The 57,216-nt window shown below is 62.0% G+C and carries 51 protein-coding genes and 1 pseudogene (1 of these 52 only partly in view); 26 read left to right on the top strand and 26 right to left on the bottom strand.

Features of this window, described 5'->3' with window-relative positions; genetic code table 11:
- The 3 genes and pseudogenes from BJQ17_RS04675 to BJQ17_RS30850 form a co-directional block, all read left to right on the top strand.
- Positions 1–1,477 (top strand): annotated as a pseudogene (locus BJQ17_RS04675) (IS66 family transposase) (it extends 56 nt beyond the left edge of the window).
- 97 nt (positions 1,478–1,574) lie between these two features.
- Positions 1,575–2,090 carry a hypothetical protein gene (locus BJQ17_RS04670; RefSeq protein ID WP_063423933.1) on the top strand — a complete coding sequence of 172 codons (516 nt, stop codon included), beginning with the start codon at positions 1,575–1,577 and terminating at the stop codon, positions 2,088–2,090.
- Positions 2,091–2,238: 148 nt separating this feature from the next.
- Positions 2,239–2,565 carry a hypothetical protein gene (locus BJQ17_RS30850; protein WP_139139746.1) on the top strand — a complete coding sequence of 109 codons (327 nt, stop codon included), beginning with the start codon at positions 2,239–2,241 and terminating at the stop codon, positions 2,563–2,565.
- Positions 2,566–2,877: 312 nt separating this feature from the next.
- Here BJQ17_RS30850 and BJQ17_RS04665 read toward each other — a convergent pair whose 3' ends face one another.
- The 7 genes from BJQ17_RS04665 to BJQ17_RS04635 form a co-directional block, all read right to left on the bottom strand.
- Entirely contained in the window at positions 2,878–3,201 is a 324-nt protein-coding gene (locus BJQ17_RS04665) for a hypothetical protein (RefSeq protein ID WP_139139745.1), read from the bottom strand.
- Positions 3,202–3,302: 101 nt separating this feature from the next.
- Complete coding sequence (locus BJQ17_RS04660) at positions 3,303–4,025, bottom strand: OprD family outer membrane porin (protein ID WP_083285004.1); 723 nt, start codon at positions 4,023–4,025, stop codon at positions 3,303–3,305.
- A 117-nt stretch (positions 4,026–4,142) separates the two neighbouring features.
- Positions 4,143–5,324, bottom strand: a complete 1,182-nt coding sequence (locus BJQ17_RS04655; RefSeq protein WP_060494675.1) for a M20 aminoacylase family protein — start codon at positions 5,322–5,324, stop codon at positions 4,143–4,145.
- 31 nt (positions 5,325–5,355) lie between these two features.
- Positions 5,356–6,657 carry an MFS transporter gene (locus tag BJQ17_RS04650; RefSeq protein WP_060494676.1) on the bottom strand — a complete coding sequence of 434 codons (1,302 nt, stop codon included), beginning with the start codon at positions 6,655–6,657 and terminating at the stop codon, positions 5,356–5,358.
- Positions 6,658–6,951: 294 nt separating this feature from the next.
- Positions 6,952–7,872 (bottom strand): LysR family transcriptional regulator, encoded by a 921-nt coding sequence (locus BJQ17_RS04645; protein WP_060494677.1) that lies wholly within the window; start codon positions 7,870–7,872, stop codon positions 6,952–6,954.
- A 267-nt stretch (positions 7,873–8,139) separates the two neighbouring features.
- Complete coding sequence (locus BJQ17_RS04640) at positions 8,140–9,405, bottom strand: integrase arm-type DNA-binding domain-containing protein (RefSeq protein ID WP_060494678.1); 1,266 nt, start codon at positions 9,403–9,405, stop codon at positions 8,140–8,142.
- A gap of 151 nt (positions 9,406–9,556) precedes the next feature.
- Positions 9,557–10,471, bottom strand: a complete 915-nt coding sequence (locus BJQ17_RS04635) for a LysR family transcriptional regulator (protein ID WP_003253946.1) — start codon at positions 10,469–10,471, stop codon at positions 9,557–9,559.
- Positions 10,472–10,677: 206 nt separating this feature from the next.
- On the opposite strand from BJQ17_RS04635, the gene BJQ17_RS04630 reads away from it, so the two are divergent.
- The 3 genes from BJQ17_RS04630 to BJQ17_RS04620 all read left to right on the top strand — a co-directional run bounded on the left by BJQ17_RS04630 (position 10,678) and on the right by BJQ17_RS04620 (position 14,958).
- Positions 10,678–11,700, top strand: coding sequence for a zinc-dependent alcohol dehydrogenase family protein (locus BJQ17_RS04630; protein WP_070095584.1), 1,023 nt, complete (start codon positions 10,678–10,680; stop codon positions 11,698–11,700).
- A gap of 517 nt (positions 11,701–12,217) precedes the next feature.
- Positions 12,218–13,603: a hypothetical protein gene (locus BJQ17_RS04625; RefSeq protein ID WP_070095583.1), complete on the top strand. Its 1,386-nt coding sequence runs from the start codon at positions 12,218–12,220 to the stop codon at positions 13,601–13,603.
- Entirely contained in the window at positions 13,603–14,958 is a 1,356-nt protein-coding gene (locus BJQ17_RS04620) for a GntR family transcriptional regulator (protein ID WP_070095582.1), read from the top strand. Before BJQ17_RS04625 ends, BJQ17_RS04620 begins: the two co-directional genes overlap by 1 nt.
- Before the next feature lie 127 nt (positions 14,959–15,085).
- Here BJQ17_RS04620 and BJQ17_RS04615 read toward each other — a convergent pair whose 3' ends face one another.
- Both BJQ17_RS04615 and BJQ17_RS04610 read right to left on the bottom strand, forming a co-directional pair.
- On the bottom strand, positions 15,086–16,387 hold the full coding sequence (locus tag BJQ17_RS04615) for an MFS transporter (RefSeq protein ID WP_070095581.1): 1,302 nt from the start codon (positions 16,385–16,387) through the stop codon (positions 15,086–15,088).
- Positions 16,388–16,453: 66 nt separating this feature from the next.
- The gene (locus tag BJQ17_RS04610) at positions 16,454–17,767 is read right to left on the bottom strand and encodes an L-fuconate dehydratase (RefSeq protein WP_070095580.1); all 1,314 of its coding nucleotides are present in this window, start codon (positions 17,765–17,767) and stop codon (positions 16,454–16,456) included.
- A 101-nt stretch (positions 17,768–17,868) separates the two neighbouring features.
- On the opposite strand from BJQ17_RS04610, the gene BJQ17_RS04605 reads away from it, so the two are divergent.
- The 8 genes from BJQ17_RS04605 (at position 17,869) to BJQ17_RS04570 (ending at position 29,275) form a co-directional block, all read left to right on the top strand.
- Entirely contained in the window at positions 17,869–18,816 is a 948-nt protein-coding gene (locus BJQ17_RS04605; protein WP_019437173.1) for a LysR family transcriptional regulator, read from the top strand.
- A gap of 27 nt (positions 18,817–18,843) precedes the next feature.
- Entirely contained in the window at positions 18,844–19,815 is a 972-nt protein-coding gene (locus tag BJQ17_RS04600) for a LysR family transcriptional regulator (protein ID WP_070095579.1), read from the top strand.
- A 146-nt stretch (positions 19,816–19,961) separates the two neighbouring features.
- Complete coding sequence (locus BJQ17_RS04595) at positions 19,962–21,503, top strand: UxaA family hydrolase (protein ID WP_047605147.1); 1,542 nt, start codon at positions 19,962–19,964, stop codon at positions 21,501–21,503.
- Positions 21,504–21,538: 35 nt separating this feature from the next.
- Positions 21,539–22,597 carry an Ldh family oxidoreductase gene (locus tag BJQ17_RS04590; RefSeq protein WP_070095578.1) on the top strand — a complete coding sequence of 353 codons (1,059 nt, stop codon included), beginning with the start codon at positions 21,539–21,541 and terminating at the stop codon, positions 22,595–22,597.
- Between the two features lie 20 nt (positions 22,598–22,617).
- Positions 22,618–23,835: a fumarylacetoacetate hydrolase family protein gene (locus BJQ17_RS04585; RefSeq protein ID WP_070095577.1), complete on the top strand. Its 1,218-nt coding sequence runs from the start codon at positions 22,618–22,620 to the stop codon at positions 23,833–23,835.
- Positions 23,836–23,934: 99 nt separating this feature from the next.
- Positions 23,935–25,242, top strand: a complete 1,308-nt coding sequence (locus BJQ17_RS04580; protein ID WP_232968798.1) for an MFS transporter — start codon at positions 23,935–23,937, stop codon at positions 25,240–25,242.
- A gap of 125 nt (positions 25,243–25,367) precedes the next feature.
- A complete protein-coding gene (locus BJQ17_RS04575) occupies positions 25,368–27,017 on the top strand; it encodes a VRR-NUC domain-containing protein (protein ID WP_070095575.1) in 1,650 nt (549 codons plus the stop codon).
- Complete coding sequence (locus BJQ17_RS04570; RefSeq protein WP_070095574.1) at positions 27,014–29,275, top strand: ATP-dependent DNA helicase; 2,262 nt, start codon at positions 27,014–27,016, stop codon at positions 29,273–29,275. Before BJQ17_RS04575 ends, BJQ17_RS04570 begins: the two co-directional genes overlap by 4 nt.
- A 99-nt stretch (positions 29,276–29,374) precedes the next feature.
- Here the strand turns inward: BJQ17_RS04570 and BJQ17_RS04565 are convergent, their stop codons facing one another.
- A complete protein-coding gene (locus tag BJQ17_RS04565; protein ID WP_060538485.1) occupies positions 29,375–30,556 on the bottom strand; it encodes an NnrS family protein in 1,182 nt (393 codons plus the stop codon).
- Between the two features lie 215 nt (positions 30,557–30,771).
- Here BJQ17_RS04565 and xerC point away from each other — a divergent pair, with 215 nt between their 5' ends.
- The 9 genes from xerC to ureG all read left to right on the top strand — a co-directional run bounded on the left by xerC (position 30,772) and on the right by ureG (position 37,532).
- Positions 30,772–31,686 carry a tyrosine recombinase XerC gene (gene xerC / locus BJQ17_RS04560; RefSeq protein WP_003253931.1) on the top strand — a complete coding sequence of 305 codons (915 nt, stop codon included), beginning with the start codon at positions 30,772–30,774 and terminating at the stop codon, positions 31,684–31,686.
- A 277-nt stretch (positions 31,687–31,963) separates the two neighbouring features.
- Positions 31,964–32,797: an urease accessory protein UreD gene (locus tag BJQ17_RS04555; RefSeq protein WP_003253930.1), complete on the top strand. Its 834-nt coding sequence runs from the start codon at positions 31,964–31,966 to the stop codon at positions 32,795–32,797.
- A 9-nt stretch (positions 32,798–32,806) separates the two neighbouring features.
- On the top strand, positions 32,807–33,109 hold the full coding sequence (locus tag BJQ17_RS04550) for an urease subunit gamma (protein ID WP_003253929.1): 303 nt from the start codon (positions 32,807–32,809) through the stop codon (positions 33,107–33,109).
- Positions 33,110–33,128: 19 nt separating this feature from the next.
- Positions 33,129–33,446, top strand: coding sequence for an urease subunit beta (locus BJQ17_RS04545; protein WP_003253928.1), 318 nt, complete (start codon positions 33,129–33,131; stop codon positions 33,444–33,446).
- Positions 33,443–35,146 (top strand): urease subunit alpha, encoded by a 1,704-nt coding sequence (gene ureC / locus BJQ17_RS04540; protein ID WP_003253927.1) that lies wholly within the window; start codon positions 33,443–33,445, stop codon positions 35,144–35,146. The genes BJQ17_RS04545 and ureC overlap by 4 nt, the downstream gene beginning before the upstream one ends.
- A 9-nt stretch (positions 35,147–35,155) precedes the next feature.
- Positions 35,156–35,659, top strand: a complete 504-nt coding sequence (gene ureE / locus BJQ17_RS04535) for an urease accessory protein UreE (protein ID WP_047605150.1) — start codon at positions 35,156–35,158, stop codon at positions 35,657–35,659.
- Between the two features lie 18 nt (positions 35,660–35,677).
- The gene (locus BJQ17_RS04530) at positions 35,678–36,223 is read left to right on the top strand and encodes a HupE/UreJ family protein (RefSeq protein ID WP_070095573.1); all 546 of its coding nucleotides are present in this window, start codon (positions 35,678–35,680) and stop codon (positions 36,221–36,223) included.
- Entirely contained in the window at positions 36,223–36,897 is a 675-nt protein-coding gene (locus tag BJQ17_RS04525) for an urease accessory protein UreF (RefSeq protein ID WP_003253924.1), read from the top strand. Before BJQ17_RS04530 ends, BJQ17_RS04525 begins: the two co-directional genes overlap by 1 nt.
- 11 nt (positions 36,898–36,908) lie before the next feature.
- Positions 36,909–37,532, top strand: a complete 624-nt coding sequence (gene ureG / locus BJQ17_RS04520; protein ID WP_003253923.1) for an urease accessory protein UreG — start codon at positions 36,909–36,911, stop codon at positions 37,530–37,532.
- A 615-nt stretch (positions 37,533–38,147) separates the two neighbouring features.
- Here the strand turns inward: ureG and BJQ17_RS04515 are convergent.
- The 11 genes from BJQ17_RS04515 to mcpP all read right to left on the bottom strand — a co-directional run bounded on the left by BJQ17_RS04515 (position 38,148) and on the right by mcpP (position 50,181).
- On the bottom strand, positions 38,148–38,876 hold the full coding sequence (locus BJQ17_RS04515) for a thioredoxin family protein (RefSeq protein WP_019751395.1): 729 nt from the start codon (positions 38,874–38,876) through the stop codon (positions 38,148–38,150).
- Positions 38,877–38,970: 94 nt separating this feature from the next.
- The gene (locus BJQ17_RS04510) at positions 38,971–41,172 is read right to left on the bottom strand and encodes an LTA synthase family protein (protein ID WP_003253920.1); all 2,202 of its coding nucleotides are present in this window, start codon (positions 41,170–41,172) and stop codon (positions 38,971–38,973) included.
- A 135-nt stretch (positions 41,173–41,307) separates the two neighbouring features.
- On the bottom strand, positions 41,308–42,588 hold the full coding sequence (locus tag BJQ17_RS04505) for a hypothetical protein (RefSeq protein WP_003253919.1): 1,281 nt from the start codon (positions 42,586–42,588) through the stop codon (positions 41,308–41,310).
- Between the two features lie 46 nt (positions 42,589–42,634).
- Positions 42,635–43,387 (bottom strand): hypothetical protein, encoded by a 753-nt coding sequence (locus tag BJQ17_RS04500; protein WP_003253918.1) that lies wholly within the window; start codon positions 43,385–43,387, stop codon positions 42,635–42,637.
- Between the two features lie 45 nt (positions 43,388–43,432).
- Complete coding sequence (locus tag BJQ17_RS04495; protein WP_003253917.1) at positions 43,433–44,113, bottom strand: C39 family peptidase; 681 nt, start codon at positions 44,111–44,113, stop codon at positions 43,433–43,435.
- 61 nt (positions 44,114–44,174) lie between these two features.
- Positions 44,175–45,626 carry a hypothetical protein gene (locus tag BJQ17_RS04490; protein ID WP_003253916.1) on the bottom strand — a complete coding sequence of 484 codons (1,452 nt, stop codon included), beginning with the start codon at positions 45,624–45,626 and terminating at the stop codon, positions 44,175–44,177.
- Between the two features lie 49 nt (positions 45,627–45,675).
- The gene (locus tag BJQ17_RS04485) at positions 45,676–46,254 is read right to left on the bottom strand and encodes a hypothetical protein (protein WP_003253915.1); all 579 of its coding nucleotides are present in this window, start codon (positions 46,252–46,254) and stop codon (positions 45,676–45,678) included.
- A gap of 1 nt (position 46,255) precedes the next feature.
- On the bottom strand, positions 46,256–46,693 hold the full coding sequence (locus BJQ17_RS04480) for a hypothetical protein (RefSeq protein WP_003253914.1): 438 nt from the start codon (positions 46,691–46,693) through the stop codon (positions 46,256–46,258).
- Positions 46,694–46,990: 297 nt separating this feature from the next.
- Positions 46,991–47,560 carry an AAA family ATPase gene (locus BJQ17_RS04475; protein ID WP_070095572.1) on the bottom strand — a complete coding sequence of 190 codons (570 nt, stop codon included), beginning with the start codon at positions 47,558–47,560 and terminating at the stop codon, positions 46,991–46,993.
- The gene (pnuC, locus tag BJQ17_RS04470) at positions 47,557–48,123 is read right to left on the bottom strand and encodes a nicotinamide riboside transporter PnuC (protein WP_070095571.1); all 567 of its coding nucleotides are present in this window, start codon (positions 48,121–48,123) and stop codon (positions 47,557–47,559) included. Before pnuC ends, BJQ17_RS04475 begins: the two co-directional genes overlap by 4 nt.
- 423 nt (positions 48,124–48,546) lie before the next feature.
- Entirely contained in the window at positions 48,547–50,181 is a 1,635-nt protein-coding gene (mcpP, locus tag BJQ17_RS04465; protein WP_004577467.1) for a methyl-accepting chemotaxis protein McpP, read from the bottom strand.
- Between the two features lie 300 nt (positions 50,182–50,481).
- On the opposite strand from mcpP, the gene BJQ17_RS04460 reads away from it, so the two are divergent.
- Together BJQ17_RS04460 and BJQ17_RS04455 are read left to right on the top strand one after the other, a co-directional pair.
- Positions 50,482–51,312 carry an undecaprenyl-diphosphate phosphatase gene (locus BJQ17_RS04460; protein WP_026031837.1) on the top strand — a complete coding sequence of 277 codons (831 nt, stop codon included), beginning with the start codon at positions 50,482–50,484 and terminating at the stop codon, positions 51,310–51,312.
- Positions 51,305–51,718, top strand: a complete 414-nt coding sequence (locus tag BJQ17_RS04455; protein ID WP_019751400.1) for a DUF1294 domain-containing protein — start codon at positions 51,305–51,307, stop codon at positions 51,716–51,718. The genes BJQ17_RS04460 and BJQ17_RS04455 overlap by 8 nt, the downstream gene beginning before the upstream one ends.
- Before the next feature lie 58 nt (positions 51,719–51,776).
- Here BJQ17_RS04455 and BJQ17_RS04450 read toward each other — a convergent pair whose 3' ends face one another.
- Positions 51,777–52,136, bottom strand: coding sequence for an MmcQ/YjbR family DNA-binding protein (locus BJQ17_RS04450; protein WP_070095570.1), 360 nt, complete (start codon positions 52,134–52,136; stop codon positions 51,777–51,779).
- Positions 52,129–53,031 (bottom strand): LysR substrate-binding domain-containing protein, encoded by a 903-nt coding sequence (locus tag BJQ17_RS04445; protein ID WP_003253907.1) that lies wholly within the window; start codon positions 53,029–53,031, stop codon positions 52,129–52,131. The genes BJQ17_RS04450 and BJQ17_RS04445 overlap by 8 nt, the downstream gene beginning before the upstream one ends.
- A 133-nt stretch (positions 53,032–53,164) precedes the next feature.
- Between BJQ17_RS04445 and BJQ17_RS04440 the strand changes: the two genes are divergently transcribed.
- The gene (locus tag BJQ17_RS04440; RefSeq protein ID WP_003253906.1) at positions 53,165–53,776 is read left to right on the top strand and encodes an FMN-dependent NADH-azoreductase; all 612 of its coding nucleotides are present in this window, start codon (positions 53,165–53,167) and stop codon (positions 53,774–53,776) included.
- Between the two features lie 68 nt (positions 53,777–53,844).
- Here BJQ17_RS04440 and BJQ17_RS04435 read toward each other — a convergent pair whose 3' ends face one another.
- From BJQ17_RS04435 to BJQ17_RS04425, 3 genes are all read right to left on the bottom strand, one after another.
- The gene (locus BJQ17_RS04435) at positions 53,845–55,047 is read right to left on the bottom strand and encodes an NAD(P)/FAD-dependent oxidoreductase (RefSeq protein ID WP_019751401.1); all 1,203 of its coding nucleotides are present in this window, start codon (positions 55,045–55,047) and stop codon (positions 53,845–53,847) included.
- A gap of 80 nt (positions 55,048–55,127) precedes the next feature.
- Positions 55,128–55,727, bottom strand: a complete 600-nt coding sequence (locus BJQ17_RS04430) for a helix-turn-helix domain-containing protein (RefSeq protein WP_017147667.1) — start codon at positions 55,725–55,727, stop codon at positions 55,128–55,130.
- 39 nt (positions 55,728–55,766) lie between these two features.
- On the bottom strand, positions 55,767–57,216 hold a 1,450-nt coding region (locus tag BJQ17_RS04425; RefSeq protein ID WP_070095569.1), incomplete at its 5' end, for an FAD-dependent oxidoreductase.

Here is a 57,216-nt window from a genome sequence, read left to right as displayed (position 1 = left end):
TGCGCAGTTGTTGGCCGAGCGCACGGTCGATAAAGGCCAGATCGTCGATCTTAAATAACAGGTCAAGCTGCTGCGCGACCGACTGTTCAATCGCAAGTCCGAGCAAACCGTCGAGTCCAACACACCCCAACTGGCGTTGTTTAACGAACCTGAAAGCCAGTGGGTACCTGCCGCTGATGATGCCGACGAAGACGTTGTTGCCCCGACCGAGCCGCGTGGCAAACGCAAACCCCTGTCGGCTGACCTACCACGTATTGAAGTCATTCATGACTTGCCCGATCACGAACTGACTTGCGCCTGTGGTTGCCGCAAACACGTGATTGGCGAGCAAACCAGCGAACAGCTCGACATCGTGCCGATGCAGATCCGTGTGCTCAAACACGTACGCAAAGTCTATGGCTGCCGTGGTTGCGAAACTGCGCCGGTCACCGCTGGCAAGCCGGCGCAATTGATCGAAAAGAGCATGGCCAGTCCCAGCGTGCTGGCCATGTTGCTGACCACCAAGTACGTCGATGGCCTACCGTTGCACCGCTTCGAGACGGTGCTGAGCCGACATGGTATCGAGATTCCCCGGCAAACCCTGGCCCGCTGGGTCATCCAGTGCAGCGAACACGTTCAGCCATTGCTGAACCTGATGCGTGACCGCTTGCTGGAAAGCCCGGTGATCCATTGCGACGAAACCAGAGTGCAGGTGCTCAAAGAGCCGGATCGTGATCCGACCAGTCAATCCTGGATGTGGGTGCAGGCCAGTGGCCCGCCTGATCGACAAGTCGTGCTGTTCGATTACACCACCAGCCGCGCGCAGGAGGTGCCGCTGCGCCTGCTGGAGGGCTATCGCGGCTACGTGATGACCGATGATTACGCTGGCTACAACGCGTTGGCGCTACAGCCGGGTGTTGAACGACTGGCGTGCATGGCGCATGCCCGGCGTAAATTCGTCGAAGCGCAGAAGGTGCAGCCCAAGGGCAAGACCGGTCGCGCCGATGTTGAGCTGACGATGATCAACAAACTGTATGGCATCGAACGCGACCTCAAGGATGCCAGCGATGAACATCGATTTATCGGTCGTCAGGAACGACGCCTGCCGATCCTTGAGCAGTTGAAAAGTTGGCTCGACAAGACGCACTCGCAAGTGACACCGCAAAGCGTACTGGGCAAGGCGTTGCATTATCTGGCAAACAATTGGAACCGCCTGGAACGCTACGTCGAGGCGGGCCACCTGCCGATCGACAACAACCTGGCAGAGCGGGCCATAAAGCCGTTTGTGATCGGGCGCAAGGCTTGGCTGTTCAGTGACACGCCCAAGGGAGCCACGGCCAGCGCGCAGATCTACAGCTTGGTCGAAACCGCCAAGATCAACGGCCAAGAGTCCTATACGTGGCTGCGCCACGTACTTGAGCGACTGCCGCATGCGTCGTCAGTAGCAGACTACGAAGCGCTGCTGCCATGGAACTGTTCGCCAGAGATGCCACGGTAACCTTGGCTTCCACCTTGCGGTAGGTGGGGTTCATGGATCGGTTACAGACCTTCGCACCTTGGCGAGCCTCCGTGGTGGCGTTCAGGAAGGACAGCGCATGCTGTTCCTGTTCTGGTCACTCAATTTCATGGGTATGAGCTTCCAGGTCAACAGTATGAACTTTTGGGTTGAGGCCAAAGCCGTAGCAGAGAGGTTCTTCCCCAATGGTGATTGGGAAGAAGCGGCGCTTGGAACCGTGTTTGAGAAGGTCTGTCAGCATTGCAGAGGTGAGAAGGTCGAGTTTAAAGGGGAAAGCTATAAGCCACTCTACACTCCCCGTAATTCAACGCTGATACGTGCTTTCAATATCACGCCGGAGGAACAACAACACATGATTACTATCATTGATCCAGTGGAAAGAGCACGCCGAGGAAAAGAAAGGAAAATATGGGAGCGCAGGCAGCGTGGAACGAGTGAACAGAAGAATAGTGATGCCCGAACTAAGCCATGGGAAAAGTTAGGAGTAGGCAGAACGACTTATTGCAAGCGTAAGAAGTTACAAAGGCAGCAAACTTGGGGGGTTGCAAGTGGGGTGAACTACTTCGTCCTGTTATCTAAGGGGGTACTGCGGTGAGGGGGGTGTAAGTATTATTTGAATCTGCCTTTTAGACATGGTTTTGCTCTTGCAATTTCCAGCACCGAAAGACCATTAAATCATTGTCTTGCTCTTGATTTTTTAACTTTAATCTTTACGATATAAAAACAAAAATATTAGGCATTACATGACATTTAAAATCTACAATCTCACCCTTAACAAGGGACTAAAAAGCGAAATACAGACCAGGCTGACTATAAAGCAGGGCTTTGATATTTATCGTATTGAAAATGATAGTTTTTGGGAGTGTTACGCTGGTGAATGGGAGCGTAAAAGTCTCTCTTATAGTGGTATAACCAATCAGCACTATCTTGGTGATCTCAAATTAGATCGTGTAAGTGCATGCCTCTTTTACTATCAGGTTGATGATCTTCCTACCCTTGCCGTAGTATTTGATAAATTTGTTCATGGTCGTCAGTTTAGTAAAAACCTAAATACTCTTCAGCGTATGTAGTTCGGTGGTGAAAACGAAGAATCTACTCTCAGTTTCAAAAAGCATGAGTTTTCGCTGAATAAATTGGTAGAATGGCATTGGGATAATCATAGCAGGTCGAATATAATAATAGGTAAGGTTTTGGTTACGCCTAAACTACTGGCTGATTTTCAGCAGTCCCTGCTACGAACTGAACAGCAAATAGAAATCCCACCAGAAATGGCCCGAGGGATGTTCTACACTGGAGAGGATGATGCTTTTGCCTTTGGTTAAACAATCCCGTAAGGGGAGCATCTTGGCGAATCCTTCTCCCTCCTAATCCAATAATTTTGCTTAGACCGAGAAAACTTCTCTTCTAAGGTCAATCACCTTTTGGATTTTCTCCCGATAGGTTTTCCAGATGGGTATATCAAAGGATATGCTTTGTTCAACAATCAGGCGTGCATGAGCTTTGCAATGCCCATCAAGAAGTCGCCATGCATCCATTTTAATGCTCAAATCGTCTTGATTAAATATTGCAGGATTGAAAGAAAGGAAAAACTCTAAAACTTTAACCCCTTCGATTCGGTCGGATAGAATTATCTTTTCTAATTCACGAATTGATTTATTGATCTGAATGACTGCGCCTTCATAATCCTTTGCTTTATCCATTGCCACGCACTCCTCTTTTCCCAAGCATATACACAACCTACAAGGCTGTCAATTTATTTGCCATCGCACGAAAGTCTTGGTGAGACAAAAGTTGGAATTTAACTCTATCAGGGATAATAGCCCGTGGGGGCGCGCCAACCGCTCTTGGCCAGGTAATCGGCACCCGCGTAAGCGACCCAGTCGCCGCTGACTCGGCGCGAGCCGAAACTTGGGCTCAAGTCCTGGCTGCCGGCACCGGTTCGTGGCGTGGCTTTGTCGAAGTAACCGGACTTGACCGTCAGCCCCTCTATTTCGTGGCTTTCAAGTGATACCCCATCGTAGGACGACGGCAGTGTTCGAGTGTCGGCATACGCCATGACGGGTGTCTTGACCTGATGCCTGCTAACTTTCAGGACGGTGTCCGAGACGTTGAACTTCAGCAGTGCAATGCCCAGTTTGCTCCAGTCATCGACCACGTTACCGTCCTTGTCCACCAACAGCCGATTGCTGCCGCCTGCGGTTGCCAGTTTGCCGCGCTCGAGCGCCATGGCCGAGTACAGCGACAGATCCAGGCCAAAGCCGACCATGCCTTGAGTAAACCCGGAAACATAATCGAGCTTGAACCCTTCCAGCCATGCCGTGCGGTCACGCACCGGGCGGCGTCCTTCGGATGTCTGGGCGTAATAGTAAGTGTCTTTGCTGGCGATCTCGTGGGAGTACCATTGGCGGGTATTGAGGGTCAGCGAACTGTCCTCTATAAAGCCAGCCTCTTTGGCCTCGGCGATCATCGGCGTCAAAATGAACACGGCCGAAAGCCCTACGACGACTTGGGTCGAACGAACGGTATGCATAACGTGCTTCCTTATGGATCTTTTTATTGTTGTGAAGGTGCAATCACGCTCGGTCGCCGCGAATGATGTTTGCGACCCAAGGGCGCTCTGCGCATCGGCGAAGAGCGCCCACGCCTTTCAGCTGTGCAGGTAACCCTGGACTAACGCCACCCAGCAGGTGGCCCCCAGTGGAATGACGCGGTCATTGAAGTCGTAATGATCGTTGTGCACCGAACAGCCGGTGAACTCGCCATTGCCATTGCCGAGGACGAAATAACAACCCGGCCTTGCGTTGAGCATCCAGGCGAAGTCTTCGCTGCCCATCAACCGCACCGGCATTTGCTTGAGCACGTTCTCAGCGCCCAATACCGCCTCGACCACGGTGCGCAAGCGTTCGGTCTCGGCTTCGCTGTTGACCAGCACCGGGGCCAGCAACTGGTAGTCGATCTCAGCGCTGACCCCGTAACTGGCGGCTTGGCCGGCGACGATTTCGCGGATGCGCCGCTCCACCAACGCGCGGATTTTTGGCGTGGCGGTACGCACGCTTACTTGCAGGCAAGCCGTTTGCGGGATGATGTTGTAGGCGCTACCGGCGTGCACGGTACCGACCGTGATCACGGCCGCATCGTCCGCGGCAAGGTTGCGTGAGACCACGGTCTGCAAGGCGCCGATGATTGCGCCCAGCGCGGGAACCGGGTCGATTGCCCGCTCGGGCATTGCGCCATGCCCGCCGCGCCCGTTAAGGGTGATGGTCACACGCTCCGAAGAGGCCATGAAGCCGCCGCTTTGCACCACGGCTTGGCCAACTTCAAGGCCAGGCATGTTGTGGTAGGCGTACACCGCGTCGCAAGGAAAGCGCTTGAACAGGTCATCCTCGATCATCAGCTTGGCCCCGGCCAAGCCTTCCTCATCGGGCTGGAAAATCAGGTTCAATGTGCCATCGAAGCTCGCCGAACGCGCCAGTTGTTCGGCGGCGGCCAGCAAGGTAGCAGTGTGGCCATCATGACCGCAGGCGTGCATGCGCCCTGGGTGCTGGCTGGCCCACGGCAGGCCGTTTTTTTCCAGAATTGGCAGGGCGTCCATGTCGGCGCGGATACCCAGGCTACGCTCGCCGTCGCCGCGCCTCAGCACGCCCACCACGCCGTGGCCGCCGATACCGGTGTGAACCTCGTAGCCCCAGCCGCCGAGCATCTCGGCAACCAGCGCTGAAGTGCGCGGGGTGTCGCCGCCCAGCTCGGGCGCGCGGTGAATGTCCTGGCGGATCAGGGCGAAATGGGCTGCGCTGTCTTGCAGTTCATTGATGATCTTGAAAATGCTCATGGCTGAGTCCTTATTGGCGAATGAGTGAGGTTCAGGCGCGGCCTGGGTGTTCAGGGAACAGCCGCAGCGCGGCCAGGCTCAGCGCTACGGCGCCAATCAGGTAGGCCGCCGGCGTCAGCGGGTTGCCGGTCAGGCCGATCAGCCAGGTCACCAGCAGCGGCGAAAAACCACCGAACAGGGTGACGCCGAAGCTGTAGATGATCGACATGCCGGTCACACGTTGCTCACGTGGGAAGGCTTCCATCAGCAGGGACATGAACGGTCCGATGCCGACGGCCAGCGGCATAATCAACAGCACGATGGCCAGCATCATCAGCAGCGAATTGCCACTGCCCAACAGCAGGAAGGAGGGGTAGACCATAATCAGCGGCATGCCCATGGTCCAATACAGCATTGGCTTGCGGCGGGGCATGCGGTCAGCCACGCGCGCAGCGATCGGCGGCATGATCGCCAGCAGGGCGCTGGCCAAGCCGACCAGGGCGAAGGCGGTGCTGGCTGGATACTGCAGGGTACGAATCAGGTAGGTCGGCATGTAGAACACCACCAGGTACATGCTGACCGTAGAGCTGGCCATCGTCGCGATGCCCAGCAGCAGGGTGCGCCGTTGGGTGTTCAGCAGCTGGCTCAGGGGAGTGGCTGCATCGCCTGGGGCGTGGGTTTCATCCAGGTGGCGGCGAATGTACCAGCCTACCGGGCCGATCAGCAGGCCAATCACGAAAGGCACCCTCCAGCCCCAGACTTCGAGGGCTTCAGGGCTGAGCAGGTGGCTCAGCAGCAGCCCACTGAGGGCACCCAGCAACGCCGCGGCGCCCTGGCTGGCACCCTGCCAACTGACCATGAAGCAGCGGTTTGCGGTGGTGCCGGACTCCATCAGAAACGCCGAGGCAGTGCCCACTTCGCCACCGGCCGAAAGGCCTTGCAGCAGGCGCCCGAACACCAACAGCACGGTGGCACTGATGCCGATGCTGGCATAGGTTGGGCAAAAGGCGATGATTGCGGTGCCGACGGTCATCAGGCCAATGGTCAACGACAAGGCGGCCTTGCGCCCGTGACGGTCAGCGACCCGGCCAATCAACACACCGCCCAGTGGGCGCATCAGAAAGCCCACGGCAAAGGTTGCCAACGACAGCAACAGGCCGGCGAAGGCTGAATCGCTGGGGAAGAACAGTTTGCCGATGATGGCGGCGAAAAAGCTGTAGACCGTGAAATCGTAAATTTCCAGGGCATTGCCCAGGGATGAGGCAATGACCACCCGGCGCATGTCAGGCGAGGTTGGCTGTGCACGTGACTGGTCGGCTGTCGCGGAGGTCGCACTAGCGGTTGTGGTTTTCATTCTGCTTTCCTGAACCCATCTGCTTGTTGTGCCGCCAGTTTTGAGGCTTGCCGGAATATCTGCACTTGGCATTTCTGCAAGGCCCTCACAAACGGTACAGGCGCAGGTGTCCTGCAGCGCTGCGTGGGCAGCCTGCTGGGCAGATTCGACATCATGTGCACCACGCGTGGGCAGAAAGTGTTTCGATTGGTAGCTTGTGCAGTTAATACGGGCCAGAAAAGGCGTGTAATCCGGATGACGCAGAGCTTTGCCGGCGCGTTCCTCAAGGTCTTGAGTATTGGTAAATCCGGGTGCCTAGGGCTGCTGTGTGGCGGTCTCCAGCGACTGGCGCAGCAGGCCGTGTAACAGGCTGGCGGTAGTGGTCAGGTAGCTGCGGTTGATGCACACCAGGTTGATGAAGTAGTCCGGTATCGGCTCTTGTACCTGAACCGTGTGAAAGTGCTTGGACATATCGCTTAAGCCAACCAGGTCATGCCCCAGCGCCGGCTCGCTGATGGGCATCACCGCATCGCTGTCGATCAGCATCTTGACGGCGAGGTTCATGGCCGTGCATTCAATTACCTGACGGGGGCGGGCCAGGGCGCTACCCTGGAACAACTGGTTGAACTGTGACTGCGCATCGCTCAACGGGTCAACGCTGATCCAGGTGGCTTGCTGCAACTGGCGCAGGGATTTGACATGGCGCAGCGGGTGGTCCTTGCGTACCACCACCACGCCCGCGAGCCTGCACAGCGGCTGCCAGTCCAGGCCAACGGTGCTGGCCGGCAGTTGTGAGGTCAAGGCAAAGTCCAGCAAGCCGTCGCGCAGGTGTTGCAGCAGTTGCGTCGGGCGCATTTCCAGTATCCGCAACATGACCTCGGGATGTTTCTGCTGGAATGCCAATAGCACTTGCTTGAGGGGGGCCAGCAGCGCTGTCACCGGAGTAACGCCCACGGTAATCTCGCTGACCACCTGGCCTTTCATGTCTTCGATTTCCTGGCGCGCACGGCGCACGCTCTCCAGTGCTTGGCGGGCATGCCCGAGCATGCGCTGGCCATATTCGGTCAGCTTCATACCCTTGTTCGAGCGCACCAGCAATGTGATGCCCAGTTCACTCTCCAGTTCCTTGATCGCCCGGCTTAGTGCCGACTGAGTGAGGTGCAGGACCGCCGATGCGTCTTGCAGGCTGCCGGTTTCGTGGATGGAGACCAGCGCGCGAAGTTGATGAAGTTTCATTATTTTCCTAGCGATGTAGCTACGCTTTTTACCGGCAAGTGTGCCAGATCGACCCTTTGGGTGAGAAGCACGACTGACCCAGTAAGGCTAGCAGGGCGATTCACTTGCTAGCGTCGAAAGATGAGTCCAGAATCAAGGCTATTCCGCTTCCAGGAATGACGTAAAAACCCTTTGCTTTCAACAGCTCGCAGGCCCGATGCGAGTCTCGTTTCCCGCTTCGTATCATCGTTTTCAACGGTGATTCAACTCCCGCATACGAACCTGAACTTACTCAGCCAGTGCGGCATTCTTGCGTAACCGATCTAAGTAATCCGTCCATTGCTGTGCGGCCTCCCGACGCTGCGGCAGCAACTGCGCGCGGGCATACACGGCACCCAGTGCACCTGGCATGCGGTGTGATAACGACAACTCCAGTACAATCGGATCGATACCTAAATGTTCGTGAGCGATAGTGCGGTAGGTGGCGCGGAAACCGTGCGCAGTGATGCGGTATTCCGGCCAGATCCGCTGGTAGGCCTTGGCCAGAGATGTGGCGTCAACTGGATAGCCTGGGTAGACCGGCGATACAAAGACCCAGCCATTGCCCGCTTCATCCACCACCCGCCGTTCATGTAGTTCACGCAACAGCACAAGGGCTTGCTCCGGCAGTGGCACGATGTGTTTGCTCTTATCCAGATGGCGTGTTTTCCCTACGACATAGCGCCAGTCGGCGCTGACCAGATCGATGTCTTCCCAACGCATTTTCACCAACTCGCCGGGGCGAACCGGCAGCATGACCAGCAAGCGCATCGCAGTGCTCACGCTGCTCGGGCTGAGCTCATCCAGACGAAGCAGAAGGTGGCCCAAATCGGCTGGTCGTTCGATCGCTGGATTACTGGTCACCACATGGCGAACCTTGAGCTCTTCGGTGTTGCTCAGCGCCACGTTACGCTCCACCCAGCCACGGCCCTCAGCGAAACCGAGCACGGCACGGATGATGGTACGCACGCGCTTGGCCATGGCCAGTGTGCGTGCTCGGCGCAGGGTAGCGATGATCTCGATGATGTGGTCCAGTTTGATCTCGCTGACGGGAATGTTGCCGATCGTGGGCAGGATGTGATTGTTCAAAGCGCCGCGAAAGCCCGCGAGGGATTTGCTCACGAGGTCGTGCGACTTGAAGGCCAGCCACTGTTCAGCGACGTAACTGAATGTGCGTTCCTCATTGAGTAGCTGATCGGCGATTTTCTTGCGTTTGGCCTTCAGCGGGGCGACGTGATGAGCTACGTTCTGGCGCGCGGCTCGGGCCAAGTCGCGGGCGTCTTTCAAGCCAATGTCGGGATAACGGCCGATCGCGTACACGTTCTCCTTGCCGTTCAGGCGATACCTCATCCGCCAGTATTTTGCGGCAGGCTTGTTCGACTTCTGCGAGGCCTGAACATGCAGGTAAAGACCGGGTACCTCGCCGTCGGCGTACTTGCCGGGTTCAGCAATGGCACGCAAGAAGGCATCGCTGAGTTTACGCCGCAATGCAGGCGTGGGGAGGGAAGTCGTCATGTGCGGGTACTTTTTTTCGAAATGTAAAAAGTACCCAAAAATATACCCGCAAGCGCATTGGAAATGAGCGGAATACGACGGACGGCCTTAGACGCAGGATCAGGTTAAGATACTGATTTTATTGGTGTTTGCGGATCTTGATGGAAGTCAGTCACAAGCTATCGGGATCCCCAAAGAACATCTGTATCCGCGACCGCAGCCACCGCTCCGCCGGGTCATTGTCCTGTGCCCCGCGCCAGGCCATGTGCAGTTCGAAACTGCGCACGGGTATCGGCAGATCCTCAGCCCGCAGGCCGCCGGCGGCCGTCAGTGCATCCGCCGTGTAGTCCGGTACCGTAGCCACGATATCGGTGCCTGCCAGCAAGCTCCCCAGCCCGTTGAACTGCGGTACCGCCAGCACCACGTGGCGCTTGCGGCCGATTTCTTCCAGGGCTTCGTCGATGAACCCGGACAAGTCCCCGGCAAACGACACCAGCGCATGGGGGCGGGCGCAGAAGTCATCCAGGGTGATGCTGCCGGGTACGCTGTCGGCGCGCAGCAGTTTCGGCATGCTGCGGCGCAGCACCTTGCGCTTGGCGTTGGCCGGCAGTTCGCTGGTGTAGCTGACCCCCACCGAAATCTCGCCCGAGGCCAGCAGGGTTGGCATCAGCAAGTAGTTGACCCGTCGCACCACCAGCACGATACCGGGCGCTTCGGCGCGAATGCGCTTGAGCAGTTGCGGCAGCAAGGCGAACTCGGCGTCGTCCGACAGGCCGATGCGGAACACCGCATTGCTGGTGGCCGGGTCGAATTCGGCGGCGCGGCTGACTGCAGTGGAAATCGAATCCAGTGCCGGTGACAGCAGGGCGAAGATCTCGTGGGCCCGTGCCGACGGCTCCATGCTGCGCCCTGTGCGCACGAACAACGGGTCATCGAACAGATTGCGCAGGCGCGACAGCGCCGCGCTGATGGCCGGTTGGCCGAGAAACAGTTTTTCTGCGGCACGGGTCACGCTGCGCTCGTGCATCAGCGTTTCGAACACGATCAGCAGGTTGAGGTCTACACGACGCAGGTCGTTTCGATTCATCGGTGCGCTTCGCCTAATGTGGGGCAGAGGTGAATCTTAAGGCCAAAGGCTGTTACCCTGCACGGGTTTAGGGGGACCAATCGCAGGGAAAGTCAGGTGCCCAATCGATGACAAGCATGTCGACTATTAATGCCCACTGATGGTCTAACGGGCAAAGCCCGGATAGAGTCAGTGGTAATTAGAGGTTCACAAAGGCGAGGTATGCGATGTCCCGCATGATCCGTTTCCACAAGTTCGGCGCTGCCGACGTGCTCCGTTGCGAAGAGCAGGCCGAACCGTCACCCGCTGCCGACGAGGTGCAGATCCGCGTCGAAGCGGTTGGCGTCAGCTGGTATGACGTGCTTTGGCGCCAGAATCTGGCACCGTCCCAGGCGCGTCTGCCAGCGGGGATCGGTCACGAAATGGCCGGGGTGGTGACTGCGGTCGGGGAAGGGGTCGATGACATTGCCGTCGGTGATCGGGTCGCCAGCTTCCCGGCCACCAGTGCCAACGATCACCCGGTGTACGGCGATGTCATCGTACTGCCCCGTACAGCCATCACGCGCTACCCGAATGTGCTCACCCCGATCGAGGCCAGCGTGCACTACACCCCGCTGCTGATCGCCTACTTCGCCTACGTCGACCTGGCACGGGCCAAGGCCGGGCAGACAGCACTGGTCACCGATGCCAGCCATTGCGCCGGGCCTGCCTTCGTGCAGCTGGGCAGGGCCCTGGGGCTGAAAGTGTTCGCCGCCACCAAGGAAGCGGCGCAGCGTGACTACCTGCTGGGTTTGGGCGCAGACAAAGTGATCGTCACCGAAGAGCAGGACCTGCTGCTGCAGATTGGCAAGTACACCGATGGCCGTGGTGTGGACATGGTGCTCGACGGCATGGGCGGCCCGCAGATGTCGCTGTTGGGTGATGTGCTGGCGCCGCGTGGCAGCCTGGTGCTGTACGGTCTGCAAGGCGGCAACCAGACGCCGTTCCCGGCCTGCGCGGCATTCCAGAAGAACATTCAGTTCTATGTGCACTGCATCGGTAATTTCACCGGCAAGCCAGAGCTTGGCATCAGCCAGGACCAGGTGGCACTGCAGCGTGCCTTGCGCGATATCAACCAGTTCACCGCCGATCAGCTGCTGACACCGCAGATCATCAAGGTGTACCCGTTCGAGCAGGTGGTCGAGGCGCATCGCTACATGGACCAATGCCCGTGCGGCGGGCGCGTCGTGCTGGACATGTCGCAACACTGACGGTGGATGGCGCAAGCAGAAAACCCGGGCAATGTCCCGGGTTTTTTATGCGCGGAGTAAAGTGTTTCAACACTTAAAGTAGGACTGTTCCTACAATAACCCCAGATGTGGACTACATATAAGTCCGTAGCTTTCGGGCTGTCAGAAATATCCCGGCAAATAATCAGCCTTGAACGCTTTTGCCTTGCGAGTCACTGTGAGCTGACACGGATGCTGAATGGTTTTTTTACCCTGAACTGTATCTTCAATTCATGCTGCCTCCCTCTCGATAATGGCCCAATGATAGTTTGTGCAAGGAACGTGGGATGAGCATGGCTATGCCTGATATAGAGCAGCATGTGGCAGCGACAGGCCATCGCAGGGGTGGTTTCTTCTCGATGGCTTGGCGACAGTGAAGGGTTACGTCATTACTTTCATTTTGTTGTAAGAAATTTCTTCTAGGTAAGTTCGGCGCATGTTCACGTTCAAGTGTTGGGTACCGCATGCGCTGGCTGCATGAAGTTGATGAGGTGATTGCGTGACTGCTATTCACGACCAGGCGATGCATTATATCTACCAGCAAGTACTCGAGCGCTTGTTGAACCACATGTCCCAGGCCCAGCGCGCTTCCTTGCAGTTGCTGATACAACGCCTGTTGGTCGCTGCAGGCGGGCCGGAGTACATCGGTACTTTCAGCTTGCAGGTATTGCAAGGGAGCGACCGCCATAGCAGCCGGCTGCTGGCCATGTTGCGTGCCGCGCAACTGAGCATTGCCCTGCGTTCGCCGGTAACCTTCCAGCTGCGGGTATTGGTGGTCAGCCTGCCGGTTGCCGATAGCGCCACGCTGGAAGCTCACGAGCGCAGTTTTAGCGCGTTGTTCATGCAGGATGACCCGCGGGTGCAATTGCAGATGATCGAGGGGTGCGCAGTGGTGCCGTTCAGTCGTCGGCACTCGGTAATGCCTGAGCGCTGGCTGCTGGCGAGGGACGCGATGTTGATGTTCGGCCACATGATCGATGCCAGGCCGGAAGCCCTGCTGGGCTGCCGCCTGCACCTGGAGCTGGCGGGGGCCGTGGTTCAGGCGCTGCAGGCAGCGGTGCCTCCCGATGCGTTGGTCACCGCCATGCCCGGGCTGCAGCGGCGCCGATACCTGGCCTGGGCCCGGCGTAGCCTGCGCCTGGCCGGCGTGCGTGGCTCGCATGCAGTGCACCAGTGCCTGGCGGCGCTGGCCCAAGGGCTGAGCCGATTGCACGGTGCTGTTGGGGGCGCACCGGGTGGTCAGCACGAGCCGGTTCCAGGCGCCGTACCGGAGCGCGCGCCGGTGCGGCTGATTGCTATTGATGACCTGTTGCCGCACTTGCTTGAAGAGCCGCAGCTTGACGCGATGCTGGGTTGTCACTTCGAGACGGCTGCGGATGCTTTGCCGCTGTCCGAATTCGTTGACTCGCTAGCCACGGCCCAGCTGCATGAACTGCGCGCCCGCAGTCTGGAGCCGCTGGCCGGGCGCCCAGCGCTGAGGCTGGCAGGGCAGGCGGGCGGCAGCAAGCAGCGTGACGCCGCGTCGTTGCTATTGGGCAAAGCCTACGGCATCAATCAGGCCCAACTGGTGTGCCTGCTGTTCAGCCCGTTTGCCAGGCAGGGGAAAAACCTCGAGCGGTTCTTGCAGTGTCGGCACGCCGACATGGTGGTGGCGTTGCCGTACCTGCACAGGGCCTTGCAAGGCAAACCCTGTCCCGATGCAGTCAAAGCCTGGCTGGTGAATACCAGTGGCTTGCCGTTGGGGCAACTGCGGCAAATTTATGATGGGCAGTTGCCGCTGGCGGGATGGCGCCTGCTTAACAACCTGGCCCGCCGCGATGTACACCTGAGGCTGCTGCCGCAGCTGACGTTGGGGCGGCGGCGTGGTGTTGCGGGGCTGCCTTGATGGGGCGAGCGGCCCCAGGCGAGTTCGCGTATCGCAAGGTGTATCGCTACCTGGAAGCGTTGATCGAACAAGCTGCAGGCGTTGGCACATGCCGGTTGCCGTCATTGCGTGAGCTGTCCCGGCGGCTGCGGGTGTCGTTGGCCACGGTACAAAGTGCCTACAGCCTGCTGGAAGAGGAGGGCCGTGTACACTGCCTGCCGAGGTCGGGCTATTACGTACAGAACGGTGGCAAAGATCAGGCTGTGGCCGTGGCCCGGCAGCCTCCCTTGCCGACGCAGCCACTGTTGGAGCGCATGCTGCTTGGTCACGAACGGCGTTTGGCCCGTCAGCGTGATCGCAGCGTTGCGTCCTGGGAAGCGCTGGGTAGCGCCCGTTTGCGCAGTGCCGTGGCTGAGCGATACACCCGCTGCTCCAACCAGTACTGGCATGCCGATGACGTCCATCTGGCCCCCGATGTGCTCGCGTTGCTGGAGACGCTGCTTGCGGCGCTGGCCCTTCAAGGTGGTACCGCATTGGTGCATTCGCCCTGTTGCTGGCAAGTGTTGCGCGCCCTGGCGCGTGCCGGCATGCGCGTGCTGGAGGCACCACTGGATGCCCGTGGCAACCCCGAGCTGCACGCGTTGGCCAGGCTGCTGGGTAGCGAGCCGGTAAGCCTGCTGGTCATGCCGTCTTGCCTGGGCATGCCACAAGGGCGGCTGGTTTCCCCGTATTACCAGCAGCAGCTCGGTCTTTTGCTTGGCCAGCACCCTGTATGGCTGCTGGAAAACGACCTGGACAGCGAGCTCTGTTTCGACGGGCCGCCGAGCACACGCCTGCGTGACTGGATCGACCCGCGCTGGCTTCTGGTGATGGGCACGTTCGAGGCCGCAGTGGGGGCAGAGGCGCCGTATGCCTATTTACTGAGCTGTGACACCGTGTTGGCCAAGGCATTCGCTGAACGGGCGTTTCGGCTTGCGCCGCTACGTTTGCAGGCGCTTGCTCACATGCTCGGCAAGGGGGAAATCGAAACGCAGCTGGTACAGCAACGCACAGACTTGCAAAGGCGTACGCAATACCTGGCGCATGTACTGCAATCGCAATTCGGCCAACGGGTGGTCTTCGACATGCCGCAAGGTGGGCAGATGCTGTGGGTGAGCTTTTGCCAGCCGCTGGCGTGGGACGGTATTGCCGCAGCGTTGGCAGGTTCTGCACTGCACGCACTGCCGGGCGAGCAGTTCGGCCTGCCGGGGCATTACCCTCAATACCTTGCTCTGATCTGGCTGGGTGGACGCCCGGATGAACTGCAACTGGCGGTAAGGCGACTGGCGCAGGCGCTTGAGGTGCGCTGCGGGCGAAACACCCGCATCACAAGTTGAAATCAAGACGCTTGCAGGTGCTGCCAAGTGCTGCGAGAGGGCCGACAAGTGAAATGACGGCCTGAAGATCTCAAGGCTCACTCGCAGCACAAAGAGCCACCGGCAGGGGGCGTAAATTGAGTACGCCTCAGGGTTGCTCTTGCCCTTGACGCAAACGGGTACTGACCAGCGCCGCACATACCAGCAACGCTGCAATGATCCACAACCCGTTGCGGGTGCTGCCGGTGGTCTGCTCGATCAGGCCCATCACCGACGGCCCGACGAAGCCGCCAAACAGACCGCAAGTGGTGACGAAGGCCAGGCCCGCCGCCAACGCACTGCCGCTCAGTCGGCTGGAGGGAAAGACGAAGATGATCGACTGCACCACGAACAGCATCAGCGCGGTCAGGGAAAACCCGAGCAGGCCGATGAACGAGTTGGCCAGCGATGCCAGCAGCAATCCGGCCGCCATGGTCAGCAGGCCAAAGAACAGCAGCGTGCGGCAGCGGCGTGGCGAGGTGGCCAGGCGTGGGAAGGTCGCTGCGCCAATGGCTGCTGCAATCCACGGCACCGCTGTAAGCAGGCCGACCTGGAAGGGCGAAAGCGCAGCGTAGGTGCCGATAATGCCCGGCAGGAAGAAAATCACCGTGTAGATGGTGATCTGGTGCACGAAGTAGACCACGATCGCCAGCCAGATCTGCCGGTCGCGGAACATCTGCCCCAGCTTGCTCTGCTGCGGTGCGGCCGCCTGCTCTGCGGCCAGGCGGCGCTCGATGTCCTGGGCGTCGGCAGCCGTCAGCCAAGGTGCCGAGGCTGGACCGTCCGGCAGCTTCTTCCACACCACATAGGCCAGGGCTACGGCAGGCAGGCCTTCGAGCACGAACAGCCATTGCCAGCCATGCCAGCCCAGTACACCGTCCAGCTCCAGCAGGGCACCGCCCAGCGGGCCGCTAAGGATGTTGGCCAGGCACACACCCAGCAGGAAGTACCCCGTGGCACGGGCGCGTTGTTCGCGGTCGAACCAGTAGGTCAGGTACAGCATTACCCCGGGGAACAGGCCAGCTTCGGCGACCCCCAGCAGCAGGCGCATGATGTAGAACGAGGTTTCACCCTGAACGAAGGCCATGCCTGCCGAGAGCAAACCCCAGGTAATCATGATACGGGTGATCCAGAAGCGCGCGCCCACCCGGTGCATGATCAGGTTGCTGGGCACTTCGGCCAAGGCATAGGTAAGGAAGAACAAGCCCGCGCCCAGGCCATAGGCGGCTGCCGAAAGGCCCAGGTCGATGCCCATGCTGGCTTTCGCCAGGGCGATGTTGGTGCGGTCAAGAAAGCTCATCACGTAGACGACGATGAGCAGTGGCATCAATTTGCGTAGCAGCAGGCCGTTCAAGCGCTGCTCATGGGTGGTGGCAGGGGCGCAAGCCGCTGCGCGGGTGAGGGTTGTCATTGTTTTTTTCCCCGTGAAAAGTGCTGGTGGTGTGCCGCGCAGCAGCGGCACACTCAGGTCTGTGGGTCAGGAACGGTTGATGTCGAGCCACACTGCGCCGTTGGGGTACTGATAACGTTCCAGGGTCTCAGCGTGCATCTCGATGCTGTAGCCAGGGCGTTGTGGCGGCATGTAGCGCCCGCGATGGATCACCACCGGGTCGATGAAGTGCTCGTGCAGGTGGTCGACATACTCCAGCACCCGGTTGTGCAGCGAGGCAGACACCGCGATGTAGTCGAAAAGCGCGATGTTCTGCACATACTCGCACAGCCCGACGCCACCGCCGTGCGGGCAGACCGGCACGTCGTACTTGGCGGCCATCAGCAGCACGATCAGGACCTCGTTAAGGCCGCCCAGGCGGGCTGCGTCCAGCTGGCAGAAGTCCAGTGCACCGGCCTGGAACATCTGCTTGAACATCACCCGGTTGTGGCAGTGCTCACCGGTGGCGACACCGATTGGCGCAATGCGCTGGCGAATGGTGGCGTGGCCGAGAATGTCATCGGGGCTGGTCGGTTCTTCGATCCAAAGCGGTTCGAAGGCGGCCAGGCGGCGCATGTTGGCCACCGACTCTTCGACGCCCCACACTTGGTTGGCATCCATCATCAGGGTGCGTTCCCAGCCTATTTCGTCGCGCAGGATGCTGGCGCGGCGGATGTCTTCTTCCAGGTCGGCCCCGATCTTCTGTTTGATGTGGGTCCAGCCGTCTGCCACGGCCTCGCGGGCCAGTTTGCGCATTTTCTCTTCGCTGTAGCCCAGCCAGCCCGGGGCAGTGGTGTACCCGGGGTAGCCTTCACGCAGCATGTGTGCTTCGCGCTGGGCTTTGCCCGGCGCCTGGCGGCGCAGCAGGGCGATGGCCTCTTCGGGGGTGAGCACGTCGGTGACGTAGTTGAAGTCCAGGCAGCGCACCAGCTGCTCTGGCGTCATGTCGGCCAGCAGTTTCCACACGGGCTTGCCCTCGTGCTTGGCCCACAGGTCCCACACCGCGTTGATGATGGCGGCGGTGGCCAGGTGGATCACGCCCTTTTCCGGGCCCAGCCAGCGCAACTGGCTGTCGCTGACGGTAAAGCGATGCCAGAAAGCGCCCATGTCGGCGCTGATTTCTTCGAGCGTAAGCCCGACGATCAAGGGGGCCAGCGACTGCACCGCTGCCGCGCATATCTCGTTGCCACGGCCAATGGTGAAGGTCAGGCCGTGGCCTTCGAGGGCTGCAGCGTCGGTGTGCAGCACCACGTAGGCCGCCGAATAGTCGGGGGCACTGTTCATGGCGTCGGAGCCATCCAGCGACAGCGAAGTGGGGAAACGGATATCGCGAACGCTCAGGTGGGTAATGCGTATGCTCATGGTCGACTCTTGTTCTGTTCAGGCACAGGGAGAGCTGACTGTAGGTTGTCGAGCGATACAGGCATAATCGCCAAATCTTAATCAGTGATATCGGATTCGATATGTCTCGCTTGCCACCTGACAAGGCCCAGGCGCCTGCCAGCCTCGGTGCCTTGAAGATTTCCAGCCGTCAGATCACGTTGCTCAATGCCCTGGGCGAATTCGGCAACCTGCGCCGCGCCGCCGCCGCGATGCACACCACGCAACCGGCCGCCAGCCTGTTGCTACAGCAGCTCGAGGAGCGCCTGGGGGTACGTTTGTTCGAGCGCCTGCCCCGGGGGATGCAAGCGACGCTGTATGGCGAGGTGATGATTCGCTATGCGCAAAACGCATTGCATGAGTTCGATCATGCCCAGGCGCAAATCGCCGAACTGGCGCGCGGGGCGTTGGGCCTGGTGCGGGTGGGCAGCGTCATGGGCCCGGTACCGGGCGTGCTGACCAAGGCGGTGCTGGCCTACAAGCGCGACCAGCCCAAGGTGCGTATCTCGCTGGAAGTGGGCACCAGCGACACCTTGCTGCCGGCCTTGCTACGCGGTGATTTCGATATGGTGGTGGGGCGCCTGCCGGACCAGAGCGACAGCCAGGAACTGAATATCGAGCTGTTCGACGGCGGTGAGCAGATGCGCGTAATTGCTCGCGCAGGTCATCCCTTGGCGACAGCCACAGGGCTGCAGCTGGCCGACCTGGTGAGCTTGACGTGGATCTTGCACCCCATCGGCAGCCCGATGCGCCGTCGCGTCGAAAGCGCATTGCAGGCCGGCGGCATGGTGCAGTCGCTGGATATCGTCGAAACCGCTTCGATCCTGGCGACCACTGCCATGCTCGAAGCGTCCGAAATGATTGCGGTGGTGCCCAATGACGTGGCCCAGCATTATGCCCGCTATGGCATGGTCGCCATCCTGCCGGTGGAGTTGCCACTGGCGATGGCCAACCTCGGCGTGCTGACCCTGCGCTCGCGGCCCAACTCGGTTGCCCTTGATACCTTGCTGCGCTACCTGCGGGCACAATAACTTTCACCTGCATGAGGCCCTGCGTCTATGCCGCCGGACATGACCCATTCCAGCTTTTGCAACTGGATCCGCTACAAGCACCTGGTGTTGATCGACACGCTGGCGCGCACGCGCAATATGCACGCCACCGCCACGCGCATGAACCTCAGCCAGCCGGCGCTCAGCAAAATGCTGCGTGACCTTGAGGAGCAGTTCGGCTTTGCCCTGTTCGAGCGCCTGCCTCGCAGCATGCCACCCACCGAGTTGGGAGAATACGTGGTGCGGTACGCCCAGGGTGCCCTGGCCGAGTCGCAACAGTTCGTCGACCAGGTCAACCGCCTGCGCAACGGCGGGCACGGTTTCATCCGGGTTGGCGGGATCTTTGCCGCGACCGCATTGGTATTGCCGCAGGCCATCGCCGCCATCAAGGCGCGAAGCCCGTTACTGTCGATTGAAGTGGTGGAGCATTCCAGCGATTACCTGCTGACCATGCTCGAGCAGAACAAGCTGGACATCATGATTGGCCGCTTCACAGAGGAACGCTTCGGTCAGCTGTTCGACTTCCAGCCGCTTGAGCCTGAACCCTTCAGCCTGGTGGTGAACAGCGAGCACCCGCTCAACCGGCTCGACAACACACCGCTTGAGGCGCTAGGCGATTGGCCGTGGGTGCTGTACCCGGTGGGTACGCCGATCCGCAACCGCCTGGAGCAGGCGTTCCGAGTGGCCGGAATCGCCACGCCTGCCGACTGCGTGGAGACCATCTCCATGCCCATGTTCCTGCAGTTGCTGCAATCGGCACCGATGATTGCCATGCTGCCGCGCTCGATGGTGGCCGCGCAGTTGGCCAGCGGGCAGTTCAAGGAGCTGCGCAGCCCTTTGCAGGTGTCCGCGCTGGAGTATGGTGTGGTCACCCGCAAGGATGAACCGCTGAGCGCCTCCGCCAGGGCGTTTGTCGAGATTCTGCTGGAGGGCGCGCAGCGACGGCGGCAATCTCCGGCAGATGCTGCGTTCCACCCCTAGCCGATTGAAGATCACGCACCCAAATACCCTTGCGATAACTCCAGGTTATCGCTCGATCGGATCATCTCATTGGGAATGCGGCACCAGGCTTCTTACAGTGGCGACAGCCATAACAAGAAGTCAGCCGCTCCGCCCTGAGAGGTCCCATGCAACTGATTGCCAAATCCGGTGACCCCGCCGTCATCCGCCTCAACCCTTTGGACAACGTCGTCATCGCCCGCCAGGCCCTGGCGCCGGGCGTGCGCCTGGATGCCGAGGCGATTACCGTGCGCCAGCCCATCCCTTCAGGCCACAAGCTCGCCACCGAGCCTGTGGCGCAAGGCCAGCCGTTGCGCCGTTACGGGCAGATCATCGGGTTTGCGTCCCAGGCGATCGACGCTGGCGACCATGTGCACGTGCACAACGTGCAGATGGGCGATTTTGCCCGCGACTACGCGTTTGGTGTCGATACCCGCAGCCTGCCAGGCTGCGCCGCGCAGTTCCAGGGCATCGTGCGCGCCGATGGCCGTGTCGCTACCCGCAACTACATCGGCATTCTCACCTCGGTGAACTGTTCGGCAACCGTGGCCCGAGCCGTGGCCGACCATTTCCGCCGTGACATTCACCCCGAGGTGCTGGCCGACTACCCGAATGTCGACGGTGTGGTCGCCCTGACCCACGGTGCCGGCTGCGCAGTGGACCCGAGCGGTGAAGCCTTGGGCCTGCTGCGCCGCACCCTGGCCGGGTACGCCGTCCACCCCAACTTCGCTGCCGTGCTGATCATCGGCCTGGGCTGCGAAACCAACCAGATCGAAACCCTGCTGGAAACCCAGGGCCTGCAGGCGAGTGCGCAACTGCGCGCCTTTACCATCCAAGGGATCGGGGGCACCTCGAAAACCATCGCTGCCGGTATCGCCCAGGTCAAGGCGCTGTTGGCCGAGGCCAATCAGGTACGGCGCCAGCCGGTCAGTGCCCGCCACCTGGTGGTCGGCCTGCAGTGCGGCGGCTCAGATGGCTATTCGGGGATCACCGCCAACCCGGCACTGGGCAATGCCGTTGACCGCCTGGTGGCCGCCGGTGGTACCGCCATTCTCTCCGAAACCCCGGAAATCTATGGTGCCGAGCACTTGCTCACGCGCCGCGCGGTAAGCCGTGAGGTGGGGGAGAAGCTGGTGGCGCGCATTCGCTGGTGGGAAGACTACTGCCAGCGTATGAACGCCGAATTGAACAACAACCCCTCGGCCGGCAACAAGGCCGGGGGGCTGACCACTATCCTCGAGAAATCCCTGGGCGCAGTGGCCAAGGCAGGTTCCAGCAACCTGGTCGATGTGTATCAGTACGCGCAAGCCGTGCGTGCCCAGGGCCTGGTGTTCATGGACACCCCCGGCTACGACCCGGTCTCGGCCACCGGTCAGGTGGCCGGCGGGGCCAACCTGATCGCCTTCACCACCGGCCGCGGCTCGGCCTACGGCTGTGCCCCGGCGCCATCGATCAAGCTGGCAACCAACAACCGGGTGTTCGAGCACCAGCAAGAGGACATGGACGTCAATTGTGGCGGCATCGCCGATGGCTCCACCAGCATCGAAGAGCGCGGCGCATTCATCTTCGAGCAAATGCTGCGCATTGCCTCCGGGGAACGCAGCAAGAGCGAACAGCACGGCTACGGGCAAAACGAGTTCGTCCCGTGGCAGATCGGCGCCGTGACCTGATTGACCGCTCCCGTCCCATTTGCGAGGCAACTGCAATGATTCAAACCACACGGTACAACGTGCAAACGCTTACCACGTTTGTCGAGCAACTGTTCATGAAAGCCGGAGCCGACGTGGAGGTCGCCCAGGTGGTGACCAGGGTGCTGCTCGAAGGCGAACTGCTCGGCCACCGTACCCATGGCCTCAACCTGGTCAGCCGCTACATCGACGGCGTGCTCAGCGGGCAGGTCAAGGCCCGCGCGCAGGCGCTGGAGCAGGTCGCCGACAGTGGTGTTTCCAGCCTGTTCGACGGCCACTACGTGTTGGGGCCCTATTGCGTCAGCCGGGCACTGGATTGCGCGGCCGCGGGCGCGATCAAGCAGGGCATCGGTATTGCGGTAGTACGCCGCGCTGCCCATATCGGCTGCCTGGCCGCCTACCTCAAGCCATACACCGACCAAGGGTTGCTGGCCATCGTCTACTCGTCGGATCCGTCGGTGGGGTTGGTCTGTGCTCATGGTGGCATCGACCCGGTGTACACCCCCAACCCGATTGCTGCCGGTATCCCGACCCAGGGTGAGCCGATCCTGCTGGACGTCAGCATGTCCACCGTCACCCTCGGCCTGGTCGGCCAATGCCGCGATGCCGGCCGACGTCTGCCGCACCCGGTGCTGGTGAGCAATGACGGGCAGCTCAGCGATGACCCGGGCGATTTCTTTACCCACCCGCAAGGCAGCATCCTGCCGCTCGGCGGCCAGGCCTTTGGCCATAAAGGGTTTGCCCTTGCGCTGTTGGTCGAAGCCCTCACCTCGGGGCTGGCCGGCCATGGGCGCAAGGATGCACCGGACCAGTGGGGTGCCTCGGCGACTGCGCTGGTGATTGACCCGCGCATGTTCGGCGGCCTGGAGGCGTTCCTCGACGAAACCAGCTTCTTGGGGGGATTGGTTCTGGCAAGCCGCCCGCTCGACCCCGAACGCCCGGTACGCCTGCCCGGGCAAGCAGGCCTTGCCCTGCGTCGCCAGGCCGTGGAGCAGGGCGTGAGCCTTTCGCCGCAGTTGATAGCCGACCTTGAGCGCGTGGCTGGGCAGTTGCAACTGCCGGGACTTTTCCAATGATGCACAGCAAGGGAACACAGATGACTGATCGAACGAACGCCAATCAACCGCTGCCACTGAACCATGATGCCAGCGTTTTTGACAGCGGCAGCTGGGTAGGGCGCGTCTGGTTGCCGGAGCAGGGGCCGGCGGTGGTGCTGGTGAAAGCCGGCGCTGTCTACGACATCAGCACCCACGTGGCGACCGTCTCGGCGCTGCTGGAAGTGGACGATCCGGTGGCCTACCTGCGTGCCTTGCCGCTGGCCGAACCCTTGATTGCGCTGCCGGCATTGCTGGGCAACAGCGATCCCGCACGGCGCACCCCGCACCAGCCGTGGCTGCTGGCGCCGATCGACCTGCAAGCGGTGAAGGCCGCTGGTGTGACCTTCGCCACCAGCCTGCTGGAGCGTGTGGTAGAAGAACAAGCCAAGGGCGACCCGGCCAAGGCCGACGCCATCCGTGACACCCTGGCCAGCCGCATCGGCGCCGACCTGTCGCAGATCGTGCCCGGCTCGGCTCAGGCCGAAGCGCTGCGCAAGGTGCTGGTAGAGCAGGGCCTGTGGTCGCAGTACCTGGAGGTGGGTATAGGCCCGGATGCCGAAGTGTTTACCAAGGCCCAACCGCTGTCCGCGGTTGGCCACGGCGCCGACATCGGCATCCACCCCAAGTCCAGCTGGAACAACCCAGAACCGGAAGTGGTGCTGGCCGTGTCGAGCAATGGCAGCATCAAGGGCGCCATGCTCGGCAACGACGTCAACTTGCGCGACTTCGAAGGGCGTAGCGCGTTGCTGCTGTCCAAGGCCAAGGACAACAACGCTTCCACTGCACTGGGCCCGCTGCTGCGGTTGTTTGACGAAAGTTTCGGCCTGGACGATGTGCGTGCTGCCGAGGTGGACCTGCGGGTGGAAGGCGAGGACGGCTTCATCCTCTCCGGGCGCAGTTCCATGCGCCAGATCAGCCGTGACCCGCAAGACCTGGTGCAGCAAACCCTCAACGAAAACCACCAGTACCCTGACGGCCTGGTGCTGTTCCTCGGTACCCTGTTCGCCCCCAAGCAGGACCGCGATCAGCCGGGTAACGGCTTTACCCACAAACCGGGTGACGTGGTGAGCATCAGCAACCCGCAACTGGGTACCCTGTGCAACCGCGTGACCACCAGCGATCTGGCACCGCAGTGGGACTTCGGCCTGCGCGCGTTGATCGACAACCTCGGCCGGCGTGGCCTGCTGGAGGTTGCGGCCACCGCCCGCCCGCTTTGAACGGCTCGCTGCGTCAGGGAGGGGCGCAGCATCATCGAGGGATCGTCAAGGCGCTGACAGCGCGGCAACAATAATAATAAAGGTCATCACATGAACCCAATGAAGAAGTACCAGCGCATTACCGTCGTGTTCCTGCTGCTGATCGGCATCGTCAACTACCTGGACCGTAGTGCGCTGTCGATCGCCAACACCTCCATCCAGAAAGACATGATGATCAGCCCGTCGCAGATGGGCATCCTGTTGTCGGCGTTTTCCATTGCCTATGCCTTTGCCCAGTTGCCAATGGGCATGATCATTGACCGCCTGGGCAGCAAGATCGCCCTCGGCGCTTCGTTGCTGGGCTGGTCGGTTGCCCAGGCGGCGTTTGGCATGGTCAACAGTTTTGCCGGTTTCATGGGCCTGCGGGTGTTGCTGGGGATTGGCGAGGCGCCGATGTTCCCATCGGCGGCCAAGGCATTGTCGGAGTGGTTCGACGCCAACGAGCGCGGCACCCCGACCGGTGTGGTCTGGTCGTCGACCTGTCTTGGCCCCTGCCTGGCGCCGCCGTTGCTGACGCTGTTCATGGTCAACTTTGGCTGGCGCGGCATGTTCATCATTACCGGCGTGATCGGCGTGGTGCTGGCGCTGTGCTGGCTGACCTTCTACAAGAGCAAGGCCCGTTTTCTGGCAGAGCTTGCCGCCGAGGGCAAACCGCTGCCGAGTGAGCGCCAGGCTGCGGCCGCCACGGCAACCGCGCCGAAGGCTTCGTACTTTGCCGGCTGGCTTGATCTGTTCAAGCACCGCAGTACCTGGGGCGCGGTGTTGGGTTTCATGGGGGTGATCTACATGCTCTGGCTGCACTTGACCTGGCTGCCGGGCTACTTCGAGCGCGAGCATGGCCTGGACCTGTACAAGACCGCCTGGGTGGTGTCGCTGGCGTATGGCTTCGGTGCGGCGGGTACCATCGTTGCCGGGCGCTTCTGTGACTGGCTGGTAAGGCGTGGCATGAGCGTACTGGGCAGCCGCAAGTTCAGTGTCATCACTGGCCTGGTGCTGGCAGCGCTGTTCACCTTGCCACTGTCGTTCGTCACCGGCCTGACGGGGTGCATCATGCTGCTTTGCCTGGCGCTGTTCAGCATCAATATGGCCAGTGCCACCGCCTGGATGATCGTCAACACCATTGTCGACAGCCAGCGCGTGGCCTCGTTTGGCTCGATCCAGAACTTCGGCGGTTACATCGCAGGCTCGGTGGCACCGATCGCGACGGGCTTCAGCATCCAGTACTCGGGCTCGTTCACCACAGCGTTCATGATCAGCGCGGTGGTGGCGCTGTGCTCGGCGGTGGCGTACTTCCTGCTGCTACAGGCACCCATTGGCAGTGCCAAGGTCGAGGCAGGCGGGATGGCTGGCGCAACTGAACAGGCGTGAACGCTACGGGGGCTGCAGTGCAGCCCCTGAACCCTTGGTTGATTGTGACGCGACCCGCGGCGCTTGTCATGGAGGGGTATCTGTATGTATAAACAGTGCCTGTTGCCGCCATCTGACTTCCGCCCGTGATCGCCCATTCCGTCGACGACCCGTTCTACTACCTGCATAACTTCCGCCAGGTCGTGCTGTGGGTCGAACAGCGCTACCAGGACCTGCTCGATGACCAGGAACTGGCCTTCATCCGTGCCTTCAGTCAACTGCAAGCGCCAGCCCAGGCCTTGATGGTGCGCATGGTGATGCGCAAAGGCGAGTTGTTTCGCAGCGATCGGCTCGACTACGCCGAAATCGGCGATACTGCGCTGGCGCTGCAGCCGTTGCTGGCCCTCGGCTGGGTACGGGAGCCCGAGCAACTGGACCTTGAACAGCTGTTCGCGTTGCTGCGCAAGGAAGAACTGGCCCGCTGCTTCGCCCGGCAACTGAACCGCCCGCGCGCGGCCAAGCATGAGTTGTTGGCACAGCTGCAACCCCTGGCGCTGGCAGCCCGGTCACTGGTCGAGTGGTTTCCTGACAGCGAGGTGCGCATCCTCCAGTGGTGCCTGCAACCTCTGTGCGACCGCATGCGCCTGCTGTTCTTCGGCAACCTGTACCAGGACTGGTCAGACTTCGTCCTTGCCGACCTGGGCTTGCTGCGTTACGAGCAGGTGCCGTTCAGCTCCGATTCGCGTGCCTTGCAGCAACGTGACGATGTCGACCTGGCCATGGCGCTGCACCAGTGCGCCGAGCGCCTGGAGCAGGGCGGCGACCCCCTGCCGATCCTTGCCACCCTGCAGGGCCTGCACAGCAGCAACCCCTGGCTGGCCCGGCGCCATGCGCGGCTGCAATTCGCCGTGGGCCAACAATGCGAACGCCTGGGTGAATGGGACTTGGCCACGACGGTGTATGCGCAATGCAACCATCCCCAGGCGCGCATTCGCCAGGTGAGGGTGCTGGAGCGCACCGAACAGTGGCACCAGGCCCATGCACTGGCGGTGCAACTGGCTGCGGCACCTGCCAACGCGCTGGAGGTGCAGGCGCTGCAGCGCATGCTGCCACGCCTGGCGCGCAAACTCGGCGGCCCGCCACAGCGGCGCCAGCGCACCACGCCGCTGGAACTGATCGAGCTCGAACTGCCCCGCGGGGACGCTGCACTGGGCGTTGAAGAAGCCGTGCGTCAGCACCTGATGCAAGAGGGGGGGCAGGCGCATTACGTGGAGAACACGCTGTTCAACAGCCTGTTTGGCCTGTTGTGCTGGGAGGCCATCTTCGCCCCGGTGCCCGGCGCATTCTTCAACCCGTTCCAGGCCGCGCCACAGGACCTGCACGACAGCGACTTCCAGCAACGGCGCAGTGCACTGTTCGAACGCTGCCTCGGGCGGCTCGACGAGGGTAGCCATCGCCAGGCGATTCTCGACTGCTACGCGGCCAAACAGGGGCTGCAGTCGCCGTTCGTGTTCTGGTCCATGCTCAGCGAGGAACTGCTGGAGCAGGCCTTGGCTTGCCTGCCGGCCGCGGCGCTCAAGCAATGTTTCCTGCGCCTGTTGCAGGACATTCGCAACAACCGTACCGGCATGCCCGACCTGATTCAGTTCTGGCCCGAGCAGGGCCGTTATCGCATGGTCGAGGTCAAGGGGCCCGGTGACCGCCTGCAGGACAATCAGCTGCGCTGGCTGGAGTTCTGCGGGCAGCACGGCCTGCCGGTCGCGGTGTGCCACGTGCGCTGGAGCGAAACGCCTTGAGCTACAGCGTAGCGGTGCGCGCCTTGTGTGAGTTCAGCGCCAAGGTCGGCGACCTGGACCTGCGCTTCACGCCATCGCCCACCGCCCAGGAGGGTATCGAAGGGCATCAGCGGGTGGTGGCACGGCGGGCTGCTGGCTACGAGTCGGAAATCGCCCTTGAAGGCCAGTTCGAAACCCTCAGGGTACGGGGCCGTGCCGATGGCTATGACCCTGGCAGCAATCGCCTGGAAGAGATCAAGACGCACCGTGGCGACCTGGCGTGTCAACCGGCCAATCACCGTCAGTTGCACTGGGCACAGGCCAAGGTTTATGGCTGGTTGATGTGCCAGGCACGACAACTGCCCGCCATCGAGGTGGCGCTGGTGTACCTCGACGTGGACAGCGACGGCCAGACGCTGTTCACGGAGCACTGTTCGGCTGCCGAGTTGCAGGCCTTCTTCGAAACCCAGTGCCAGCGCTTTCTGGGCTGGGCCCGATCGCAGCAACGACGCCTGGCCGACCGTGACCAAGGCCTGCTGGCGCTGAGTTTCCCCTACCCACAGTTCCGAAAGGGCCAGCGGCAGTTGGCTGAAACCTTGTACAAAGCGGTGAGCACCGGCCGTTGCCTGATGGCCCAGGCCAGCACCGGCATTGGCAAAACCCTTGGTACCTTGTTCCCGCTGCTGAAGGCCATGGTGCCGCAGCAGCTGGACAAGCTGTTTTTTCTCACCGCCAAGACACCAGGCCGGGCACTCGCACTGGATGCCCTGCGCCAGATCACCGATGCCACGGCCCAACCTGCCCTGCGCACATTGGAGTTGATCGCCCGCGACAAAGCCTGTGAGTACCCGGACAAGGCCTGTCATGGTGAGTCCTGCCCATTGGCCGCAGGTTTCTACGACCGTTTGCCGGCTGCGCGCGAGGCTGCAGCAGCACTGCCGTTGCTCGACCGCGCCAACCTGCGTGAAGTGGCTTTGGCGCACCAGGTGTGCCCGTACTACCTGGGCCAGGAGATGGCGCGTTGGGCCGACGTGCTGGTCGCCGACTACAACTACTACTTCGATGCGCATGCTTTGCTGTTCGGCCTGACCCAGCTCAACCAGTGGCGAGTGGCAGTACTGGTGGACGAAGCGCATAACCTGGTCGAGCGTGGGCGCGGCATGTACAGCGCCAGCCTTGACCAGGGCCAGCTGCTGGCGTTGCGCCAGAGCAAACCGCCTGGGCTGGTCAGTGCGCTGGACCGCCTGAACAGGCAGTGGAACGCCCTGTATAAAGAGCAGCGTGCGCCGTACCAGGCCAGTGAGTCGCTGCCTGAAGGCCTGCTGCGCGCCCTGCAGCAGTGCGTCGGGGTGATTCAGGAGCAGATGAACCAGGCCCCCACGCACATGGACCCCCAGGTGTTGCAGTTCTACTATCAGGCCTTGCAGTTCTGCCGGGTTGCCGAGCTGTTCGACGAGCACTTTCTGTTCGACATCAGCCAGCGCCAGGGCCCGCGCAAGCGGCGGCTGGCCACGCTGTGCCTGCGCAATGTCACCCCGGCGCGGCTGCTGGCACCACGCATGCAGGCGGCGCGCAGTGTGACGCTGTTTTCCGCCACGTTGAGCCCACGGCACTTCTACAGCGACCTGCTGGGCATGCCAGCCGATACCGCTTGGCTGGACGTGGCCGCGCCGTTCCGTGCCGAACAGCTGGAGGTGCGCATTGCCAGCCAGGTGTCCACCCGTTACCAGCAGCGCCAAGCCTCCCTGGCGCCGATCGTTGACCTGATTGCCCGGCAGTATGAGCGTATGCCGGGTAACTACCTGGCGTTCTTCAGCAGCTTCGAATACCTGCAACAGGTGGCAGGGCTGTTGGCCGAGCAGCATGGGCAGATTCCGCTGTGGTCACAGGAGCCGGGCATGGACGAGGCAGCTCGCCAGGCATTTCTCGATCGCTTTGTCGCCGATGGCCGAGGTGTGGGCTTTGCCGTATTGGGCGGCGCTTTCGGCGAAGGGGTGGATTTGCCCGGCACGCGGCTGATTGGTGCGTTTATCGCTACCCTGGGGCTGCCTCAGGTCAACCCGGTCAACGAGCAGTTCAAACAGCGCCTGGGGCGGCAATTTGGCGCGGGTTTCGATTACGCGTACCTCTACCCGGGCGTGCGCAAGGTGGTCCAGGCGGCGGGCCGGGTTATTCGGGGTGATCAGGACCGTGGCGTACTGGTGCTGATTGACGAACGCTTCGCCGAGCCCCGGGTGCAGCAGATGTTTCCAGGGTGGTGGGCGGCGGCTATTGTCTAGCGGTCTTTCGCCTTTGGCGATCAGACGCAATCAGGAGGGTGAGCAAACCACCCACCAAGTTCCCCTCATGGTACACCGCCGCACGGCGGCCCAAGCACGTCAACCGGGCATTCCGTCTGCCCGGGGCCGCAGCAGGATGGGCAGGTAATGGCGCAGGAACAGCAACAGCGCCAGGCTCCAGCACAGTGCCGAAACGCTTACCCCCAGCGATGTGAACAGCGGCAGAATCACCCGGGCCAAGGTCGCCAGTTGCATCAGGGCAAAGGCCCAGGCAATGCTGGTCGGCACCTGCAATGGCCTGCCGGTGTGGCCCAGGCTGACCCGCGCCATCATAGCCAGGATCAGCCCGGTCATGGCGCCAACGGTCAGCGCGTGGGTCACCAGGCTCGGGCTCAGGGCCACCCCGCTATGCCACAACGCCATGCCCAGGCAGGCCAGGGCGAGCCAGGCGTAGGCCAGGTGTAGCGACCATAGCAACGGTACGCGCCACAGGCCACGGTCGTGCCACAGCACCAGTCGGGTCGCGTGCAGCGCGAACAAGGCAAAAAACAGCACCGCCAGGCTTGCTTGCGGCGTATCGGCCAGGCCGGTGGCAAACGCCAGCGGTACTGCGACGCCGAGCAACAGGCAGGCTCGGTCCAGCCATGGGCGGGCAGGGGCCGCGTCAAGGTGACCCAGGCCACGGCGGGTAAAGAATGGTATGACCCGGCCGCCGAGTACGGTCATCATCGCCGTCACCAGCCACAGCCCGGCAAATATTCCACGACGCTGCCACAGTTCGTCCTGGTGCAACCAGCCGGCCAAGGTCAGCCACTGGCAGGCGGCAATCAACAGCACCAGTACGACGATCGGGTAGTTGTTGCGCAGGCGCCGTTGCAGGACCGGTCGTGCCAGGCTCAATGCCACCAATGGCAGGAAGCTGCCCTCGACCAGTACCAGCAAGCTACCCGGTAGTGGCATAAACCAGCTTACCCGCCCCAGCAGCCAAAGCAGGAACACACCCTGCAGCGCCCGCCCGCTCAAGCCTGGGATGCCGCTCCAGTTCTGCACGGCGGTCAGCAGAAAACCCGCGATAATGGCGGCGGCGAAGCCGTAAAGCATCTCGTGGCGGTGCCAGGCGAGCATACCCCCGGGCGGTGCAGGGGCCAGTGCCCCAGCCAGTACGCCGGCCCACAACAGCAGGGCGATCAGCGCAAACAAACTGCCACCCAGGAAGAACGGGCGAAAACCCAGGCTCCAGACGGCTTGGCGTGGGCGTGAAGCAGTGGGTTGCAAGAGCATGGGCAGTCCTTGGTTCGTTCAGTAGGCTTCAATTGGGGTAAGATCACGATCCGTGCCAGTTGCAAAGCCCTTGAATATCAAGGTGATGGCACTTCTCAGGGTCCGAATGACACGCGCGTGTTGCGGTCATTCAGACTGGCTTGTATGTCGTTTTGACTTGCTTCAGGGTTTGCCTGGTTCAGTGCCGGCTGACGCTTCGCTACAGGATTCACGTTTTGTCCGACCTCTCGAAAAATCCGCTGCTGCAGTACATGGCCCGTCTGGCCCCATCCAGCCAGCAAACCATGCGCTACATTCTTCAGGACGCCGCCGACCGGCTAGGTTTTGTCGACTGCAACATTGTCGATGTGCCTTGGCATCGGCTCGAGCCGGGCCATGTGATTGCACTGGTGGCTGCCCTGCGTGCCGATGGCTTCGCGCCCAACAGCTCGTCGCTGTACGTCAACGCGATTCGCGGGGTGATGAACGAGGCCTGGCGTCAGGGCCTGATCGACCACGAGCAGCTGTTGCGTATTCGCGAGGTCAAGCCCGCCACGGGCAGCCGCCTGCCGCCAGGGCGCAACCTGCGCCGCAGCCTGATCCGCGAGCTGATGGATGTGTGCGCCGCCGACCCGCGGCCACAGGGGGTACGTGATGCGGCGATCATTGCCTTGCTGTACGGCACCGGCATGCGCAAGTCGGAGTCGGTCGACATCGACCTCGACCAGGTCGACTTCGAGGCGCGCAGCCTGCAGGTAGTGGGCAAGGGCAACCACCAGCTGGTCAAGTACGCACCGCCGTGGGCGTTCGAGAAGCTGCAGGCCTGGCTTGAACTGCGCCGCCAGGACCTGCCTGCCGGGGCGGAAGATGACCCGTTCCTGTTCAACCGCATCCGTCGCGGCAACCACATTACCCGGGCGCGCATTACCAAGCATGCGATCTACTACATTGCCCGCCAGCGCGGCGCGCAGGTGGGGGTGAAGATCATGCCGCACGATTTTCGCCGGGCATTCATTACCCGGGTGATCGAAGAGCACGACCTGTCGATTGCGCAGAAGCTGGCGCACCATGCCAATATCCAGACCACGGCCATCTATGACCGGCGTGATGACAACGAGCGTCGGCGAGCCGTGGACCGCTTCGATTACTGAGGCTTGATATTGTGGGGCTCAAAGCAGCCCCCTTTTCACGTATGCCGGCACCGAAACAGGGCCGACACACGCCCCTGCTTTGTGCGCCATTCCCCCGCATGCCCGATGCCAGAGCGGGCACCGCACAGGTTTCATCATCGTTCACCTGCGAAGTTGGCCCGCAACCTGCTATATCCAGCCTGCGAATTTGATCGAGTGGTCAGGCCGTGCGCGCTAGCAGGCGCCCGCGCCGGACCCTCTAAACGGCCAGCAGGCCACGGATTTCAGGGGCCGCAGGATGTCGCTCGCGGAGCAGATCGAACAACAACAAGACGATGCAGGCTGGAGTGCTCACCTGCAGTTGCGCTTTGTGCAGCGTGACGGCGTGACCCGCCTTGGTGCGTGGAAGCATTTCGGACCTCTTTTGGTGCAGCGGCCTTTCTATCCTGAAGGTGCGCCGTGCCATGTCTATGTCCTGCACCCGCCGGGCGGTATCGTCGCCGGCGACCGCCTGGAACTGGACATTCACCTGGAGCCGGGTAGCCACGCGCTGCTGACCATGCCCGGCGCCAGCAAGTTCTACCGCAGCATTGGCCCGACCGCGCGGTTGACCCAACGCTTCCACATGGCCACGGGCAGCACCCTGGAGTGGCTGCCGCAGGACAGCATCTTCTTCTCCGGCGCCCGCGCCAGCCTCGCCAGCCGTTTTACCCTCGAGCCGGGCGCCCGCCTGCTGGCCTGGGAAACCCTGTGCCTGGGCCGTCCGGTCATGAACGAGCGTTTCGACCACGGCGCCCTCGACAGCCTTTTGCACATCGAACTGCCTGACGAGGTTGGCCTGCATGAGCGCCTGCGGCTCGCAGGCGGGCACCTGGGCAAGCTGGGTGGGCATCCGCTACTCGCCACCTTTTGTGCCGCACCTGCCGATCAGGCCGTGCTGGAGCAGGTGCGCCCGCTACTCGATGAACTGGGCAACCCGGCCGGTGCGACCCTGCTCGGGTCGTTGCTGGTGATCCGCGTGCTCGACCATGACAACCAACACCTGCAACGCACCCTGCAACGCCTGTGGCATGTGCTGCGCCCGGCCATCCTCGGCCTGCCAGCCTGTCCGCCGCGTATCTGGGCTACCTGAGAGAGCGCCATGGAGCTTACCCCGAGAGAGAAAGACAAACTGCTGCTGTTCACTGCCGCGCTGCTGGCGGAGCGGCGTCTGGCCCGTGGCCTGAAGCTCAACTACCCGGAGGCCGTGGCGCTGATCAGTGCCGCGGTGCTCGAAGGCGCCCGCGATGGCCGCACAGTCGCCGAGCTGATGAGCCTGGGGCGTGAAGTGCTGACCCGTGAGCAGGTGATGCCCGGTATCGCTGAAATGCTTCACGACGTACAGGTCGAAGCGACCTTCCCGGATGGCACCAAGTTGGTGACCGTGCATGACCCCATCGTCTGAAACCGCCAAGGAGCGTCGCATGATCCCAGGTGAAATCCAGGTCGCCACGGGCGACATCGAGTTGAACAGTGGCCGAGAAACGGTCAGCGTCAGTGTGGCCAACCATGGCGACCGGCCGGTGCAGGTCGGCTCGCACTACCACTTCTATGAGGTCAACGACGCGCTGGTATTCGACCGTGCGCCAACCCTGGGCTTTCGCCTGGACATCCCGGCCGGCACTGCCGTGCGCTTCGAGCCGGGTCAGGCGCGTACCGTGCAACTGGTGGCGTACGCCGGCAAGCGTGAGGTCTATGGTTTTCAGGGCAAGGTGATGGGCGCGCTGGAGGGCAGGGCATGAGCCGTATTTCCCGTCAGGCCTATGCCGACATGTTCGGCCCCACGGTTGGCGACCGCGTGCGCCTGGCCGACACTGCGCTGTGGGTGGAGGTCGAGAAAGACTTCACGATCTACGGCGAAGAGGTGAAGTTCGGCGGCGGCAAGGTTATTCGCGATGGCATGGGGCAGGGCCAGATGCTGGCGGCCGAGGCCATGGACCTGGTGTTGACCAATGCGCTGATCATCGACCACTGGGGCATCGTCAAAGCCGACATCGGCATCAAGCATGGACGCATTGCGGTGATCGGCAAGGCCGGCAACCCCGATGTGCAGCCGGGCGTGAACGTGCCGGTTGGGCCGGGGACCGAGGTGATCGCGGCCGAGGGCAAGATCGTCACCGCCGGGGGAGTCGATTCGCATATCCACTTCATTTGCCCGCAGCAGGTGGACGAGGCATTGAACAGCGGTGTCACCACGTTCATCGGCGGTGGAACCGGGCCGGCCACTGGCACCAATGCCACCACCTGCACGCCCGGCCCTTGGTACCTTGCGCGCATGTTGCAGGCCGCCGACAGCTTGCCGATCAACATCGGGCTGCTGGGCAAGGGCAATGCCTCGCGGCCGGACGCGCTGCGCGAGCAGATTGCCGCAGGTGCTGTCGGGCTCAAACTGCATGAAGACTGGGGCTCTACGCCAGCAGCCATCGACTGTTGCCTGGGCGTGGCCGAGGAAATGGATATCCAGGTGGCGATTCACACCGACACCCTCAACGAGTCGGGCTGTATCGAAGACACGTTGGCGGCCATCGGCGACCGCACCATCCACACCTTCCATACCGAAGGTGCCGGTGGCGGCCATGCCCCGGACATCATCCGTGCGGCGGGGCAGGCCAACGTGCTGCCATCCTCGACCAACCCGACCCTGCCGTACACGATCAACACCGTGGACGAGCACCTGGACATGCTCATGGTCTGCCACCACCTGGACCCGAGCATCGCCGAGGACGTGGCCTTCGCCGAGTCGCGCATTCGCCGCGAAACCATCGCTGCCGAGGACATCCTCCACGACATGGGCGCCTTTGCCATGACCTCGTCCGACTCCCAGGCCATGGGCCGGGTTGGCGAGGTGGTGCTGCGCACCTGGCAGGTGGCGCACCAGATGAAGCTGCGTCGCGGGCCGCTGGCACCGGACACCCCATACAGCGACAACTTCCGGGTCAAGCGCTACATCGCCAAGTACACCATCAACCCGGCACTCACCCACGGCATCGGTCACGAAGTGGGCTCGGTGGAGGTCGGCAAGCTGGCCGACCTGGTGCTGTGGTCGCCAGCGTTCTTTGCGGTCAAGCCGGCTTTGGTGCTCAAGGGCGGGATGATCGTCACCGCGCCCATGGGTGACATCAACGGCTCTATTCCCACCCCGCAGCCGGTGCACTATCGGCCGATGTTCGGCGCGCTGGGGGCGGCTCGGCATGCCACACGCATGACATTCCTGCCCCAGGCGGCAATGGACCGCGGGCTGGCCGAGGCGCTGAACCTGCGCAGCCTGATTGGCGTGGTCAACGGCTGCCGGCGGGTACGCAAGCCGGACATGGTCCACAACACCCTGCAGCCGCTGATCGAAGTCGATGCGCAGACCTATCAGGTGCGTGCCGATGGCGAGCTGCTGGTCTGCGAACCGGCCAGCGAACTGCCGCTGGCCCAGCGCTATTTCCTGTTCTGAGGAGCACCCATGATTGTCTTGAGTCGCCGTATCTCCGAACCCGGCACGCGGGTTGTCAGTGGCACTGTCACCCTCGACGTGGACAGCCGTATCAAGAGCCGCCTGCGAGTAACCCTGGACGATGGCCGCGAAGCCGGGCTGATGCTGGAGCGCGGCCACCTGTTGCGCGGAGGTGAATTGCTGGCCGATGCCGAGGGCACCCAGCTGATCCGCGTGCTGGCGGCGCCCGAGGCGGTGTCGACGGTGCGCTGTACCGATCCACACCTGTTGGCCCGCGCCGCCTACCACCTGGGTAACCGCCATGTGCCGCTGCAGATCGAACCCGGGCTGTTGCGCTTCCAGCACGACCATGTGCTGGACGACATGCTGCGGGGGCTGGGCCTGACGGTAGAGGCCGAACAGGCCCCGTTCGAGCCTGAGGCGGGCGCTTACCAAAGTGCACCGCATGGCCACAGCCACAGCCATGCCCATGGCCACGATCACCCGTTCGTACGCTTGCCTGCCCATTCCTGAACTGCCCTGGAGCAACCGATGAAAAAGACTTTCGCCCTGTTTCTGTTGATGCTGGCACTGCCAGCCTTCGCCCATCCGGGCCATGACAGCAACCCGCTGCAGGACGGCCTGCTGCACCCGCTGACCGGGCTCGATCACCTGCTGATGCTGCTGGGCACCGGCGTGCTCGCCGCGTTGACCCGGCGCAACCTGACATTGCCCCTGGCGACCCTGGTGGCCATGTTCGGTGGCGCCGTGTGCGGTCACCTGTTCGGCGATGTGCTGGGCATGGAAACCCTGATTGCCGTGTCGCTGCTGGTGGCTGCCGGGGCGGTGCTGCTGCCGAGCCGCCAGTCGCTGCTGGCCATGGCCATGCCGGTGTTCGCCTTGTTCCATGGTTGGGCACATGGCGTAGAAGCCACGCCGAGCGCGTTCTGGCAATTCAGCGCGGGGTTTGTCGTGGTCAGCGGCTTGCTGCTGGCGGCGGGCTTTGCAGTCGGTTGCCTGCTGCGCCGCCACAGCGGCCTGCAGAAGGCCTTTGGCGGTGGCCTTTTGGCCGGCGCCGCGCTGGTGCTGGCCGGTTGATGAACAGCGACCTGGCGCTGCTGCGCCTGCTGCAGTTGGCCAGCCCCGGCTTGCCGGTGGGTGGTTTTACCTATTCGCAAGGCCTGGAGTGGGCGGTCGAGGCCGGCTGGGTTCGGGGCGTGGACAGTTTTGTCGGCTGGCAGCGTGAGCAGGTTCACGACACCCTGGCCTGCCTCGACTGGCCGGTGCTGGCGCGTCTGTACCACGCCTGCCAGGCTGAGGACGCCGAAGCGTTCGGTCACTGGAGCCGGTTCTTGCTGGCCAACCGCGAAACCGCCGAGCTGCGCCTGGAAGAACAGCAGCGCGGCGCAGCGCTGGCGCGGTTGCTCGACGGCTGGCAACTGGGCCAGGCACCCGCCTGGCGCGCCAGCCTTGAGCTGACCCAGTTGGGCGGCATGGCCTGGCTGGCTGCGCACTGGGCCATCCCGTTGCGCCAACTGGCATTGGGCCATGGCTTTGCCTGGCTGGAGGGCGCGGTCATGGCCGGGGTCAAGCTGGTGCCGTTCGGCCAGCAGGCTGCCCAGACCTTGCTGCGCGACCTCGGCGCCGACTTGCCCGCTGCACTGGACCAGGCACTGGCCCTGGGCGATGACCAGCTTGGCGGCGGCCTGCCGCTGCTGGCCATCGCTTCATCGCGTCACGAAACCCAATACACCCGTTTGTTCCGTTCCTGAGGACTGCCTGCATGCAAAGCTATCAACAACCCCTGCGCGTCGGTGTCGGCGGCCCGGTCGGCTCTGGCAAGACCGCTCTGCTGGAAGCACTGTGCAAGGCCATGCGCGATCACTACCAGATTGCCGTGGTTACCAACGACATCTATACCAAGGAAGACCAGCGCATCCTCACCGAGGCCGGCGCCCTTGAGCCGGAGCGCATCGTTGGCGTTGAAACCGGCGGCTGCCCGCACACGGCCATTCGTGAAGACGCCTCGATGAACCTGGCGGCGGTCGAAGCGCTGGCGCGCAAGTTCGGTAACCTCGAAGTCATTTTCGTGGAAAGCGGCGGTGACAACCTCAGCGCCACGTTCAGCCCGGAGCTGGCTGACTTGACCATTTATGTGATCGACGTGGCTGAGGGCGAGAAGATCCCGCGCAAGGGCGGCCCAGGCATTACCAAGTCCGACTTCCTGGTGATCAACAAGACCGACCTGGCGCCTTATGTAGGGGCTTCACTGGAGGTGATGGAGCGCGACACCCAGCGCATGCGGCCGCAGCGGCCCTGGACCTTCAGCAACCTGAAGAAGGGCGAGGGGTTGCAGGCGGTGATCGACTTTATCGTCGAGCGCGGGATGCTGGGTGTGCGAGCCTGACAGATCGAGGTCTCTGTGCGGGCATGTCCGCACAGAGACCAACGCGGTGGATGGCACCGGCTCTGCCGGTGTTCGCGGGTGAACCCGCTCCTACGACGGGCTGTGTCCAATCACCGATGTGTGTCCACCAACGATCTGTGTGTAGGAGTGGGTTTACCCGCGAATACGGTAGCGGCTGCGACGGTGAACGGCGGGTCGAGATTGGCCAGCAGGCCCGGCCCTTTCGCGGGTGAACCCGCTCCTACACGACGGGCTGTGTCCAATCACCGATGTGTGTCCACTCCCGATCAGGTGTAGGAGCGGGTTTACCCGCGAATACGGTAGCGGCGGCAACGGTGAACGGTGGGTCGAGATTGGCCAGCAGGCCCGGCCCTTTCGCGGGTGAACCCGCTCCTACACGACGGGCTGTGTCCAATCACCGATGTGTGTCCACTCCCGATCAGGTGTAGGAGCGGGTTTACCCGCGAATACGGTAGCGGCGGCAACGGTGAACGGCGGGTCGAGATTGGCCAGCAGGGCCGGCCCTTTCGCGGGTGAACCCGCTCCTACGGGGCGACCGCGCAAGCCTTCGAATGTTGATCAAGACAGTTGCCCCACAGGTGTGTGTTGCCTGCATCATTTGTGACAGCAGTGAGGCTTGTCCGGTTGCCCTTCATAGCGGTCATGGTGCCGCACCCAGTCCATGGTCCCACCTTCATTGCGCCCCAGTGGCGCAATGTCGAGGAAGTTGTAGGTGTTGACCAGAATGTCCAGCCCGCGGGCGTAGGTTGAGTAGGTGTGGTACACGCTGCCGTCGCCTTCGCGGAAAAACGCACTCAAGCCGGGCAGCTCGCTTTCATTGCCCTCATACGGCTCATAGTTGTACTGCCGCTGGCCTTCACTGCCGACACTGACGCCAAAGTCCTCGTTGAAGGGGCTGCCATGCGACGAATACCACGGGAACTGCCAGCCCATGCGCTGGCGAAATGCCTGAAATTCGGCATACGGGGCCCGTGACACCGCCACCAGCGACACATCGTGGTGGGCCAGGTGCAGGTTGGCGCCGTCAAAGTGGTCGGCCAGAAAAGAGCAGCCGGGGCAGCCCTCGCTCCAACCCTCGGCGAACATGAAGTGGTAAAGCAACAACTGGCTGCGGCCTGCGAACAGGTCGGCCAGGCTCAACGCGCCGTTCGGGCCGAAGAAGCGGTAATCCTGCTCGACCTTTACCCAAGGCAGGGCGCGACGGGCTGCAGCTAGCGCGTCGCGGTGGTGGGTAAACGCCTTTTCGTGCAGCCACAGTTGCTGGCGAGCCGCCAGCCACTGGCTGCGGGAAACCACCGGGTGCCTGCTTTCGCGGGTGCTCATGGTGCTGTCTCCTCGCTGGGGGATTCACACCTTGGTCGAGTACGACCAGGTCGATTCGACAAGCACCGGTGACCGGGCGATGAGCGGTACCTGCTTAGCCCGAATGAGCGATATGCCCCTCGGCCAGCTCATCGGCGCCGTCATCCTCACCCGGCAGGGCGGTGATCACGCTGAAGTCGCTGACTTCTACCTTGCCGCCGCCATAGCCCAGCAAGTGGAAGGAAAACGCCTTGCGCTCGGTCGGGTTGTCGAAGCTGAACTCCATCTCCAGTGGCGCGTCGGCAGTGACCTTTACCTCTTCTGGCAGGCCCAGCGGCACGTCCTGTTCCAACTGCTTGGCCTTGAGCCGGATATAAGCCGCACGTTCAGGGTCCAGCGAGCGGACCTTGACCCGCACGCGGGTATGCGAGCCTCCGGGCATTTCCAGATACTGTGCGCCAATGAGGTTGTCGGCCCAGTCATCGTGAATGCGCTTGCGCAACTTGATCGGCGAAGGGCCGCCAAACTGGTAACGCAGGTTGAGTGGGGTTTGCAGCAAGGATTGGTCGAGCACCCCGGCCAATGCGCCGATCTGTTGGCCCAGCAAGCTGTCGGCCGGCCCGAGGTAGCGGGCCTGGTCGGCGATAAAGCCCTCACTGGCATAACGCCGGCAGCGCTGTTGGAAGTCACATTCAGTGAACAGGCCCTGGCCATTGTGGTAGCGCAGCATGCCGTTGGTGTAGGAGATCATTTCGCGGCCGCTGTCGTAGTCGCGGTACAACGAGCGACCGCCAAGCGCCACAGGAATGGGCAGTGCGAAGTAGTCGAGCAGCGAGGTGGCCAGGTCGATATGGCCGTAGGTGCCGCGCTTGATGGTTGGCAGCTGGGCTTGCTCCGGCGCCAGGGTAAGGTTGAAGCCCCAGGACGACGCCAGGCGCACGCCATCGATGCCGTGAGACTCGTCGGAAGTCACCACCACCAGTGTGTCCTTGAGGACGCCCTGGCGCTCGAGATTGTCAAGAAATGCCCCGACTGCGTCATCCAGGTAGGCGACCGCTGCCTGTTTCGGTGTGTCGAAGCGCTCGAGGTACTCGGCTGGCGCCGAATAGGGCTGGTGGGTGCCCACGGTGAGCAACGTCAGCATCCATGGCTTGTCCTGCTTCTGCAGCTGGCCCACATAGCCCAGGGCACCTTCGAAGAAGGCGCGGTCATCCTTGCCCCACGGGAAGTCCAGGTAGTTCTTGTTGGCGAACCACTCCTGGCCATGCACCGAATCGAAACCGATGTGCGGCATGATGCGGTCCTTGGCCATGAAGCGCAGGCCCGCGCCTTGCAGGTAGTGGGTGGTGAAGCCGGCCTGGCGCAATTGCGCCGGCAGGCAGGCCTGGTTGCGTTCGTTCTGGGTCAGCAGCTCTACGCCCTTGGGCGTGCCGTTGGCCAGCTTGTCGTAATCGCCGCACAGCATCGCATACAGGCCACGGATGGTCTGGTGGGTGTGCAGCACGTAGTCTGGGGTGTTCATGCCGCGCTCGGCCCACTTGCTGAGCTTGGGCATCAAGTCGTCGTTGAAACGGCTGTTCAGCGCCTGGCGGTTAGGCTGCAGGTAGGCGCCCGGGATGCCTTCCAGGGTAATCACCAGCAAGTTGCGGGCGCTTCCAGGGCCGGCAAGCAGCCTTTGCCCATGCAGGTCGGATTGAGTCAGGCCGCTGCTGGCCAGCGGGGTGAAGGGTTGCGTGCGGCCCATCCAGCCTTCGACCTGGCGTTGCAGGTTACCGACCCCGGCAGACATCAATTGGTGGGGGAGGTTGTATTGCCGCCACTGGTCGGCATCGGAAGGTACCCACTGCTGGCTGCCCCAATGCGCGCCGAACAGCAGTACGGGTATGGCCCAGGCTTTGCGCGGCAGTGGCAGGTTACGCCGTGCACGGCTGCGCCACGCACAGGCCAGCCAGGCCAGCAAGCCGCCACCCAGGGCCCAGGGCAGCCAGGCATGGGCCAGGCCGCCACCGGTCGAATTTTCCATGAATTGCGGGTCGGTCAGGTAGTTAAGGTCGGCGCTGGTGGGCAGTCGGCCCACTGCGCTTACCAGTTCGGCCGAGGCCACCCACAGCGCCGCCCAGGCCAGCAGCACGGGCAGCGCCAGCCACCACGGCCTGCGGTGTAGCAGCACTATCAACAGGCTGCCGAGGGCGAGATCGGACAGGTAACCGAACGGGTTGGACCAACCCAGCATGGCGCGCGTACCCAGTGGGATCACCAGCACCAGGGCCGCCAAAGTGGCAAGCCGGGTGCTTGGGTGGTCGGACAGGTTCTTCACAAAAACTTCCCTTTTGCCATTAAATCGTCATGCATCTGTGCTTGATGATATCAGGCCTGGGCAGGGAAGGCGGCCGGTTACAAGGCTTGTAACCAAAGCCGGGCCCGTTCGCACAGGCCCGGCCGATGGCAACTATCAGAAGTAATAAGGGAATTTCAGGCTGAAAGAAAAGTCAGGTGCGTCATCGGTCAGACCAATGGACAGGTTGGGCACGATGGTCAGGTTGTTGGTGGCGGCGAAGGTCAGGCCGATGTTGAAGTTGGCGGCGTTGTAGTCACTGTTGGAGATCGATTGCCAGTCGCCGCCATCAGGTTTGATCTTGCTCTTGCGGGCGAACTGGTCGGATACCGAGAACGACATACTCATCTTTTCGTTCAGGGCAAAGGCGATGCCACCGCCGATCTGCCACGAGTCGCCAAGCTTGACGTCACCCGGCACCTTGCTGTTCACCTGTGGACTGATGTCGCTGAACGAGTCTTGCATGTTGTAGGTGTAGGACAGGCTGCCGAACAGCACGGCCGGGTCGAAGGTCTTGACCAGCGAGATGCCCGGTGTGATCGACCATACACCGTTGCCGGTCGGTAGGCTTTCCGGTACCGCGAGGTTGTTGTTGCCGTCCACCTCGCGCAGTTTGATGCCATAGGGGTCTTTACCGGTCGGCGCCTTGATTCGCAGGGTGGCCACTGCGTCAGGCCAGGTTTCGTCCTCGTCGAGGAATTTATAGGCCACCCCAACGTTGATATCGCCGATTTCCGGGTCGCGGGTCACGCTGGCATCGGAAGTGGTTGCCCCGGCTCCCCCCGCACCGCCAGACGAGTAGGTGGATTCGCGGTAAACCACGGGGACGTTGATATCGAACTGCCAGCGCTGCGCCAGGTTATAGCGCGCGGTCATGTCCAGGGTCCAGTTGTCAGCCTTGATCCGGTCGAGGTTGATGCTGCCGAGGAAGATCGAGTCCAGGGCCAGAAAGCCATTGAGGGTCAGCGCACGGGTATCGTAATGGGTATAGGTGACGCCGGTTTCGAAGCTGAACTTGCCCCCGCCGAAGAATCCGCTGGCTTCGTCATACAGGTTGGAAACGCTTTGCGCCGGCTCGGAATCGGCTGTCAGCGCCTGGCCGTAGGAGCTTCCTGTAGTGCCCGGTGCGCCAGAGGCGACGGTCTGCGCACCTTTCACCCCCTCGGCCGGAGACTTGACCAAGCGTTTGGGTTGCGCGGCAGCAGGGGCCTCCTCGACCTGGCGCACACGTTGCTCCAGCACCATCAGCGCCTGTTGCTGTGCCTCATAGCGGCGTTTGAGTTCAATCAGTTCCTGTTTCAGCGCTTCGACTTGTGGGTCGGCGGCTGCGTAAAGTGCGGTGGCGGGGGCCAAGGTAGTCAAGCACACAAAAGCTCTGAGCGTAAAAGATCGGTACATGGAGTTGCCGTCCCTTCCAACTACTTTTGATGAGACTGAGCGTAGATCAGTATCCGAAGGTGCGAAGACCTTTGAGCTGGTCGAGGCTACCGTTGAGGGAAGCCGCTGTCGGCACGCTCTCGCGCATGACAACGTTCAGGGTGGTGACGTTGTTGACCAGGTTGCCGTTGCCAAGCAGCGTCGAGTTCTGCAACAGGCCACCTTGGGCCAGGCGTTGTACGCTGCTGCCCTGGTTGTTGCTGGCATTGATGTTGAGCTGCACGCCCACACCGCTTGAGGAGACACTGAGCGCGCCGGCGCCATTTTCCCCGACCAGGGTCTGACCGGCGGCCAGTACCTGGCCTTGCTGTTGTGCAGCGGGGGCCTGGTTGGCTTTGGTCACGTTGATGTCGACGTTGTTGTAAGCGGCGTTGTTGTCACCGGCTGCACGGACCACCTGGGTCACACCTTCGGTGGTGGTCAGGCCGTTGCCGCCCGTTACCACGCCAGTCCCGGCTGCAGACGCGCTGCTCGGCGCCGTACCTGCGCCTTTTCTATCGATCATCGATACATAGAACTGGGGTTTGATGGTCGATTGCTGAACCTGCAGCGTGGACGTTGCCCCGATCACATCCCCTTTTGCATTTTGCCAGGTGCTGGACATGACAATGCCGAAGCTCACGATTCGTCCGGGCATCACATAGCGGCCCCGCAGGTTGGCCAGCTCCTGGTCCTTCAGTTCGATGGGTTTCAACGCCTCTGCGTGACTGGGCAGGCTGGCTGCCAGGCAGGCGATGGCCAACCACAATGAAGTCTTCATGAAATGCTCCCTGGAGCCTCATGCTCCTTGTCATTAGAACAGTCGTTAGAAGAAGTCGCTTCTGATGAAGCCGAAGTCCAGCAGCTCTGAGTCCTGCACGGGGGTGAAGTTGTTCACCCGGCCCTTGGCGGTCAGTGGCAGGGGCGGGTCGAGCAGGATGTTGTTCTTGTCGTAACCCTGGCCGATCACCGCGAAGATGATGCCGTTCCAGCCCTTGAGGAAATCGTCGACCTTGTATCGCCTGTGGCCCAGCACCGGATCACCGATGTACACCCAACCTTTGTCGACTTTCTGCATGACCACGAAGTGCTTGTAGCCGCGCACATCCATCAGCACCACGACAGGAATGCGTACGCTGTGCAGGGTTTCAGGCGCCACCCGGTAACCGCGGGCACGCATCCCGAGGCTTTCGACGTAGCGCTTCATGTCGAGCATCGAGAAGCCTTGCGTACGCACAAGGTCCTGGTCGGCGTGGGCCAGCATGCCTTCGATGATCTGATGTTCGTCCACATCCAGCCAGTACGCCTGGCGCAGGATGGTCGCCAGCGCGGCGGCGCCGCAGCTGAAGTCGGTCTTTTGTTGCACCAGGTCGGCGAACTTGCGTTCACGCAAGCTCTGGATCGGTTTGAACACCACAGCGCCGCCCGGCAGGACGGACAGCGGCATTTGTGCAGCTTCGCTCACGCTGGCCAGGCACAGCAAAAACGCCAAGGCGAAAATACGCATGATCGGATGCCTTAGGGTGTGTTGAAGAAAGGCCCCCCGAAGGGGGCCTCAAGCACAGCGGTCAGAACGAAGTGTTGGAGATGGCCAGCGAGTTGCTTTGCTGGTTGCCCACACCGGCTGCTACGTTCACGCCCAGGTTACCGCTGCCACCGTTCACCGAACCGCTAAGGGTTGCAGTGTTGGTAACTGGGTTGGCCCAGCCGGTCGGGGTCAGCACTTGGAAGGACACAGTATTGCTCAAGTCGTAGGCGCTGCTTTCGCTGTAGCTCTTCGAAACGTCGTTCGAGGATTGTTTTGATTGCTCGCCAGACTTCGAGAACTCAGACGCCGAAGCATTCTCGTACGAAGAGTCGTGAGACTTGGTGTACGAAGATTCTTTGGACTTGTCATACGCCGATTGATGCGACTTGTCGTAGTTGGAGTCGAATGCTTTCTCGAACGACGAGTCGTATGCACTTTCGTGCGACTTGTCGACCGACACATCCAGCGACGCGCTCAGCGAACCATCGAAGGTGCTGGAGCGGGTGCGCTCGCGACGGCCATCATCGGTGGTAAAGGTACGCGTGGCGTTGGCTGCAGCGTCCAGCGAAGCTGCCAGGCTGGCGCTGCTCGAGGCGCTGTGGCTGCCGCTGGCAGAGCCACTGGCACCCCAGCCGCTCGAGCCACTTGCGCTCGAACTGTTGGAGCCGCTGGCATTGCTGGATTGCGAGCCGCTGGAGTTCCAGCCACTGGAGCCGCTGGAACTGGCGCTTTGCGCACCGGCGACGCTGAAGCTCGAAGACGAGCTGCGGTCGTCGGTCGAGTTGAAGCTACCTTCCTTCGAGCTTGAACCGCTGGCCGATTTGGTGATGGTAATCGTATCCACCCGATAGGTGCGGTCGGCGCTGTTGTTTACAATCAGGCCTGGGCCGTCCTGATTGGCTGAAGCCGTGGCAGTGGCGTTACCCAGCGGGGCACCGGTGTTGGCGATGGCCATGGTGTTTTTCTGCTGGTTGAGGTCGCCACCGGCAACGTTGATGCCAATGTTGCCCTCAGCCCCGCTGGCCGAGCCGCTCATCACAGCCGAAGACTGGGTCGAATAGTTGTCGACCCGGTTGTTTCTGCTGGTTTGCACAACGTCAGCTGTGGCACTGGCCATGCCGAACACGAAGCTGTTGTCCAGGCTCGAGTCGGAGCCTGCGTTGGCAATGGCAGCGGCGTTATCTTGCTGGTTGCCGTTACCGGCGGCCACGTTTATGCCAACGTTGCCGCTGGAGCCGGTGCCAGAGTCACTCATCTCGGCTTCGTTGATGGTGCCTTCATTGGAGATGCGGTTGCCAGTGCTGGTTTGGGTGTCCCAGGCATTGGCCGTTGCATACACAGGGATCTTGGTGGGTGGAGGCGTGTGATGACCATTGTTGTGGTGGCCGTTATGGTGGTCATTACGCCGATCATTTTGCCCAGCTTGTACAGCAACAGCCATGACCGCAGCAATTGCGAAAACCAGAGGCTTGATTGCCATCGAGGGTTTCATGGTGATTCTCCGTACGCTATTAGGTTAAGTGTCGTTCTTAACTGCAGGGTCAATCCGCGACCCGGATGCTCAAGGTGTTGGCCATTCGGTTTCCCACCCCGGCACTCTGGTTCAACTGGATCACCCCTCGGCTACCGGTGAAGGCCTGGTCACTGGTGGTGACCTGGCGATAGCCTGCTGGAATGTCAGTTGCTCCGGAGTTGTTGATCAGCGCCACGTTCTGCTGCATGAGGACGCTGTCGTCGATGCTTTGCGGTTGTGCACCAATGCTGATGTTCAGTGCGTTGGCTTGCTGGGTGTTGGCACCTGCGCTCTGGTTGACCCCCAGGGCACCGCTGCCGTTGCTGAAAGCGTTGCCCTGGATGGTTGAGCGGGCGTCCATCGCGGGGTCGGCGGGCGTGTCGAGCCGTTGCCGGATCTGGGTGCTTGCATTGGCTTCGGGGCCGACGGCGATGGCGCGCGCATTGACTTGCTGCTGTTTGTCGCCAGCGGCCTGGTTGACAGAGAGGTTGCCCTGATAGCGGCTGCCTGAGCTGTCGATATCGGCGTTGTTGATGACGGGAACCAGGGATTGCGCAAAGGCCGGTGCAGTGCAAAGGGCGGCCAGCATCAGCAGTGTGCGCTTCATCTCACTTGCCCCCGCCGGTCAGAATCTGCAGCGGCGCGAGGCCACGCTGCACGCTCGAGTTGACCATGTTCGAGATACCGTTACCCGACCCCGTGCCGCGTCCGCCCGCCAAGTTGGGAAGCTGGTTCTGGTTGCCGAGGTTGCCACCCAGGTTGTTGGTCTGCTGGGTGACCAGGTTGCTGATGCCTGCACCGCTGCTGATGCCGGCGAAGTCGCCATCGCTCAGCTCGTTGGTTTGCTTGAGCACGTGGGCAGAAGGGTTGGCATTGACGGTGGTAGGGCTCGGGTCTGGGATCAGAGGGGGGATGGTCGCGTTGCGCACCTGCACATCGCGCTTGATGATGATGATCCCCTTGTCCGCCTGAGCCGTCAGGCTGAGTGACCCCAGTACACAACCCACCAGTAATAGGTGATAGAGGCGTTTGTCACGTTTCCTCACGACGGCAACTCCTTCTTTGAGCGCTGGCCCTGTTCAGCGATGCGAACGACAGAGCAGAAGGTGTGCCGCTTTTTAGAATCTGTTTTAGATCAGATAGTTAGGGCAAGAGGCTGACAAAGTGCGACGCATGCTGTCTCAGGCTTGAAACAGCTTGCTTCGAGCGTTGCCGGCAAAGGCAGCTGTGGCCTTGATTGGAAGGGTTTTTGCAGGTGTGTTTCACAGGCTTGACACTGCACCCAGGACAGGGGGAAGCCCCGCAATTTCGGGGGCTTTGCCCCAACGGGGTGTGTCAGTGGTTTAACACTCGGTTGGGCATGATGGCGCATCGCTACCAAGTAGCATAGCAACCGATTGCAAGGCCAGCAATTGGCGCTGCGGCCAATTGCCATCAAGTATTTGGTGCGGCTGGTTGTGCCGTGTCAGCCACGCCTGGCTGTCGTCGAAAAAACGCTGACGATCGCTGAGGTCGGGTTGGCAACGCTGACCATCGGCAATCCAGTCCACCCCTTGCGGGCTGAGCAACAGGTGCAGGTCGTAACGCCGTGCCAGCAGTGCCTCTTCCAGCCAGGTTGGGCAGTCGTCGAACAGTGCCTGGCTCCAGAGCATGTTGCTCAGCAGGTGGGTGTCCAGAATTAGCAGTGGGGGTGCCTGCTCACGCGCACGGTCCTCCCATGCCAGTTGCCCGCGGGCGATGGCGGGAATATCGGCGTAGCAGGTGTCACGGCATTGCTGGTCGATGAAATGGCGCACGTACTCGCCCACCACCACGCCACCAAAATGTGCCTGGATCACCCCGCTAAGCCAGCTTTTGCCACTGGATTCTGGGCCGCACAGTACCAGCACTTTCATTGCTTGCTGCGCACTCATGGCTGTACCAACGCCGGGTCGCGGCGCCATTCCAGCCAGCCGCGTACAGCAATGAGGGTGAGCACGGCGAAGAAGCCTGCGGTGAAATACAACTGCTGATGCAGGTATTGGCCCACATAGATGATGTCGACCACCACCCACAGTGGCCAGCACTGCAGGCGTTTCTGCGCCATCCACAGTTGCGCTACCAGGCTGAATCCGGTCAGGGTGGCATCCAGCCAGGGCAGGGCGGCATCGGTCCAGTTGGCCATGGCCGTGCCCAGGGCGGCGCTCAGCAGCACCCCGGTGGCCAGGCCGGTGAACAGTGCCGGGCGTTGCAGGCGGGAGACCTGACGGGCGTCTTCAGCGTGGCCGGGGCGCTTCCATTGCCACCAGCCGTACAGTTGCAGGATGGCGTAGGTCACTTGCAGCAACATGCCCGAGTACAGCTTTACCTCGTAGAACAGCCAGCCATAAATCAGCACCATGACCAGGCCAATTGGCCAGCACCAGGCGTTCTGCTTGACCGTGAGCCAGACAGCGGTTACGCCGAGGAGGGCGGCAATGAGTTCAAGGCCGGACATCGGCGATCCTTGGAGGCTACGGGGAAGGGGCGAGATTGTAGCGGGTCGGCCGGGGAAGGTGTAGGGCGCAGCCGGTTGTAGGAGCGGGTTTGCCCGCGAACACCGGCAGCGCCGGTGCCATCCACCGCGTTGCTGCCTTCGCGGGCATGCCCACAAAGGATCGGCGGCGCCTTGATTACCAGCGCCCCGCCGCATCCTGGTCACTCTGCTTCCCCTCCACCCATCCAGTGGTGTGTCAATCAGCTTTGCCGGTGAAGATGACGCGTATCATCACTGACCTTCAGCGGGCTACACGCTCCCACTCGGATCGCGCCAGCTTTCAGAAATTGAGCAAGACAGTTGCTCCCACAGGTGCAGCGCAGGCTTGAAGGTCACTCGATACCTGCGGGAGCAGGCATGCCCGCTCCCACAAAGGGCTTGTTCTCAGACCCGGAACTGCCGCAACAACTGCTCCAGCTCTTCGCTCAACCGCCCCAATGCCACCCCGGCATCGCTGGACTGACGCGCCGCATCGGCGGTCTGCTGCGACAACCCGGCAGTATCCAGCACATTGCGGTTGATCTCTTCGACCACATGCGACTGCTGCAAGGTAGCGCTGGCAATGGAGGCATTCAATGCGGTGAGGTTGTTCAGCACCTGGTTGATGGCGTCCAGGCTGGCGCCGGCCTCGCGGGCTTGTTCGACAGTCTGGCGCGATGCCTCGCTGCTGGTGTCTATGGCCTTGACCGCAGCGTCCGACTGACTCTGCAGGTGCTCGATCATGGTATGAATCTCGGCCGTCGATTGTGCTGTACGCTGGGCCAGCAGGCGCACCTCGTCGGCGACCACGGCAAAGCCTCGGCCTTGCTCGCCAGCCCGTGCAGCCTCGATGGCGGCATTCAGCGCCAGCAGGTTGGTCTGTTCGGCAATGGAACGAATCACGTCCAGCACGCCGCCGATGCGCGTGCTGTGGCCGGCCAGGTCGCGGATTACCTGTACGGCCTCATCGATGGTCAGCGACAGGCGGTCGATCTGCGCCAGGCTGCCGTGGATGGCCTGCTGGCCGTGCGTCACCTGTTGTTGTGCCGTCCGCATCTCTCCGGCGGCCTGTTCAGCGGTCTTGGCCACGTCCTGCACGGCGTAGGTCACCTCATTGACTGCAGTGGCCACCTGGTCCATCTGCAACGATTGCTGGGCACTGCGCTGTTGTGCGGCACCCGCATTGTCACCGACGTGCCCGGCGGACTGGGCCAATGCGTGGGCCGCGCCTTGCAGTTGGCCGACGACACCTTGCAGTTTGCCGTTGAAGCGGTTGAAGTGCTCGCCCAGGTGGGTGATCTCGTCGCTGCCATGGGTGTCCAGGCGCCGGGTCAGGTCGCTTTCGCCGCTGGCGATGTTGCCCATCGCCTGCACCGCTTCCTGCAGCGGGCGGGCGATGCTGCGGGCGATCAGCATGACCACCAGCGCCATCAGCAGGGCAATGCCCACGCCAACCAGCGAAGCGTCGCGCAACTGGCGAGCGAATTCGGCCTGCACGTCATCGACGTACACGCCCGAACCGATGATCCAGCCCCACGGCTTGAACAACTGAATATACGAGGTCTTGGCTACCGGTTCATTGGCGCCGGGCTTGGGCCAGCGATAGTTGACCGGGCCGGCGTCCTGCTGGCGGGCAAGGGCGACCATTTCGTTGAACACGGCGAAACCATCGGGGTCGCGGATGGCGGAAAGGTCCTGGCCGTCGAGCTTGGGGTTGGCCGGATGCATGATCATCTTCGGCCCCAGGTCGTTGATCCAGAAATAGTCGTCATGGTCGTAGCGCAGCGCGCGCACTACCTGCAGCGCCTGTTGCTGGGCGGCTTCGCGGCTGAGCGTGCCGGCAGCTTCCAGGCCTTGGTAATAGGCCAGCACACCCGCGGCGGTTTGCACCACATGGCGGGTTTTCTCCGCCTTGGCCTGGTACAGGTCGCCATGGATCTGCCGCAGCATCAGCAGGCCCAGTACCACCAGCATGGCCACTGCCACCACAAGGATCAGCCACAGGCGCTGACTGATTGACATCGATCTCAGAGTGTTCATCCATCAGCTCCCGCATTGTTCTTTTTATTGAGGTGCATCGAAGCATGCTTTGCAGCGAGCCCACACCCGACTAATGGCTAAGTGCTATGTTGGTGATAGTCTGCAACGGGTCGGGTAAAGCAATTGCCAAGGGGCTCTGTCAGGATTTCGGCCGCGCAAGATGAAACCTTTAACAGGCATGAACTTTTCCGCTGGCGTTGCGCCCAACAGTCGCTGTAAAACAGCCGGGCCGTGTAAGGCAATTTCAAGCAAATCAAGAACAAGGGGCCTGCGACAAGCAGCGCTCCATCCGGGGGAATGATGGATTTTTGGACTGCCTTCCAGGCAATCATCTTAGGCGTGGTCGAAGGGCTGACGGAGTTTCTACCGATCTCCAGTACCGGTCACCAGATTATCGTCGCCGACCTGATCGGTTTTGGCGGCGAACGGGCCATGGCTTTTAACATCATCATTCAGCTGGCGGCGATCCTGGCGGTGGTGTGGGAGTTTCGCAGCAAGATTTTCGAAGTGGTCTTCGGCCTGACCCACCAGCCCAAGGCGCGCCGATTCACGGGCAACCTGCTGCTGGCGTTCATGCCGGCGGTGGTCCTGGGTGTGCTGTTCGCCGACCTTATTCACGAATACCTGTTCAACCCCGTCACCGTGGCGGCGGCTTTGGTGGTGGGGGGCGTCATCATGCTCTGGGCCGAGCGCCGTGAGCACCGCGTGCAGGTGGACCATGTGGACGACATGCGCTGGAGCCATGCGCTGAAAATAGGCTTCATCCAGTGCCTGGCGATGATCCCGGGCACGTCGCGCTCCGGTTCGACCATTATCGGTGGCCTGCTGTTCGGCCTGTCGCGCAAGGCAGCGACCGAGTTCTCGTTCTTCCTGGCAATGCCGACAATGGTCGGTGCGGCGGTATATTCGGGCTATAAATACCGTGACTTGTTCCAGCCCGGCGATCTGCCGGTGTTCGCGCTCGGCTTCGTGACCTCGTTCATCTTCGCCATGATTGCCGTACGGGCGTTGCTCAAGTTCATTGCCAACCATAGCTACGCGGCATTTGCCTGGTATCGCATTGTGTTCGGCCTGTTCATTCTGGCGACCTGGCAGTTCGGTTGGGTTGACTGGTCCACGGCACATGGCTGAGGCGCTGCGTGGGCAACGGGCTGAAGGCGTGCGCAATGTGCGCCTGAAGCTGCTGCTGTTGGGCGTGCTTTGCCTGTTGCCCGGCCTGGGGGCGGCGCGCATGGCCTGGAACGATCAGGCCTGGTGGCCGTTGGCGTTGTACCCGGCCATGAGCCTGATCAGCCTGTTGCTGTATTGGCAGGACAAGCAGCAGGCACGTAAACAGGCCTGGCGTACACCCGAGAAAGTGCTGCATGCCAGCGAGTTGCTCGGTGGTTGGCCGGGGGCGCTGTTGGCGCAGCAGCTGTTTCGGCACAAGACCCGCAAGGTGTCGTTCCAGTTGGTGTGCTGGGGGATTGTGCTGCTGCACCAGGTGTTCTGGGCAGACTGGCTGTTTCTTGACGGGCGTTATCTGCCCCTTGGTTGATGTGCAGTTGTGCCGGCCTCTTTGCGGGTAATGCCGCGAAAGGGCCGGTACAGGTAGATCACATGACCAACCCCGCCTGCAACCGCTTGGGCAACCGACGCACGACCAGCTGGTGCGACCGCTGCAACACATCACACAGTTCATCACGCCCCATGGGGTAGGGCGGCGCCATGCTGACCCATCGCGCCCGCGCCAGGTAAGGCGCCGGCCGTATCCCGGGGCGATCGCAATAACCCAGAAACAGCTCGTCGGCTACCTTGAACGACAACCCGGCACCCGCCAGGTCGAGCACCGCGAACATCTTGTTTTCTGCCACCGAAAACACTCGGATGCCGCCCCATTTGTAGTCTTCCCGCGCCCCCGGCAGGCTCAGACAGAATGCCGCCACCTGGGCCTCGCTCATCTTCCGTTCAGACATACCGCTCTCCACAAGCCTCGAATGACGCCGCCAGGTGATCGATCCACACTCGGACCGCAGGCAGCAGGCCGCGCCGGTGTGGGTAAACCGCCTGCAGGTAGCCACCCGGCAGCGACCAGTCTGGCAGCAGGCGCACCAGTTCGCCGCGTTCCAGTTCCTCTTCACAGAACATGCTGGGCAGCGCAGTGAACCCCAGCCCGGCACGTACAGCAGCGTTACGTACTACGAAATCATCGATCGCCAAGCGTGGCTCCAGCGCTATTTCCTGCTGCTTGCCATGGGGGCCGAACAGGCGGAAGTGTACCAGCCGGTCCGCTTCGGCTGCGCCCAGCACGGGCAATGATGCCAGCTCGCCCGGTTCGCGAATGTGGTCGGCAAAACCGGGTGCAGCCACCAGTTGCATTTGTGCCTGGCGCAGGCGGCGGGTGACCAGGGCCGGGTCTTCGTCGCCCAGGTCGCGTACGCGCAACGCTACGTCAATGCCTTCGGAAATCAGGTCGACCCGGCGGTTGAGCAATACCATGTCCAGTTGCACCAGCGGGTACTGCTCGAGAAAGCGGCTGATCACATCCGGCAGGAAGGCGTGTGCCAGTGCCACCGGGCAGGAAACCCGCAAACGCCCGCGCGGTTCACTGCTCATGCTGGCCACGGTTTCGTCGGCGGCTTCGGCCTCCAGCAGCATGGCCTGACAATGATGCAAGTAACGTTCACCTACTGCGGTGAGCTTGAGTTGCCGTGTGGTGCGCTGCAACAGGCGTGTGCCCAGGCGCTCTTCGAGCTCGGCGATACGCCGCGACAGGCGCGACTTGGGGATACCCAGCTGGCGCCCGGCGGCGGCGAATCCGCCGGCTTCGACGACGCGCGCGAAGTAGAAGAGGTCGTTGAGGTCTTGCATGGGCATGTCTCACTGTTCCATATGTGGGACAAACTAACGCATTTTTGCTTACTTATCAGCTATTGATCACTTCGATAGGATTCTCCCCATCGTGATCGCCCACAGATGCGGTCTTCACTCACAGGAGAGTCCCATGAAACTGTTGCACATCGATTCGAGCATCCTGGGCGACAATTCCGCCTCGCGTCAGCTGAGCCGCGAAGTGGTCGAAGCCTGGAAGGCTGCAGACCCAAGCGTTGAGGTGGTTTACCGCGACCTGGCTGCCGATGCCATTGCCCACTTCTCCGCCGCCACCCTGGTCGCTGCAGGCACCCCTGAAGACGTACGCGACGCGGCCCAGGCTTTCGAAGCCAAGCTGAGCGCCGAGACGCTCGAAGAGTTTCTGGCTGCCGATGCTGTGGTGATTGGCGCGCCAATGTACAACTTCACCGTGCCGACCCAGCTAAAAGCCTGGATTGACCGTGTGGCCGTCGCCGGCAAGACCTTCAGCTACACCGAAGCCGGCCCGCAAGGCCTGTGCGGCAACAAGAAAGTGGTGCTGGTTTCCACTGCGGGTGGCCTGCACGCTGGCCAGCCGACTGGCGCCGGGCATGAAGACTTCCTGAAAGTGTTCCTGGGCTTCATTGGTATTACCGACCTGGAAATCGTCCGGGCCCACGGCCTGGCCTATGGCCCGGAGCAGCGCAGCCAGGCGATCGATGCTGCACAGGCGCAGATTGCCAACGAGCTGTTTGCGGCTGCCTGATCAAGGGAGCGGTTGGTTGCAAGCGTGGCCCTGTCGAGGGACAAGGCCACTCCAACCCGTAGAAGCGTTCAGGCTACCGGAATAAGCGGATCAGCGGCTGCCAAGGCTGCTGCACGGTCAGCCGCTGGCGGATAAATCCACACTGAATTGATCTGGCGCTTCAGCGCCTTGGCTTCGGCCTTGTCCTCCGGTGGCGAAACCTCACGGTCCCATCCTTCGGTATACACCGCACCCCAAGCCCCCAGGTCCAGGCAGGTCACGTACTTGGGCTGGCTGTAAGCCATCGGTGCCACGCCAATCAGCTCGGCCGCGGCATTGTTGCCTGCGTGGCGCCCCAGCGGAATCGCATGCTGGCACGACATCATTGCAGGGTTGCCAAGCGCGTCACAGGTGGCATAAGCCACGTCTCCCGCGGCATACACGGCATCATTGCCCTTGACCTTCAGGTTGCCATCGACATGCAAGCGGCCGCGGTTGTCGCGCTCGCCGCTGATCTGTTCGGTGAGCGGGTTGGCCTTGAAGCCAACCGTCCAGACCACCGTGCTGGCGTCGATACGCTGGCCGTTGTCCAGCTGTACACCGGCAGGGTCTATCGAAACCACCGTGGCACCGCAAACCCACTCCACGCCCAGGGCCTCGCATGCCTGCTCGATGGCTGGGCGGATGCCGTCACCCAGGGCTGCGCCAATCCTGGCGCCGCGGTCGATTACCACTACGCGCAACGCGGCGTCTTCACCCAGTATCGCGCGCAAGCGGGCCGGCAGTTCGGTGGCCGTCTCGATGCCGGTAAAACCGCCCCCGGCTACTACCACAGTATTGCGTGCCGGCGTGTTCGGCAGGCTGGCCAGTGACTTCAGGTGGGTTTCCAGGCGTGCGGCGCTGTGGAGCTTGTCGACGTCGAAGGCATGCTCGATGCCGTCCATGTCAGGGCGCTCAAGCTCACTGCCGCAGGCCATGATCAGACGGTCATAGGGCAGGGTGCAGCGAGTGCCGCTGCGGGTGCGATAGCCCACGCGGCGGGCCGCTTCATCGATGTGGTATGCCGTGCCCTGCACGAAACGGACATTGACAGCGTCGAACAGCGCCTGCAGGGGGGCGGCCAGGGTATGCGCGTCTGGCTCGTAGAAGCGCGGACGCACATGCAGTTCAGCCTGGGGCGCGAGCAAGGTGACCTCGACGTCCTTGCTGCCGTTGAGGTCAAGCTGGCGGATGGCGCTGAGTGCGCTCCACAGGCCGGCAAAGCCCGCACCAATGATCAGGATCTGCTTCATGGTTGTGCTCCTTTGAAGTTCGGTGGACAAGGTAGACCGTATTGCCGGTCAACGGCGTTACCAGTGCTTGCCGGAGTGCTTCAGAATGTTGGCGGTGTGATCACCCAGATCACCACGGCATCCACTTCACCGGGGTTGCCGTAGCGATGGGGCTCCTGGCTCGAGAAGCTGAAGCTGTCGCCTTCACTCAGCTGGAAATGCCGCTCGCCTACCCACAGCTCAAACGTGCCGCTGAGCAGGTAACCGGCTTCTTCGCCGTCATGGCTGTAGCTTTGCTGGCTGTAAGTACCTGGCGGGAAACGTGAGTGCAGCATCTCCAGCTGGCGGTTGGGCTGGGGAGTGAGCAGTTGATCAACGATGCCATCTTCGTAATGCACGCTCAGGCGGCTGTTGCGCCGCACCACATAGCCTTGGTCTTCGGGCGCGGTGGTGGCTTCGCTGGCGAAGAACCACTGGATGGTCACGCCCAGGCTGCGGGCGATATTGAACAGCGCCGGGATCGACGGGTAGGAGAGGTTGCGCTCCAGCTGGCTGATGTAGCCTGCGGTCAGTTCACTGTGTGCGGCCAGCTCCGCCAAGGTCATGCCGCGGCGCTTGCGCAGGCCGCGGATGCGGGTGCCGAGGAACTGCGGCGCGGCGCCCCCGGGTTCGCTGGCGGGGGGCTGGGAGGGTTGGCTCATGCGCGTCGGTCCATCGCAAAAGCCGCAGTATGTACAGCCTCAGAGTGCCCAGGCAACCATCAGGCCATCGTGAATCGCTTCTTCGGCCGTGCGCGGCGCCAGGCAGTCGCCAATCCGCCGTACGTCCACCACACCTGCCAGTTCAGTGGCCAGGTGGTCTTGCGGTAGATGCCCCATGCACAGCACCAGGGTGTCGATGCCTTCGAAGATCATCGGATCGCCGCTGGCGGTGTGCTGCAAATACACCGTGTTGTCGTCGCTGCCATACAGGCGTGCGTATGGGGTGACAGGGATACCCAGGCGATGCAGCTCGCCGGCCAGTTGGTCACGTACATAAAGCGGCAGGCTCTCGCCGCAATGAGTGCCGTTGACCGCCAACTGGACCTGATGGCCTTCGCGCACCAGGCGTTCGGCGATACCGGGGCCTATCCAGTCACAGCGCCAGTCGATCACCAGCACCGAACGCCCCGGTTTCACCTCATTGCGCAGCACTTGCCAGGCGTCCACTACCTGAAGCTCGCCGGTACGCTCGAACGCCGGCCAGTAGGGTGTGGCGCCGGTAGCGGCAATGACCAGATCAGGGCGCTCACGTTCGACCAGTGCGCGGTCGACCCGGGTGTTGCGCACCACTTCTACACCTGCCAGGGCCATTTCCCGTTGAAGGTTGGTGCTGGCGCCACCGAACTCGCTACGCCTTGGCAGTAGCTGGGCCAGCAGCACCTGCCCACCGAGCTGCGGGCCCGCCTCGTACAGCGTGACCTGGTGCCCGCGCGCGGCGGCCACGGCGGCGGCCTTCATGCCGGCAGGCCCGCCGCCGGCGACCATTATGCGCTTGGGCGAGGAAGTGGGCGTGAGGTGCCCATACTGCAACTCACGCCCGGTTTCCGGGCGCTGGATGCAGGAAATGGGCAAACCACGATGGAAATGGCCGATGCATGCCTGGTTGCAGGCGATGCAGGCGCGCACGTCTTCGACCTGGCCGCGTTCGGTCTTGCCTGGCATCGACGGATCGCAGATCAGCGCCCGGGTCATGCCGCACACATCAGCCTGGCCGCGGGCCAGGATCAGCTCGGCTTCCTGGGGCTGGTTGATGCGCCCGGTGACGAACAGGGGGATAGCCAGCTGTTGCTTGAAGGTGCCAGCCTCGCGGGCCAGGTACGCCGGTTCGATGGCCATTGGTGGCACGATATGGACCGCGCCACCCAGCGAGGCCGAGGTACCGGCGACGATATGCAGGTAGTCGAGTTGGCCCTGCAAGGCCACGGCAGCAGCCAGTGACTCGTCTTCGCTCAGGCCCTGGCTGTCGCGCTCGTCAGCGCTGATGCGCAGGCCAATGATGAACTGCTCATCGGTGGCGGCGCGCACCGCGGCCAGCACTTCGCGCAAGAACCTCAGGCGCTGATCCAGGTCACCGTTGTAGCCATCACTGCGTAGGTTCACCCGGGGGTTGAGAAACTGCGCGGGCAGGTAGCCATGGCTGGCCACCACC

Origin of the sequence: Pseudomonas sp. NBRC 111139 (assembly GCF_001753955.1) — a bacterium.
Taxonomy (GTDB): Bacteria; Pseudomonadota; Gammaproteobacteria; order Pseudomonadales; family Pseudomonadaceae; genus Aquipseudomonas; species Aquipseudomonas alloputida.
The sequence above is the reverse complement of the archived record's forward strand: the minus strand, read 5'-3'. Positions and strand labels throughout refer to the sequence as shown.

Coding starts and splice junctions, on each gene's coding strand:
- BJQ17_RS04655 (WP_060494675.1), bottom strand. CDS start 5,324: ATGAGCATTTTCAAGATCATCAATGAACTGCAAGACAGCGCAGCCCAT.
- BJQ17_RS04495 (WP_003253917.1), bottom strand. CDS start 44,113: ATGCGTATTTTCGCCTTGGCGTTTTTGCTGTGCCTGGCCAGCGTGAGC.
- BJQ17_RS04640 (WP_060494678.1), bottom strand. CDS start 9,405: ATGACGACTTCCCTCCCCACGCCTGCATTGCGGCGTAAACTCAGCGAT.
- BJQ17_RS04455 (WP_019751400.1), top strand. CDS start 51,305: ATGGCTGAGGCGCTGCGTGGGCAACGGGCTGAAGGCGTGCGCAATGTG.
- BJQ17_RS04670 (WP_063423933.1), top strand. CDS start 1,575: ATGCTGTTCCTGTTCTGGTCACTCAATTTCATGGGTATGAGCTTCCAG.
- ureC (WP_003253927.1), top strand. CDS start 33,443: ATGAGCCGTATTTCCCGTCAGGCCTATGCCGACATGTTCGGCCCCACG.
- BJQ17_RS04555 (WP_003253930.1), top strand. CDS start 31,964: ATGTCGCTCGCGGAGCAGATCGAACAACAACAAGACGATGCAGGCTGG.
- BJQ17_RS04630 (WP_070095584.1), top strand. CDS start 10,678: ATGTCCCGCATGATCCGTTTCCACAAGTTCGGCGCTGCCGACGTGCTC.
- BJQ17_RS04660 (WP_083285004.1), bottom strand. CDS start 4,025: ATGCATACCGTTCGTTCGACCCAAGTCGTCGTAGGGCTTTCGGCCGTG.
- BJQ17_RS04450 (WP_070095570.1), bottom strand. CDS start 52,136: ATGTCTGAACGGAAGATGAGCGAGGCCCAGGTGGCGGCATTCTGTCTG.
- BJQ17_RS04460 (WP_026031837.1), top strand. CDS start 50,482: ATGGATTTTTGGACTGCCTTCCAGGCAATCATCTTAGGCGTGGTCGAA.
- BJQ17_RS04595 (WP_047605147.1), top strand. CDS start 19,962: ATGCAACTGATTGCCAAATCCGGTGACCCCGCCGTCATCCGCCTCAAC.
- BJQ17_RS04620 (WP_070095582.1), top strand. CDS start 13,603: ATGGGGCGAGCGGCCCCAGGCGAGTTCGCGTATCGCAAGGTGTATCGC.
- BJQ17_RS04545 (WP_003253928.1), top strand. CDS start 33,129: ATGATCCCAGGTGAAATCCAGGTCGCCACGGGCGACATCGAGTTGAAC.
- BJQ17_RS04580 (WP_232968798.1), top strand. CDS start 23,935: ATGAAGAAGTACCAGCGCATTACCGTCGTGTTCCTGCTGCTGATCGGC.
- mcpP (WP_004577467.1), bottom strand. CDS start 50,181: ATGAACACTCTGAGATCGATGTCAATCAGTCAGCGCCTGTGGCTGATC.
- BJQ17_RS04650 (WP_060494676.1), bottom strand. CDS start 6,657: ATGAAAACCACAACCGCTAGTGCGACCTCCGCGACAGCCGACCAGTCA.
- BJQ17_RS04615 (WP_070095581.1), bottom strand. CDS start 16,387: ATGACAACCCTCACCCGCGCAGCGGCTTGCGCCCCTGCCACCACCCAT.
- BJQ17_RS04590 (WP_070095578.1), top strand. CDS start 21,539: ATGATTCAAACCACACGGTACAACGTGCAAACGCTTACCACGTTTGTC.
- BJQ17_RS04440 (WP_003253906.1), top strand. CDS start 53,165: ATGAAACTGTTGCACATCGATTCGAGCATCCTGGGCGACAATTCCGCC.
- BJQ17_RS04565 (WP_060538485.1), bottom strand. CDS start 30,556: ATGCTCTTGCAACCCACTGCTTCACGCCCACGCCAAGCCGTCTGGAGC.
- pnuC (WP_070095571.1), bottom strand. CDS start 48,123: ATGTCCGGCCTTGAACTCATTGCCGCCCTCCTCGGCGTAACCGCTGTC.
- BJQ17_RS04645 (WP_060494677.1), bottom strand. CDS start 7,872: ATGAAACTTCATCAACTTCGCGCGCTGGTCTCCATCCACGAAACCGGC.
- BJQ17_RS04485 (WP_003253915.1), bottom strand. CDS start 46,254: ATGAAGCGCACACTGCTGATGCTGGCCGCCCTTTGCACTGCACCGGCC.
- BJQ17_RS04430 (WP_017147667.1), bottom strand. CDS start 55,727: ATGAGCCAACCCTCCCAGCCCCCCGCCAGCGAACCCGGGGGCGCCGCG.
- ureG (WP_003253923.1), top strand. CDS start 36,909: ATGCAAAGCTATCAACAACCCCTGCGCGTCGGTGTCGGCGGCCCGGTC.
- BJQ17_RS04435 (WP_019751401.1), bottom strand. CDS start 55,047: ATGAAGCAGATCCTGATCATTGGTGCGGGCTTTGCCGGCCTGTGGAGC.
- BJQ17_RS04585 (WP_070095577.1), top strand. CDS start 22,618: ATGACTGATCGAACGAACGCCAATCAACCGCTGCCACTGAACCATGAT.
- BJQ17_RS04500 (WP_003253918.1), bottom strand. CDS start 43,387: ATGAAGACTTCATTGTGGTTGGCCATCGCCTGCCTGGCAGCCAGCCTG.
- ureE (WP_047605150.1), top strand. CDS start 35,156: ATGATTGTCTTGAGTCGCCGTATCTCCGAACCCGGCACGCGGGTTGTC.
- BJQ17_RS04550 (WP_003253929.1), top strand. CDS start 32,807: ATGGAGCTTACCCCGAGAGAGAAAGACAAACTGCTGCTGTTCACTGCC.
- BJQ17_RS04475 (WP_070095572.1), bottom strand. CDS start 47,560: ATGAGTGCGCAGCAAGCAATGAAAGTGCTGGTACTGTGCGGCCCAGAA.
- BJQ17_RS04635 (WP_003253946.1), bottom strand. CDS start 10,471: ATGAATCGAAACGACCTGCGTCGTGTAGACCTCAACCTGCTGATCGTG.
- BJQ17_RS04610 (WP_070095580.1), bottom strand. CDS start 17,767: ATGAGCATACGCATTACCCACCTGAGCGTTCGCGATATCCGTTTCCCC.
- BJQ17_RS04600 (WP_070095579.1), top strand. CDS start 18,844: ATGCCGCCGGACATGACCCATTCCAGCTTTTGCAACTGGATCCGCTAC.
- BJQ17_RS04605 (WP_019437173.1), top strand. CDS start 17,869: ATGTCTCGCTTGCCACCTGACAAGGCCCAGGCGCCTGCCAGCCTCGGT.
- BJQ17_RS04530 (WP_070095573.1), top strand. CDS start 35,678: ATGAAAAAGACTTTCGCCCTGTTTCTGTTGATGCTGGCACTGCCAGCC.
- BJQ17_RS30850 (WP_139139746.1), top strand. CDS start 2,239: ATGACATTTAAAATCTACAATCTCACCCTTAACAAGGGACTAAAAAGC.
- BJQ17_RS04525 (WP_003253924.1), top strand. CDS start 36,223: ATGAACAGCGACCTGGCGCTGCTGCGCCTGCTGCAGTTGGCCAGCCCC.
- BJQ17_RS04490 (WP_003253916.1), bottom strand. CDS start 45,626: ATGAAACCCTCGATGGCAATCAAGCCTCTGGTTTTCGCAATTGCTGCG.
- BJQ17_RS04445 (WP_003253907.1), bottom strand. CDS start 53,031: ATGCAAGACCTCAACGACCTCTTCTACTTCGCGCGCGTCGTCGAAGCC.
- BJQ17_RS04515 (WP_019751395.1), bottom strand. CDS start 38,876: ATGAGCACCCGCGAAAGCAGGCACCCGGTGGTTTCCCGCAGCCAGTGG.
- BJQ17_RS04505 (WP_003253919.1), bottom strand. CDS start 42,588: ATGTACCGATCTTTTACGCTCAGAGCTTTTGTGTGCTTGACTACCTTG.